At 68.0% G+C, this 56,728-nt stretch carries 51 protein-coding genes, 2 tRNA genes and 1 pseudogene; 35 read left to right on the top strand and 19 right to left on the bottom strand.

The window, feature by feature from the left end; translation table 11 throughout:
* A partial coding sequence (locus G6O54_RS15265; RefSeq protein ID WP_165226512.1) for a hypothetical protein occupies positions 1 to 894 on the bottom strand: 894 nt, incomplete at its 3' end.
* A gap of 129 nt (positions 895 to 1,023) precedes the next feature.
* Between G6O54_RS15265 and G6O54_RS15270 the strand changes: the two genes are divergently transcribed.
* Entirely contained in the window at positions 1,024 to 1,566 is a 543-nt protein-coding gene (locus G6O54_RS15270) for a cysteine hydrolase family protein (RefSeq protein ID WP_165226513.1), read from the top strand.
* Here G6O54_RS15270 and G6O54_RS15275 read toward each other — a convergent pair.
* Positions 1,558 to 2,877: a hypothetical protein gene (locus tag G6O54_RS15275; protein ID WP_165226514.1), complete on the bottom strand. Its 1,320-nt coding sequence runs from the start codon at positions 2,875 to 2,877 to the stop codon at positions 1,558 to 1,560. The genes G6O54_RS15270 and G6O54_RS15275 overlap by 9 nt on opposite strands.
* 132 nt (positions 2,878 to 3,009) lie before the next feature.
* Between G6O54_RS15275 and G6O54_RS15280 the strand changes: the two genes are divergently transcribed.
* Positions 3,010 to 3,819, top strand: a complete 810-nt coding sequence (locus G6O54_RS15280) for an enoyl-ACP reductase FabI (RefSeq protein WP_165226515.1) — start codon at positions 3,010 to 3,012, stop codon at positions 3,817 to 3,819.
* On the top strand, positions 3,816 to 4,265 hold the full coding sequence (locus G6O54_RS15285) for a (deoxy)nucleoside triphosphate pyrophosphohydrolase (RefSeq protein ID WP_250846909.1): 450 nt from the start codon (positions 3,816 to 3,818) through the stop codon (positions 4,263 to 4,265). Before G6O54_RS15280 ends, G6O54_RS15285 begins: the two co-directional genes overlap by 4 nt.
* Positions 4,266 to 4,287: 22 nt before the next feature.
* On the opposite strand, the gene G6O54_RS15290 is transcribed toward G6O54_RS15285, so the two are convergent.
* From G6O54_RS15290 to G6O54_RS15305, 4 genes are all read right to left on the bottom strand, one after another.
* Complete coding sequence (locus G6O54_RS15290) at positions 4,288 to 4,899, bottom strand: ATP-dependent Clp protease proteolytic subunit (protein WP_165226516.1); 612 nt, start codon at positions 4,897 to 4,899, stop codon at positions 4,288 to 4,290.
* Positions 4,900 to 4,950: 51 nt separating this feature from the next.
* Positions 4,951 to 5,631, bottom strand: coding sequence for a ClpP family protease (locus G6O54_RS15295; protein WP_165226517.1), 681 nt, complete (start codon positions 5,629 to 5,631; stop codon positions 4,951 to 4,953).
* 187 nt (positions 5,632 to 5,818) lie between these two features.
* Entirely contained in the window at positions 5,819 to 7,336 is a 1,518-nt protein-coding gene (gene tig / locus G6O54_RS15300) for a trigger factor (RefSeq protein ID WP_165226518.1), read from the bottom strand.
* A 105-nt stretch (positions 7,337 to 7,441) separates the two neighbouring features.
* A tRNA-Gly gene (locus G6O54_RS15305) sits at positions 7,442 to 7,513 on the bottom strand.
* 314 nt (positions 7,514 to 7,827) lie between these two features.
* Between G6O54_RS15305 and G6O54_RS15310 the strand changes: the two genes are divergently transcribed.
* Entirely contained in the window at positions 7,828 to 8,511 is a 684-nt protein-coding gene (locus tag G6O54_RS15310) for an FHA domain-containing protein (protein WP_165226519.1), read from the top strand.
* A 217-nt stretch (positions 8,512 to 8,728) separates the two neighbouring features.
* Complete coding sequence (locus tag G6O54_RS15315; RefSeq protein WP_165226520.1) at positions 8,729 to 9,481, top strand: S24 family peptidase; 753 nt, start codon at positions 8,729 to 8,731, stop codon at positions 9,479 to 9,481.
* 46 nt (positions 9,482 to 9,527) lie between these two features.
* On the opposite strand, the gene G6O54_RS15320 is transcribed toward G6O54_RS15315, so the two are convergent.
* Positions 9,528 to 9,911 (bottom strand): P-II family nitrogen regulator, encoded by a 384-nt coding sequence (locus G6O54_RS15320; protein WP_165226521.1) that lies wholly within the window; start codon positions 9,909 to 9,911, stop codon positions 9,528 to 9,530.
* Positions 9,912 to 10,137: 226 nt separating this feature from the next.
* Between G6O54_RS15320 and G6O54_RS15325 the strand changes: the two genes are divergently transcribed.
* Positions 10,138 to 10,842: a hypothetical protein gene (locus G6O54_RS15325; protein WP_165226522.1), complete on the top strand. Its 705-nt coding sequence runs from the start codon at positions 10,138 to 10,140 to the stop codon at positions 10,840 to 10,842.
* A gap of 145 nt (positions 10,843 to 10,987) precedes the next feature.
* Here the strand turns inward: G6O54_RS15325 and G6O54_RS15330 are convergent, their stop codons facing one another.
* Positions 10,988 to 11,197: a carbon storage regulator gene (locus G6O54_RS15330; protein WP_165226523.1), complete on the bottom strand. Its 210-nt coding sequence runs from the start codon at positions 11,195 to 11,197 to the stop codon at positions 10,988 to 10,990.
* Positions 11,198 to 11,442: 245 nt separating this feature from the next.
* Between G6O54_RS15330 and G6O54_RS15335 the strand changes: the two genes are divergently transcribed.
* The 5 genes from G6O54_RS15335 (at position 11,443) to G6O54_RS15355 (ending at position 15,080) form a co-directional block, all read left to right on the top strand.
* A complete protein-coding gene (locus tag G6O54_RS15335; RefSeq protein ID WP_165226524.1) occupies positions 11,443 to 12,960 on the top strand; it encodes a DUF1570 domain-containing protein in 1,518 nt (505 codons plus the stop codon).
* A 78-nt stretch (positions 12,961 to 13,038) separates the two neighbouring features.
* A tRNA-Pro gene (locus G6O54_RS15340) sits at positions 13,039 to 13,113 on the top strand.
* Positions 13,114 to 14,108: 995 nt separating this feature from the next.
* Entirely contained in the window at positions 14,109 to 14,255 is a 147-nt protein-coding gene (locus G6O54_RS15345; RefSeq protein ID WP_165226525.1) for a hypothetical protein, read from the top strand.
* 106 nt (positions 14,256 to 14,361) lie between these two features.
* Positions 14,362 to 14,664: a hypothetical protein gene (locus G6O54_RS15350; RefSeq protein WP_165226526.1), complete on the top strand. Its 303-nt coding sequence runs from the start codon at positions 14,362 to 14,364 to the stop codon at positions 14,662 to 14,664.
* Positions 14,661 to 15,080 (top strand): type II toxin-antitoxin system VapC family toxin, encoded by a 420-nt coding sequence (locus G6O54_RS15355; RefSeq protein WP_165226527.1) that lies wholly within the window; start codon positions 14,661 to 14,663, stop codon positions 15,078 to 15,080. Before G6O54_RS15350 ends, G6O54_RS15355 begins: the two co-directional genes overlap by 4 nt.
* 1 nt (position 15,081) lies before the next feature.
* Here the strand turns inward: G6O54_RS15355 and G6O54_RS15360 are convergent, their stop codons facing one another.
* The gene (locus tag G6O54_RS15360) at positions 15,082 to 16,935 is read right to left on the bottom strand and encodes a sulfatase-like hydrolase/transferase (protein ID WP_165226528.1); all 1,854 of its coding nucleotides are present in this window, start codon (positions 16,933 to 16,935) and stop codon (positions 15,082 to 15,084) included.
* Between the two features lie 399 nt (positions 16,936 to 17,334).
* Between G6O54_RS15360 and G6O54_RS15365 the strand changes: the two genes are divergently transcribed.
* Positions 17,335 to 18,585 (top strand): RNA polymerase sigma factor, encoded by a 1,251-nt coding sequence (locus tag G6O54_RS15365; RefSeq protein WP_165226529.1) that lies wholly within the window; start codon positions 17,335 to 17,337, stop codon positions 18,583 to 18,585.
* Between the two features lie 32 nt (positions 18,586 to 18,617).
* Here G6O54_RS15365 and G6O54_RS15370 read toward each other — a convergent pair whose 3' ends face one another.
* The gene (locus G6O54_RS15370) at positions 18,618 to 20,213 is read right to left on the bottom strand and encodes a vWA domain-containing protein (RefSeq protein ID WP_205678826.1); all 1,596 of its coding nucleotides are present in this window, start codon (positions 20,211 to 20,213) and stop codon (positions 18,618 to 18,620) included.
* A 315-nt stretch (positions 20,214 to 20,528) separates the two neighbouring features.
* Here G6O54_RS15370 and G6O54_RS15375 point away from each other — a divergent pair, with 315 nt between their 5' ends.
* The 8 genes from G6O54_RS15375 (at position 20,529) to G6O54_RS15410 (ending at position 28,743) form a co-directional block, all read left to right on the top strand.
* Positions 20,529 to 20,918 carry a DoxX family protein gene (locus G6O54_RS15375; protein ID WP_250846910.1) on the top strand — a complete coding sequence of 130 codons (390 nt, stop codon included), beginning with the start codon at positions 20,529 to 20,531 and terminating at the stop codon, positions 20,916 to 20,918.
* Positions 20,915 to 21,298 (top strand): YciI family protein, encoded by a 384-nt coding sequence (locus G6O54_RS15380; RefSeq protein WP_165226532.1) that lies wholly within the window; start codon positions 20,915 to 20,917, stop codon positions 21,296 to 21,298. Before G6O54_RS15375 ends, G6O54_RS15380 begins: the two co-directional genes overlap by 4 nt.
* 23 nt (positions 21,299 to 21,321) lie before the next feature.
* Positions 21,322 to 21,765 (top strand): YciI family protein, encoded by a 444-nt coding sequence (locus G6O54_RS15385; protein ID WP_165226533.1) that lies wholly within the window; start codon positions 21,322 to 21,324, stop codon positions 21,763 to 21,765.
* A gap of 87 nt (positions 21,766 to 21,852) precedes the next feature.
* Entirely contained in the window at positions 21,853 to 23,031 is a 1,179-nt protein-coding gene (locus G6O54_RS15390) for a WD40/YVTN/BNR-like repeat-containing protein (protein WP_165226534.1), read from the top strand.
* On the top strand, positions 23,028 to 23,324 hold the full coding sequence (locus G6O54_RS15395; protein WP_165226535.1) for a MoaD/ThiS family protein: 297 nt from the start codon (positions 23,028 to 23,030) through the stop codon (positions 23,322 to 23,324). Before G6O54_RS15390 ends, G6O54_RS15395 begins: the two co-directional genes overlap by 4 nt.
* Positions 23,325 to 23,503: 179 nt before the next feature.
* The gene (locus tag G6O54_RS15400; RefSeq protein WP_165226536.1) at positions 23,504 to 25,543 is read left to right on the top strand and encodes an ATP-dependent helicase; all 2,040 of its coding nucleotides are present in this window, start codon (positions 23,504 to 23,506) and stop codon (positions 25,541 to 25,543) included.
* Between the two features lie 130 nt (positions 25,544 to 25,673).
* Complete coding sequence (locus G6O54_RS15405) at positions 25,674 to 27,509, top strand: hypothetical protein (RefSeq protein ID WP_165226537.1); 1,836 nt, start codon at positions 25,674 to 25,676, stop codon at positions 27,507 to 27,509.
* A gap of 22 nt (positions 27,510 to 27,531) precedes the next feature.
* Positions 27,532 to 28,743 (top strand): hypothetical protein, encoded by a 1,212-nt coding sequence (locus tag G6O54_RS15410; protein ID WP_165226538.1) that lies wholly within the window; start codon positions 27,532 to 27,534, stop codon positions 28,741 to 28,743.
* Positions 28,744 to 28,779: 36 nt separating this feature from the next.
* On the opposite strand, the gene G6O54_RS15415 is transcribed toward G6O54_RS15410, so the two are convergent.
* From G6O54_RS15415 to G6O54_RS15435, 5 genes are all read right to left on the bottom strand, one after another.
* Positions 28,780 to 28,923 (bottom strand): hypothetical protein, encoded by a 144-nt coding sequence (locus G6O54_RS15415; RefSeq protein WP_165226539.1) that lies wholly within the window; start codon positions 28,921 to 28,923, stop codon positions 28,780 to 28,782.
* 285 nt (positions 28,924 to 29,208) lie between these two features.
* Entirely contained in the window at positions 29,209 to 29,445 is a 237-nt protein-coding gene (locus G6O54_RS15420; RefSeq protein ID WP_165226540.1) for a hypothetical protein, read from the bottom strand.
* Positions 29,446 to 29,447: 2 nt separating this feature from the next.
* Positions 29,448 to 30,434 (bottom strand): FAD binding domain-containing protein, encoded by a 987-nt coding sequence (locus tag G6O54_RS15425; RefSeq protein ID WP_165226541.1) that lies wholly within the window; start codon positions 30,432 to 30,434, stop codon positions 29,448 to 29,450.
* Between the two features lie 4 nt (positions 30,435 to 30,438).
* Positions 30,439 to 32,586 (bottom strand): xanthine dehydrogenase family protein molybdopterin-binding subunit, encoded by a 2,148-nt coding sequence (locus G6O54_RS15430; protein ID WP_165226542.1) that lies wholly within the window; start codon positions 32,584 to 32,586, stop codon positions 30,439 to 30,441.
* A 3-nt stretch (positions 32,587 to 32,589) separates the two neighbouring features.
* Positions 32,590 to 33,219 (bottom strand): (2Fe-2S)-binding protein, encoded by a 630-nt coding sequence (locus G6O54_RS15435; RefSeq protein ID WP_165226543.1) that lies wholly within the window; start codon positions 33,217 to 33,219, stop codon positions 32,590 to 32,592.
* Positions 33,220 to 33,535: 316 nt separating this feature from the next.
* Here G6O54_RS15435 and G6O54_RS15440 point away from each other — a divergent pair, with 316 nt between their 5' ends.
* The 3 genes from G6O54_RS15440 (at position 33,536) to G6O54_RS15450 (ending at position 37,874) form a co-directional block, all read left to right on the top strand.
* The gene (locus G6O54_RS15440) at positions 33,536 to 34,717 is read left to right on the top strand and encodes an alpha/beta hydrolase (RefSeq protein ID WP_165226544.1); all 1,182 of its coding nucleotides are present in this window, start codon (positions 33,536 to 33,538) and stop codon (positions 34,715 to 34,717) included.
* Between the two features lie 200 nt (positions 34,718 to 34,917).
* Positions 34,918 to 35,706, top strand: a complete 789-nt coding sequence (locus tag G6O54_RS15445) for an SDR family NAD(P)-dependent oxidoreductase (protein ID WP_165226545.1) — start codon at positions 34,918 to 34,920, stop codon at positions 35,704 to 35,706.
* A 143-nt stretch (positions 35,707 to 35,849) separates the two neighbouring features.
* The gene (locus G6O54_RS15450) at positions 35,850 to 37,874 is read left to right on the top strand and encodes a glycoside hydrolase family 97 protein (protein ID WP_165226546.1); all 2,025 of its coding nucleotides are present in this window, start codon (positions 35,850 to 35,852) and stop codon (positions 37,872 to 37,874) included.
* A gap of 28 nt (positions 37,875 to 37,902) precedes the next feature.
* Here G6O54_RS15450 and G6O54_RS15455 read toward each other — a convergent pair whose 3' ends face one another.
* Entirely contained in the window at positions 37,903 to 38,406 is a 504-nt protein-coding gene (locus G6O54_RS15455) for a BON domain-containing protein (RefSeq protein ID WP_165226547.1), read from the bottom strand.
* Between the two features lie 341 nt (positions 38,407 to 38,747).
* Here G6O54_RS15455 and G6O54_RS15460 point away from each other — a divergent pair, with 341 nt between their 5' ends.
* Positions 38,748 to 39,536: a hypothetical protein gene (locus G6O54_RS15460; RefSeq protein ID WP_165226548.1), complete on the top strand. Its 789-nt coding sequence runs from the start codon at positions 38,748 to 38,750 to the stop codon at positions 39,534 to 39,536.
* Between the two features lie 66 nt (positions 39,537 to 39,602).
* On the opposite strand, the gene G6O54_RS15465 is transcribed toward G6O54_RS15460, so the two are convergent.
* Complete coding sequence (locus G6O54_RS15465; protein WP_165226549.1) at positions 39,603 to 40,994, bottom strand: alpha-amylase family glycosyl hydrolase; 1,392 nt, start codon at positions 40,992 to 40,994, stop codon at positions 39,603 to 39,605.
* Between the two features lie 156 nt (positions 40,995 to 41,150).
* Between G6O54_RS15465 and G6O54_RS15470 the strand changes: the two genes are divergently transcribed.
* The gene (locus G6O54_RS15470; RefSeq protein ID WP_165226550.1) at positions 41,151 to 44,177 is read left to right on the top strand and encodes a glycoside hydrolase family 9 protein; all 3,027 of its coding nucleotides are present in this window, start codon (positions 41,151 to 41,153) and stop codon (positions 44,175 to 44,177) included.
* 605 nt (positions 44,178 to 44,782) lie between these two features.
* Here G6O54_RS15470 and G6O54_RS38375 read toward each other — a convergent pair.
* Positions 44,783 to 44,917 (bottom strand): hypothetical protein, encoded by a 135-nt coding sequence (locus G6O54_RS38375; protein WP_256368987.1) that lies wholly within the window; start codon positions 44,915 to 44,917, stop codon positions 44,783 to 44,785.
* Positions 44,918 to 45,017: 100 nt separating this feature from the next.
* On the opposite strand from G6O54_RS38375, the pseudogene G6O54_RS38860 reads away from it, so the two are divergent.
* From G6O54_RS38860 to G6O54_RS15485, 4 genes and pseudogenes are all read left to right on the top strand, one after another.
* Positions 45,018 to 45,599, top strand: a pseudogene (locus G6O54_RS38860) (RNA polymerase sigma factor); the annotation flags it as partial.
* A 141-nt stretch (positions 45,600 to 45,740) separates the two neighbouring features.
* Positions 45,741 to 46,385: a hypothetical protein gene (locus G6O54_RS37925; protein ID WP_250846911.1), complete on the top strand. Its 645-nt coding sequence runs from the start codon at positions 45,741 to 45,743 to the stop codon at positions 46,383 to 46,385.
* A 363-nt stretch (positions 46,386 to 46,748) separates the two neighbouring features.
* Complete coding sequence (locus G6O54_RS15480) at positions 46,749 to 47,027, top strand: type II toxin-antitoxin system TacA family antitoxin (RefSeq protein ID WP_165226552.1); 279 nt, start codon at positions 46,749 to 46,751, stop codon at positions 47,025 to 47,027.
* The gene (locus tag G6O54_RS15485) at positions 47,020 to 47,571 is read left to right on the top strand and encodes a GNAT family N-acetyltransferase (RefSeq protein WP_165226553.1); all 552 of its coding nucleotides are present in this window, start codon (positions 47,020 to 47,022) and stop codon (positions 47,569 to 47,571) included. The genes G6O54_RS15480 and G6O54_RS15485 overlap by 8 nt, the downstream gene beginning before the upstream one ends.
* Positions 47,572 to 48,507: 936 nt before the next feature.
* On the opposite strand, the gene G6O54_RS15490 is transcribed toward G6O54_RS15485, so the two are convergent.
* Positions 48,508 to 48,753 carry a hypothetical protein gene (locus tag G6O54_RS15490; protein WP_165226554.1) on the bottom strand — a complete coding sequence of 82 codons (246 nt, stop codon included), beginning with the start codon at positions 48,751 to 48,753 and terminating at the stop codon, positions 48,508 to 48,510.
* Between the two features lie 749 nt (positions 48,754 to 49,502).
* Here G6O54_RS15490 and G6O54_RS15495 point away from each other — a divergent pair.
* The 6 genes from G6O54_RS15495 (at position 49,503) to G6O54_RS15520 (ending at position 56,689) form a co-directional block, all read left to right on the top strand.
* Positions 49,503 to 50,315 (top strand): MBL fold metallo-hydrolase, encoded by an 813-nt coding sequence (locus tag G6O54_RS15495; protein ID WP_250846912.1) that lies wholly within the window; start codon positions 49,503 to 49,505, stop codon positions 50,313 to 50,315.
* A 128-nt stretch (positions 50,316 to 50,443) separates the two neighbouring features.
* A complete protein-coding gene (locus G6O54_RS15500) occupies positions 50,444 to 51,880 on the top strand; it encodes a UTP--glucose-1-phosphate uridylyltransferase (RefSeq protein ID WP_165226556.1) in 1,437 nt (478 codons plus the stop codon).
* Between the two features lie 32 nt (positions 51,881 to 51,912).
* Complete coding sequence (locus G6O54_RS15505; RefSeq protein ID WP_165226557.1) at positions 51,913 to 52,992, top strand: mannose-1-phosphate guanylyltransferase; 1,080 nt, start codon at positions 51,913 to 51,915, stop codon at positions 52,990 to 52,992.
* Positions 52,993 to 53,011: 19 nt separating this feature from the next.
* Complete coding sequence (gene ruvX / locus G6O54_RS15510; protein ID WP_165226558.1) at positions 53,012 to 53,479, top strand: Holliday junction resolvase RuvX; 468 nt, start codon at positions 53,012 to 53,014, stop codon at positions 53,477 to 53,479.
* Between the two features lie 148 nt (positions 53,480 to 53,627).
* A complete protein-coding gene (locus G6O54_RS15515; protein ID WP_165226559.1) occupies positions 53,628 to 54,296 on the top strand; it encodes a PEP-CTERM sorting domain-containing protein in 669 nt (222 codons plus the stop codon).
* A gap of 242 nt (positions 54,297 to 54,538) precedes the next feature.
* A complete protein-coding gene (locus G6O54_RS15520; protein WP_165226560.1) occupies positions 54,539 to 56,689 on the top strand; it encodes a discoidin domain-containing protein in 2,151 nt (716 codons plus the stop codon).
* Positions 56,690 to 56,728: the final 39 nt, after the last annotated feature.

The following is a 56,728-nucleotide window of genomic DNA, read 5'->3' on the forward strand; positions in this document are numbered from 1 at the left end:
ACGAGCGTTGCGGCGGTCTTGCTGGGCAGCCTCGTAGAGCAGGACGGCGAGCCAGAGGACCACGAACGTGATCTCCGCGAGCGTCTCGTGTCGTGTGAACAGCCGAGGTATCGCGATCGCGGCCGGCACGCCGAACATCCCCCAGAGTAGCGCGAAGATGGGGAACCGCATCGCGTGCGAGTCAGAGCGTCGCCGGAGCTTCGTCACGGCCTTGCCTTCGGCCGGCGTAAAGAAGTGCAGGCCTCCCCAGAGAAAGAGTGGAAGGACCGGGGCAACCAGGAATCGAGGATGCCCGGCGATGCGCCACGCGACGACTCCGCCGAGGCTGGCCAGGATCACCAGCGGTAAGCAGTAGAACGCCCAGCGGCGGCGGGTGATCAGGACCTCGTCCTTATCGACCTGGCCCGGAGGGCGTCTCGGTAGACCGTACCCCCGCTTGTAAGCGAAAAGGTCCCAGCCGGACTGAACCTCGGGATCGACCATGGATCGCACGAGACCGATGAAGGCATCGCAATCTCCAACCGTCCACTCCCATTCGCCGAACTCGATCGAGAGCCGCGTCGAGTCATCCCGGAGAACGAGCCCACGGGGAAGCCATTTCGCCCGGATCACATCGCCCAAGTCGAGCTCGCGGTTGCGGAAAACACCGATGATCTCAAGTCCCGAGCCGCGGATGGCCAGCTTCCTGCGATAGGACATGAGAATCAGCATCCCTCCAAGGGCGGCGAAGAAGAGACCGACTCCTCCGGAGAACCATGCGGCCCGGATCGGCAGGCGCTCCTGCTTGTCGGCAAAGGCCGCGAAAGGGCCGAGGATGGCCAGCGTGGTCCCGAAGACGAATCCCACGAGCCCGATGAAGCGATGGATTCGAGAGACCCGATACGTCACTTCCATGGAAGCTTCCCGACGGAGGGAGGGGACGGTCGAACCGACCACGATATACTACGTGCACTGTGTATTCGCCGAATCGTGCCGATATTCGTCCAGGGACCATTCAGGCCGGCCCTCACCCCGGGAGCGATCATGCGTCGTGCCCTCCTCGTGATCGACGTGCAGAACGAGTATTTCACGGGAGCCCTGCCGATCACCCATCCGGCCGGCCACCTGGACAGGATCCTCCAGGTGATCGATGCCGCAACGGGCAAGATCCCGGTCGCGGTGATCCAGCACCAAACGGAAGATGGACCGATCTTCCGGAAGGGGAGCGCGACCTGGCAGCTCCACCCCGAGATCGCGCGTCGGCCTCGCGACATCGTGATCGAGAAGACCCTCCCCGGCTCCTTCACCGGGACGAACCTGGAAGAATGGCTCCGCGGGCAGGGCGTGGATGCGGTGACGATCGCCGGGTACATGACCCACATGTGCTGCGACACGACCGCCCGCCAGGCTGTTCATCGCGGGTTCAAGGTGGAGTTTCTTCGCGACGCCACCGGGACGCTGAGCCTCTCCAACGCCGGCGGGACGACGACGGCCGAGGAGATGCATCGCGCCATCCTGACCGCCCAGGGACAATTCCTGAGCGAGGTCGTCGCGACGGCGGATTGGATTCCGAGGCTGTCATCGTGAGTCGGGACTCACGGCCGCCGGGGTCCCGGGCGGCAGCCACGGATTGCGCCTCGGCCGGCGGCGGGCCTCCAGCTCGTCCAGGAGGTCGTTCTTGAGGTCCCCGTGCGAGTCGAACGTGCGGAACCGGGGCTGCATCAGGTAGTGCCGGCTGACCTCCTCGGCCTCGCCATAGAGGAAGAAGGCCGCCAGCAAGAGGGTCAAGATCCACCGCGATCGACGCCCGAGGGCCACCATGCCCTCGGCGAGGAGCATGTGGTACGTCGGCACCAGATAGAAGACCAGCCGCCCGTGGAACGGGTACTGGCGGACCGCGGACGCCGCCAGGCCGAAGAGCAGGGGGGAGACCAGGAGCCAGAGAGCGCCCGGCCGGCGCCTCCCCAGCGAGAGCCCGCCGATCAGGGCGACCGCCGAGGCCACCGCCGCGGTCCCCGTGAAGTCGAGCGGCGAAAGAATGCTGCCCGGATTGATGAAGACGTTCGCCATCGACTCGGCCACCAGCCTCGCGTCCGCGACCGTATGCGGCGGGATCGGCAGGAACGCGAAATCCCACCAGACCCAGATGAAATCCCGGCTGCTGAGGATGGATCGGGAGAGCAGGACGCAGAGGCCGATGTTGACGACCCAACCCAGCCCGATCCCGGCGACGGCCAGGATCTTGCTTCGATCATGGCCTCGGACCGCGTCCCACAGGAGTTTCATCCCGATTCCCGCCAGCACGAAGAGGACCGTGAATGAGAACCAGGGGGCGATCAGGCCGAACACGGCCAGGCGGCCGAGCGGCCGGGCGCCACTCGCCTCGCCGTCGTCGGCCGGGGAAGGCGAGGCGAGGGCCAGGGCCGCCAGGGCCATCAGCAGGTCGCACGAGTACTGCTTGACCTCGGCCGAGTAGTAGAGCAGGTGATCGCCGAGCGCCAGCGTCGCGATGGCGATCGGCACGGCCCGCGGGTCCAGGTAGCGGCGGGCCGCGGTCCGCATCAGGAAGACGCAGGCGATGCCGCAGAGCAAGGGGAAGAGCCGCGCCGTGGCCAGCACGTGGAAGGGCAGGTGGACCAGCAGGCGCTCGACGACCAGGAAGCCCGGCGGGGCCATCTGGTCGTTCACCAGGACGTGATGGAAGTCGAAGGGAGCCCGGCCGACGATGTTCTCGAGCAGGAGCCGCTCGTCCAGGTAGAGGTTGCGGAACCCGAGGAACTCGGCGATCCGCAGGGCGACACCGACCGCGATCGCGAGCCGCTCAAGGTTCCCGAGGGTGAGCAACGGGCCGCGTGGTTTCGTCAGCCAGGCCGGCAATCCATGCGTCGATTCGGACAAGGCGGCAATCCTCCGGCGACGAAACTCCATGTTGAGCGGTCCCATGCGTCCGGGTATTTTACATCTTCGTGATCCAGGATCGATGCGACGAGCCGGCGGGCGGATTGGGCCCGCGAGGGAAAGGGGTCGGGGATGGGGATTTTCTCGGGGAAAAAGGGGCTCGTGCTGGGGGTTGCCAACGACTACAGCATCGCCTGGGCCATCGCGCAGAAGCTCATCGAGCAAGGGGCGGAAGTCGGCTTCACCCACCTCCCCGGCGACAAGATGGAACGCCGCGTCCGCAAGCTCACCGACCCGATCGGCGCCAAGCTCCTGGTCCCCTGCGACGTCCAGAAGGATGAGGACGTGGCGGCGGCGTTCGACAGGGCGGGAGAGGCGTTCGGCTCGCTCGACTTCGTCCTCCACTCGATCGCCTTCGCCCCGATCAACGACATCAAGTGTCCTTACGCGGAATGCAGCCGCGAGGGCTTCAAGACCGCGATGGACATCAGCGTCTATTCGCTGGTCATCGTCGCGCGGAACGCCGCCCGGTACATGCCCAATGGCGGCTCCATCCTCACGCTCACCTACTTCGGGGGCGAGCGGGTCGTCCAGGGCTACAACATGATGGGGGTCTGCAAGGCCGCGCTCGACGCCTCGGTGAAGTACCTGGCCTATGACCTCGGCCCCAAGAAGATCCGGGTCAACGCCGTCTCCGCCGGTCCGATCAAGACGCTGGCCGCCTCCGCGGTCGGCGACGCGGACGCCCTCGGCGGCCTCTACGAGGCCGTCTCTCCCTTGCAGCGGAACATCGAACGGGAGGAGGTCGGTTCATCCGGCATGTTCATGCTCTCCGACCTGGCCAGCGGCATCACGGGCGAGGTCCTCCACGTCGATTGCGGCTACAACGTGATGGGCTCCCCGGGCCGGGCCGTCGAGGCCATCAAGGCCGGCAAGCTGTGAGCGAGGGGGACGCGAGGCCGGCCGAGCCCGCCGGCGAGCCGACGGGCGTCGGCATCGGCCTGATCCAACGCGCGGGCCGCTACTACGTCCAGCGCCGGCCCGAGGGGACGGTCTACGCCGGCTACTGGGAATTCCCCGGCGGCAAGTGTGAGCCGGGGGAGACTCCCGAGCAGGCCGTCGCCCGAGAGTGCCTGGAGGAGACGGGCCTGGCGGTCGCCGTCAGCCGCCTCCGGCACGTCATCGAGCACCGCTACCCCCACGGGCTCGTCCGGCTCCACGTCTTCGACTGCGAGCCGGTCGACCCCCGGGCCGAGCCGGCCCAGACGCACGAGTTCCGCTGGGTCCACCCCAGGGAGCTCGAGACGCTCCGCTTCCCGGAGGCCAACGAGCCGGTCCTCCGCGAGCTGGTGGCGTCCGCGCGCGAAGAAGCCCGGTCGTCCGAGTGAGGACCGGGCTTCGCGTCGGCGATCAGACCCGCTCGGGATTCGCGGGGAACATCGGGGCACGGTCGACGACGTTGTCGATCAGGCCGTATTCCTTGGCCTCATCGGGCCCCATGAAGCGGTCGCGGTCGGTATCTTCCTGGAGCCGTTCCAGGGTCTGGCCGGTGTGCTTGTTGTAGATCCCGTTGAGCTGCTTCTTCATGCGGATGAACTCCTCCGCATGGATGAGGATCTCGGTGGCCGTGCCTTCCATGCCGGCGAGCGGCTGGTGGATCATGATCCGGCTGTGGGGGAGGGCGTTCCGCTTGCCCTTGGCGCCGGCGGTCAGGAGCAGCGAGCCCATGCTGGCGCACTGGCCGATGCAGTACGTGGCGACGTCGCACGGCACCCACTGCATGGTGTCGTAGATCGCCATGCCGGCGGTGACGCTGCCCCCGGGGCTGTTGATGTAAAGGTGGATATCGGCCTTGGCGTCCTGGTGGGCCAGGACCAGCATCTGGGCGACGATCAGGTTGGCGACGTTGTCGTCGATCGCGGTCCCCAGGATGATGATGCGGTCCTGGAGCAGGCGGGAATAGATGTCCATCGCCCGCTCTTCGCGGCCGCTTCGTTCGATGACGATCGGGACCAGTGGCATGGATGGAAAGCCCTTCGGAATCGAGTAAATTGGCGGCGGGACGGGTTCCGGCTAGCGGACTTCCGGCGACGGCGAGGACGGGGACGCGGAGACGACGCTGGATCCGGGCCCCTTCTCGCCGAGGGCCCCGCCGGGGATCCGCCCGACGACCTCGTCGACGAGGCCGTATTCCTTGGCCTGCATCGCGCTCAGATAGCGGTCGCGCTCGGTGTCGCGGGCGATCCGCTCGATCGGCTGGCCGGTGTGGCGGGCGAGGATCTCGTTGATGACCTGGCGGCTCTTGACGATCTCCTCGGCCTGGATCTCGATGTCGGAGACCTGGCCGCCGACCTGGCCGTAGGGCTGATGGATCATGATCTTGGAGTGCGGCAGCGAGTATCGCCGGCCCTTCGAGCCCCCCGCCAGCAGGACCGCGGCGCCGGAGGCCGCCAGGCCGATGCAATAGGTGGCGATGGGGCACTCGATGAACTGCATGGTGTCGTAGATGGCCAGGGTGCTGCTGACGCTCCCCCCGGGGCTGTTGATGTAGAAGCTGATCCCCTGGGTGCGGTTCTCGTACTGCAGGTAGAGGAACTTCATGACGGCCATGTTGGCCACGGCGTCATTGATGACCCCTTCGAGGAAGACGATGCGGTTCTCCAGCAGCAGGTCGCCGAGCGTCATCTGCCGCTGGCGGGCGTAGTCGCGATAGCGCTGGAGCTTGGGGTCCGCGAGCGGATGATCGAACGGCATGGATCGGTCCTGTGGATCACCGCCCCGGACTCTCGCCGCGCCGTCGGGGCAGGGCGGTGGAGGCCGGGGTCAAGGGCAGGGGCGCATGACAATCCGTCTAAACGATAGGTACGGGGAGCCGTCCGGACAAGGGACCGCCGCCGGCGAGTTGGCCGGCGTCGGCCCTTCGCCGCGAGTCGGCCGATCCTCAAGACTCGGTCGCGGCATCCGCCGGGGCCGCATCCTCGGCCGCCGGGGCCACATCCTCGGCCGCCGGCGTCGCGGTCTGGTCCAGGGTCTCGACGGCAGACTCGGTCTCCACGGCGGCCTCGTCCGTGATCTCGACCCGCGTGAGGATGTGGTCGAGCACCTTGCGCTCGAGGATCTGGGTGGCGAGGGACTCGCCCAGGCCTTCCTTCTCGAGGCGGGCGCGGATCCGGCGGGCGCTCTCGTCGGTCCGGGCGGCGAGGGCCTCGATTTCCATGTCGATGTCGTCCTGCTCGACCTCGATCCCCTCGGCCTCGGCGATCTTGGCGAGGAGGAAGAACTCCTTGAGCGAACGGAGGGTGATCTCGTGTGCGTTCGCCCGGACTTCCGCCTCGCGTGCCCGGATGTCGTTGTCGGAGTAGCCCCCCTGACGAAGCTCGGAGACCAGCCGCGCGGTCGTCGACCGCTCCTGGCGGGAGACGAGGTCGGGCGGGAGGTCGAAGGGGGTCTCGGCGATCAGGGCGTCCATGATCTGGCGCCGGACCGCCTGCCTCTGCTGGGACGCGTAGCGGCGCTGGAGCGACGATCGCACGGCGTCGCGAAGCTCATCCAGGCTGTCGAAGCCGATTCGCTCGAGGAAGGACGCGTTGGCTTCCGGCAGGCGGAGCTGCTTCAGGTCGTGGACCACGACGTCCACCTTGACCGTCTTGCCGCGAAGCTCCGGATCGGGGATCGAGGTGCCGAGCTGGGCTTCCACCTCGCGGGTCTCGCCGGGCTTGACTCCGGCCAGCACCTTGCCCATGGAGGGGATGTGGCCGTCCTGGAATCGGAGCTCGGGCTGGAGGCGGAACTGGGTCTCCTTGACCTCGCTGAGCGGAGCCCCGTCGGGTCGATGGAACTTCAGGTCGGCGGTCAGATAATCGCCGATTTCCGCCGTCCCTTCGAGCTTGGGCACGACCTGGGCGTACCGCTCGAGGAAGCTCTTGAGCTGGGCCTCGACGTCCGAATTGCTGATCTCCTTGACAGGCCGCTTGACCTTCAGGCCCTCGTAGGCCGGCAGGGCAAACTCGGGCCGGACCTCCACGTCCATCTCGAAAGACATCGGCCCTTCGTCGGGGAGGGTGATGGCATCGACGTCGAGCTGAGGTTGAGTGATCGGATTGAGCTTGTAGTCGGCGTCAATCTGTTCGAGGCTCGCCATCAGGATCGACGACTTGACCTGCCCCGAGACTTCCTTCTTGAATCGCTTGATGACGAGCTGCTTCGGGGCGTGACCGGGCCGGAACCCCGGCACATGGGCGTCCTTTTGGAACGTGCCCAGCGATTCGTTGAACTGATGCTCGATTTCCGTGCGAGGGATGGTGACCTTGAGGTGCTTCTTGCACGGCCCGACGTCCGCGATATGAACGTCGATCTCCAGCTTCCGCTTCGGCTTTTCGCTCTGATCCTGGGCGGCCGCCTCATCGGAGGGCTGGTCTGTCACCGACACGGACGTTTCGTGCTCTTCCCCGCTGCTCATCTCGGCATCCTCGATCACGATTCACGACAGGCCGGGACGGCTTGATCCGCCATCACGCGACCCGCGTGCTCGAGCGAGAAGGCCACCCCGGAGGCTATACGTCAGAGCGGGAGATGGGATTTGAACCCACGACAACCACGTTGGCAACGTGGTGCTCTACCCCTGAGCTACTCCCGCGATGCTCGATGGACCCCCATCCCCCGCGGGCTTGTGCCCGGGATGGCCGCTCGCATCGACGACGATCTCAGTATAGGAGCCTCGCGCCGGAATGCAAGACGCTTCCGACCAAACCTCCGCGATCCGCCGCCCGAAGACCCGTCCGGCCGCCCCGAGATCATGCAACGCATGCACGGCTTTCCATTTGCGTCCTCCTTCTGGAGCGTGTAGCCTGTTATTGCGCGTCGCTCACGCCGCATTTCTCTCGGAATATCCATCACTCATCGCGAAAAGCCGTCCATTCCAGTGGCCCAGCTACCCGGGGTTGCCTAGAGATGAATTACCTCCTCCAGATCGTCCGTGGCCGCAGCGAGGCGACCAACCTGAAGCTGGCGCCGGGGGTGAACAGCGTCGGCCGACACGACGATTGCCTCATCCGGATCCGATCGTCCCAGGTGAGCCGGAAGCACTGCGAGGTGATCGTCAACGAGGACAAGCTGCTGGTCCGCGATCTCGGCAGCGCCAACGGGACGTACGTCAACGGCAAGCGCGTCCTGGGACAGCAGGCGTTGAAGGCCGGCGACGAGCTGATGGTGGGCGGCGTGACCCTTCGCGTCGGCCAGTCGGGCGCGACCCCCGCGCCGTCGAGGCCCGCGTCCGGAGCCGCCAAGCCCAAGCCATCGGACACTTCGGAGCTCGAGGCGCTGCCCGCCGAGGATGACGTCGAGTTCGCCATCGACGACGACGAGGAATTCGTGGTCGCCGTCGATGACGACGACGAGGAGGCGGCCGACCACATCGACATCATCCCCCTCGACGACGAGCCGCCGCCACCACCCAAGCCCTCCAAGAAGTCCGCCCCCGCGGCAGCGGGGGCCTCGCCCTCGAAGAAGGCTGCGGCCGACGGTGCGGGCGAGGACGCGGGCGAGCCCGCGGGGAGCTCGGGCGCCGCCTCCAGCAAGGAGGAAGAGGATGCCGTCGCGCAGTTCCTCATGGACCTGAAGCTCGACGACGAATGATGCCCGCTTCCGCCCCTCGGCCCGATCCTGTTGCATACGGGGCTCGTTCGGCGCCTCCGGCCGGAGAAGTTGGACACTTCCCGAAAATATTGATTGATTTCTCCGCCGCATGGCCTTAAATAGCTTTGTCGGGCGTTGATACTTCGTCTCTACAGAACCTCGTGCCGCCAGGATTGAGTCCTGCCATCACGGCCTCACGGCTTGCGGAGCACCTCGCATGGCTCGTCGCAAAACCCTCCCGGAATCCCTCAGGGCCAAGCATGCCCTCGCCGAGCGGTTGGCGGCCTTACGCCTCGAACTCTTCGGCGATCGCGGCGGGCCGGAAATGGCCCGCCGCCTCGGTATCCCCGTGAGGACCTGGTACAACTACGAAGGTGGGGTCACGGTCCCCGCCGAGGTCGTGCTCCGGATCATCGAGCTGACCTCCGTCGAGCCGACCTGGCTGCTCTCCGGGAAGGGGCCCAAGTTCCGCCAGGGGTCCCTCCTTGAACATGACTCCGGGGACAGGTCCTCCGTCGGCAAGGTGGGCCACCTCCTGCGCACGGCGCTGCAACTCCTCGAGAACGGCGAGGCCGACCAATCGGGCTTCGTCTCCGAGCGGGCCGGCTCCCGGTCGCTGACGCAGTTCGAGATTCCGCACACCTCCCCGGCCCGTAAGGAGCTGCTCGAGGCCCAGCAGGAGAACCGCGGCATCCGGGTGGAAGGCGACGCGATGGCCCCGGTCGTGGCCGACGGCGCCCTGATCTCGTATTCGCGGGACCCGGAAGAGTCCGCCCACCTCGACGGCAAGATGGTGGTGGCCTGGATCGACGACCGTCCCATCGTCCGGTGGTTCCAGGATTGCGGCCAGTACGGGCTCTTGCGGGCAGAGAACCCGGATGCGGTCCCCAGGCAGCAGCTCGTGGACCTCCGCCCCGGCGCGGACATCCCCCGGATCCGGCGGGTCCTCTGGATCGACACGCCGCATTGACCGGGGCCATCGACGAACTCGACCGCCAGGCCGCCGGGGGCCTACGCTACCATCCGATCGTCTCGAAGGCGCACGCCTGGACCAGGATCTTGCCGTCCCCGATGCGGCCGGTTCGCGCCTGGCTCTCGATGGCCGAGATCGCGGCCTCGAGGTGCTCCCGCTCGACGAAGACCGTCAGCTCCACCTTGGGCAGGAACGAGGCGTTGTACTCGCTCCCCAGGTAGCGATTCAGGCGATTCTTCTGCCGGCCGTACCCCATCGCCTCGCGGACCGTCGCCGCCAGGATCTCGACCGATCCGAGCGCCGAAAGGACGGCCTGCGCCCGAAACGGCTTGACCGTGGCGGTGACCTTGAGCGTCCGCGCCCGGGGGCCCGTGTGCGGGGCCGCCGCGGTGGACTCGTCCGAAGCTGGGTTCGCTTCTCCTGCCATGGCACGCGGTCCCTCGAAGACCTCTCCCAACTGGTTTCGCTGGCGGCGGGAGACTAGAATCTCAAGGCTACCAGGTTCGGGTCGAGATCCGGAAGACTCGAGACGCGACGGGACGAGTCGTGCGGGGCCGAAAAGGCCCTCGAAGCGGGGCGACGATCGCACGATCGGAACACGTCTCGCAGACAAGGAGAGAGACATGAGGCGGGCGGTCGCAATCACTCTTGGCATGACTCTCGTACTGGCGGCCGGTTGCGGCACGAAGAACTACGAGGATCGACTCCGGCTCACGATCGCGCAGATGAAGTATCAGCGGGACCTGGACAACAACCTCACCCCCCCTTCCACCAAGGGGAAGCTGGAGGAGCTCCAGATCTACGTCCGGCCGCCCAAGGAGATGACCGGGCCGACCCAGGCGTTCATGATGACCCCGATCGAGCCCGGCCGATTCGACGTCGAGGCCAGCTTCATTGAGGACCAGAAGCAGAGCCTCCACATCCTGGGTCGCGTCAAGCGACCCAAGGCGGCGGCCAAGAAGGGAGCCGCTCCGCAGCCGGAGAACGCGCCCCGGGGCGATTTCCGGGCCGAGGTCCTGGACCTCGTGAAGGCCGCCTACGGCGTCGAGGTCGAGGCCGGCAAGCTCAAGGAAGACGTGCGGAAGGGAAACGCGTTCCGGGCCGTGACGCTCGACCCCAACAACGGCAAGGAAATCCAGGTCGACTTCTACGGCGACGGCAAGGCGAATCCGTATGAGGTCGCACTCGTCTTCGAGTACCTGAAGGCCGATGGCCCGACCGTGGTCAAGCCGAAGATCGCCTACTGCCTGGAGTCCTTCGCCGTCGGCGACAAGGCCAAGCGGCTCTTCGCCGGCAGCGAGACCGATGAGGACGCCGGGGAGTCCTCCGAGGAAAGCGCGGCGCCGGGCGCGTTCTGAGTACGAGACTATTCCAACGCACCCGACCATCGGCGGCCGCGTCGCAGCCGCCGATGGTCAGATCGTTGGGGCCTCACGAGTCCGGAATCGGGCTCCATGTCCCATCGCCGGCGGACCCGCCCGCGACCGTCCGATCGCCGACAATTCAGGCGAGGATCTCGGCGGGCTCGGCCTGGCCGACAGCCGCACTCATCTCGTCGGTCGAGTCCTGCGCGAGCTCGCTGCGGAGGATCGCGACATCCCGGGGTGCCTCGATCCCGATCCGGATCTGGTTCCGCTCCACCTTGACGATCGTGATCTTGATATCCGTCCCGATCATGATCGACTGCAAGGGCTTACGACTGAGAACGAGCATGCTGACCTCCCTGGCATCCCGGTGTCGTGGCGGATCACCGATTGACAAACCGATCCTGTATGTACTTCCTGTCGGATTCTAACGCGGTCCGCCGACACGACCGTGCGCCGGGGCCGTCGAATCTGACCGGTTTCTTTAGCATTTCCCGTTCCCCGGCCGCGATTTTTCCGTCGGCCGACCCCCATCTCTTGCCGGCCGGGGCCGCGGATGCCGTCGAGTCCCCGGGCCAGGAGGATCGGCGCCCCATGTCCAGGACTCGAATCGTGCCGCGACACGTCCTGGCGATCGTGCTTACGGCCTGGTGGATCCAGGGCCTGGGGCGTGCGGATCTCCTCTACTTCGAGAAGGGCGGAGAGATCCAGGCCCCGGCGAAGGTGGACGGCGACCGGGTCGAAATCACGTTCCTCGATGCGGTCCGCGACTTCCACCGAGCCGATTTCCGCAAGCTCGTCGCCGGATTCTCCCCCGAGGCCGAGTGGCCGGATCGGCGGGCCCGGGCGCAATCCGAGGGGGCCGCGGGCCGGTACGAGGCGATCTGGTGGGGGCTCGAGAATGGACTATCCCTCGAGATCGCGCCGGAGATCCGCGCCCTCCACGAGGCCGAGCCCTCTCATGCTCCGGCGGCCCGCATGGCCGCCGTGCTCCAGCGCCTGGCCGAGCCGTGCCGCGATCCGGACCTGACGGGATTCCGCAAGGCCCTGGGCGTCTCCATGGAGGTCGCCCGGGGACCGCATGTGGTCCTCCTGCATCGGCAGGCCGATGTCGAGGCGGCCCGGCGCGTCGCGCTCCTGGAGCGCGTCATCACGAGCTTCTACCTGGACTTCTCGGGTCGAGGGATCGAGCTGCGAGTGCCGACGGATCGCCTGATCTTCGCCTGGTACTCCGAGCAGTCGGATTACCTCGCCTTCCTCCGCGCACAGAACGCCGGTGCGTTCTCCACCACCAACGGGTATTACCATCCGACGTGGACTGCCGTTGTGGCCTACGACTCCCGCCGATCCCCTCGCCAGGAGCAGGGGAGGGAAGCCGCCGAGGCCCGCCGTGAAGAGCTCCGGCGGTTCCGCCAGGCCCTGGATCGTCTGCCGGCGGGGGCGAAGCTCCGGGTCGTGCTGACGGGCGAGCCCCCGCGGACGCTCGCCCGCGCCGAGGGCCGGGCCCTCGCGGATCGGCTCGATCGCGAGGTCCAGCGGGGGGAGCTGCTGCTCGAGGCCGAGCGGCTGGCGATCGACGACGGGACGGCCGCGCACGAGATGGTCCACCTGCTCGCGGCGGGCAGCGGCCTGCAATCGCGCCACGACGATTTCCCGATCTGGTTCCAGGAGGGACTCGCCGCGCAGTTCGAGGTCGTCCGCGGAGGCCGCTGGGCCGGGATCTCCCGGGCCCATGACCTTCGGCTCCGAGACTGGCGAAGTATCGAGCCCGCCCCCGCCCTCGAGCCCCTCCTGCGCGACCGGGGCTTCGGCCACGGCTACCAGCGTGACGCCTACGCCCAGACCTGGGCGCTCGTCTATTTCCTGCGATTGGAGCGATCGAGCCAGTACCTGCGGTTCGTCGATACGCTCCGCAGCCGCGACGCCTCGCTGGGAGACCTGTCCCGCGATGACCGCACGGTCGCCGCCTTCCGGCGAGCCTTCGGCGAGGATCTCGCCGCGACCGAGCGCGACTGGCATTCGTTCCTCGCCCGCACCCAGACACCCCTCGAGCGCCACGCCCCCGCGGCCGCTCTTCCTCGGGAGGAGAGGCGCCAGGGTCCCCGCCGCTGAACCTGCAAACTCGCGCGACTTCCGTGCCCTGCGGTTGACAGGTCACGCGTAATCGCTAAGATTCAACCTACGCGATGACGGGGCGTAGCTCAGCTTGGCTAGAGCGCACGGTTCGGGTCCGTGAGGTCGGAGGTTCAAATCCTCTCGCCCCGATTTTTGGCCGCAACGCGGCCAGGAATACAGCATTCAGCTTTGGAACGGTCTCCAGCTCGATTCCTAGACTCTTCAATCCGTTCCGAGCCACCTTCCCGAAGCGGGCGTCACCCTGCCTGCACTCCTTCGGGTGATTTCCAACCTCGCCTCAGGAGCCATCTCAATCCGAGCGGAGGGATGGACGCGGCCGTTCGGGAGTGTAAAGCCGACATCCCATGACGACCTACGTTCCGCCGTCGGGTCGGGGTGATGTCATGGGGATGGGGCTGGCAGACGATTCGAGACGGGTCTCGATCGATCGCCGAGGCTTCCTGACCGCCGGGCTGGCCGGGCGAAGAGGGGGGCGGCCGGTGTGTCCTCCCGTGACGGCTCGGCCTCGGGCCCGGGTGTCGAGGGCCGTTATTACCCCGGCAAGGAAGTTGATCAAGCTCACGGATATCGAACGGCCTCCTGAATCCCCCCACGCTCGGGGACGCGAAATCCGGCTCTCCCCCTTACGAAGGGGGAGTTGGAGGGGGTGCTTGGTGCCGGCCAGGGCGATCGAATTCACCCCCCTGAATCCCCCCTTCGTAAGGGGGGAAGTGAATGCGGGCCGGCTTCCCTGTCAGCGGTAAGAGCCCTATCACGGTGATCTTCTTCCTTGCCGAGGTAATAAGCCGCGGGAATCCCGCGTCGTCGATTCGGCAAGACGGTTACGGACCTTCCCATCCTGGGCATGGGCGGGTCGGCGATGGTCGAGAAGTGGCAGGCCGGGTACGGGCCGCAGCTCCCGTTCCGGGACCGCGTCGCGATCGGCCGCCGCGATCGCCCCGAGCTTCTCGCCGGAGCGGCGGGCGAGGCTCCGCACGGCGGCCCTGCGATGGGCCCTGGCGGATCGTCGGGTCACGCTCGCCGTCGTCGGGGTCACCCGGCCGGAAGAGATCGAGACGAAGATCACGCCCGACGACCGCGCGACCATCGACGAGTACCTCAAGTGGAACCCCGACGAATCCTCTGTGATCCACGACTCGGACAAGGCCGCCCCCGGAAAGGGTGTCATGCAGGTCTACGCCTACCGGATTGCCGATGGGCTGGAGACGAATCTCTCGCTCGACCCGAAGAAGAACGACCAGTTACCGTGCGTGCTGGGGTTGCCGCACTGAGGGGGCCCGGGCGGGGCCCGGATTCGGTGGACGGCTTCATCGATCGGGCGATCACCCGTATAATCAGCGTGTCAAGAGGAGCCAAGCAGAAGGGAAGGAGGCAAGAGTGGAACTCCCCGTCATCATCGAGCCGATCGACGTCGGATTTCGAGCCATTGGAGCCGGCGGACTCTCGGTCGGCCTGGTGGCCGATGGGCAGACTGCCGAGGAAGCGATCTCTCGTCTCGCGGAACGCGTTCGATCGCGCGTGGAAGCCGGGGCGACGATGACAGAGTTGAGCCTCTCGGACATCGAGGCCCCGTGGAAGCAGGACGCGGGATATCTGAGAGACGATCCCATGTACGAAGCGTGGCGTGAGGCTATGGCGCAGAATCGACGCAGGCTTGATGAGGACCCCGATGCTCTATGAGTATCTACCTCCTCGACACCGACACCCTATCCCTTTACTACCACGAAGATAAGGGCGTCGTCAGCAGGCTCGATTCGCGTTCGGCGACGGAGCTTGCGATATCCATCGTCACCGTCGAGGAACAGTTGACCGGCTGGTACACCTTGCTCAAACAAGCTCGCCATCCTCGCGAAATCGCCCATGCCTATGATCGACTTGGCCAAGCCGTGTTTCGATTGGCCAGATGGCGAATCTTGCCCTATTCTGAGCCTGCGATCGCGAGAGTTGCCTATCTCAAGACGCTCAAATTGAATGTGGGGATCATGGATCTCCGAATCGCCGCAATCGCACTTGAGAATGACGCCGTTGTTGTGACTCGAAATCGTCGCGATTTTGTTCGAATTCCCGGCATCCGGATGGAGGATTGGTGCCTCTGACTCAATCGTCCTCATCCTCCGACGCCGTCATCTCGTCCAGCCGCTCGCGGAGGCGTTCGAGGAGGGACGCCGAGTCGGTCGCGGCGGCCAGGTCGTGGAGCTGGCCGGGATCGGCCTGGACGTCGTAGAGCTCCTCGCGGCCGTCGGCGTTGCGGATGAGCGAGAACCGATCCGCGACGATCGCCGACATCGGCCCGCGCCAGGCGGGGGGCCTCGCGGGATTTCGGGATGCACCTTCCTTGATCCGGACCTCGGTCAGCGCGGGGGGCTCGCCCTCGTGGTGCCCGGCGAACGACGAGCCGGGGAAGGACGTCCCTTCCAGGCCGATGACGTCCAGGATCGTGGCCGGGATGTCGCGCAGGCTGACGGGCCGGGAGACGACCTCGCCGCCGTGGGCCCGGTGCGGCAGGAAGAGCAGGAGGGGGACGCGAACCTCGGAGTCGTAGAGACTTCGACCGTGCCCGGTCAGGCCGTGTTCCCCGATCGCCTCGCCGTGGTCGGCCGTGAGGATGATCACCGTGTCGTCGAGCTCGCCCCGCCAGGCCAGCTCGTCGAAGAGGCGGCCGATCTGCTCGTCGAGATAGGCGAGGCAATCGTCGTAGGAATCCCGGGCCAGCGCGACCTGCGGATCGGTCAGGCTCGACCGAGATCGACCGTCCCAGTCTCGGATCGCGGCGGCCTCCTGGGCATCGGCCGGCGGCCTGCCGAAGGGTCGCTTCGCCCCATCGGGCGGGATGAACGGGCCGTGGGCGTCGAAGTAATTGAGGAAGGCGAAGAACGGCTGCTGGTCGTCCGATCGCCGGTCCAGCCAGGAGAGGAACGCCGCGTTGATCCGCCCCGCGTCCTTGCGCCGACGCTCGACGCCCCCGAACCTGCCGGCCATGGCCTGGACCGCCAGCCGGCCCAGCGACGAGCAACGGAGAGCCTCCTCGACCGAGATGGCGGACTGCTCCTCGTAGTAATCGTCATAGTGGTTGAAGCCCCTCGCCAGGCCGAACCAGTGGTTGCAGAAGAAGGTGTTGGCGATGAAGCCGGCCGTGGCGTATCCGTGCGCGCCGAGGACCTCCGCGATCGTCGGGTACGACTTGCCCAGGGGCTTCTTCTCCCCGACATCCAGGTCATGGTGCCATCGTCCCGTGAACATGCTCGCGTGCGAGGGGAGGGTCCACGGGGCGGTCGACCGGGCCTGGTCGAACCGGATCGCGCGGGCCGCCAGGCGGTTCAGGTTGGGGGTGGTATCCCTCTCATACCCATAGAGCCCCAGGCTCTCGGCCCGGACCGTATCCAGGACCAGGAGCAGGACGTTGGGCCGCCCCCGGTGGTGCGCCGGCGAGGGCCTTGCCTGGCGATCTCGCAACCCCGCGAGCACGCGATCCCAGTCGTGAAGCCCGATCGCCAGGGTGGCCGGGACGATCGCGGCGAGGGCGAGTCCGCGGCGGAGCCTCCGAGAGTTCAGCGAGCCGTGCCTGGCGAGCAGGACCCCCGCGGCGATCGCCACGGCGAGGCACGCGAATGCGTACAGGCCGGGGACGGTCAGCAGGAGTGCCAGGCCGCAAAGGAAGCCCAGCAGACCCAGCGTCATCCGCCCGGCCCACCTCGGCGAGATCCACGCGAAGCCTGCCAGGAACGCGCCGGAGATGCCGAAGATCAGGAGGTTGGAGGCCGGGATCATCCAGACGAAGTGCCGGCTCATCTGCGACGCACCGAGCGAGACCCCGCCGGTGATCGCGTTCCGCACGATCCACTGCGCGACCTCCAGCACCCCGGTCAGCAGCCCGAACCCGAGTGCCAGGCGCGCCACGGAAAGCGATGAGATGGACCGTTCGCCCTTCCGCTCGTCCACGTCCTGTCTCACGACAACATCCATGTTGTTTACCACTCCCCTCCGGGGACCGGAATCACTCGTAACGCGGATCGTCCAGCCAGGCAAGGCCGACTTGCCCGCCATCTGACCGGCTCCGCGTGCCTGGACGCTCGATTGAACGGCGTTTGTTCGAGTCCGGGAATCGACGAGAAGACATGCCCTCGAGCTTATCGGAATATTGCGTGTCGGGCGCGCGCACAAAATGGAAAAGTCCATGGCCCGAGCCCTCTGGTGTTTCCTCGATCAGATGGATGCCCGACCCGGGCCTATCCGGACCTCCCGTCCTGTCCGCCGAAATGACCTGGAAATTGGCTGGACCACCAGCGCACATCTGGCTACTATCCATCCGTCGATCCGAATGACCTGTCCAGGTGTCAAGGGGCGATCGTCATGGATGGTTGCGTAACGACCGGCGTCCGGGAGGAGGTGGACGCCGTCTATCGGGCGGAGTCTCGTCGGGTATTTGCCAGCCTGGTGCGGTTGCTCGGGGACTTCGACGTGGCGGAGGAGGCGCTTCACGAGGCCTTCGCCGCGGCCCTGGAGCGATGGCCGCGTGACGGCATGCCCGCGAATCCCCGGGCCTGGCTGGTCTCGACGGGTCGGTTCAAGGCGATCGACGCGATCCGCCGGCGGGCGCGGTTCGAGGCGGCCCTGCCGGAGCTGGGAGAGCGGCTGGAGCGGGCCGAGTCGCTGGCCCTCGCCGGGCCCGGCGATGAGGTCGAGGACGACCGGTTGCGCCTGGTCTTCACCTGCTGCCACCCCGCGCTGGCGGCGAGCACGCAGGTGGCGCTCACGCTCCGAGAGGTCTGCGGGCTGACCACGGAGGAGATCGCGGCGGCCTTCCTCGCCACGCCGGCGACCATCGCCCAGCGGATCGTCCGGGGCAAGGCCCGGATCCGGGACGCCAAGATCCCCTACGAGGTCCCGTCGATCGCCGACCTCCCCGCGCGGCTCGAGGCCGTCCTCTCGGTCATCTACCTGGTCTTCAACGAGGGCTACGCCGCCAGCTCCGGCGAATCGCTCACCCGTCCCGACCTGTCCGCCGAGGCGATCCGACTGGGGCGGCTGCTTGTCCAGCTCCTCCCCGATCCCGAGGTCATGGGGCTGCTCGCCCTGATGCTCCTGCAGGAGTCCCGCCATTCCGCGCGGTCGTCGACGGAAGGGGATATCGTGCTGCTGGAGGACCAGGACCGCACGCGCTGGGACGGGACGCTGATTGCCGAGGGGAAGGCGCTCATCGAGCGGGCCTTCCAGACGGGGGAGCTGGGCGCCTACACCATCCAGGCGGCGATCGCGGCCGTGCACTCCGCCGCGGCGACGGCCGAGGCCACCGATTGGCCCCGGATCGTGGCGCTGTATGACCTGCTGCGGCGGGCCGCCCCTTCGCCCGTGGTCGAGCTGAATCGAGCCGTCGCGGTCGCCATGAGGGATGGCCCGGCGGTGGGACTGCCGCAGGTGGACTCCCTGCTCGGAGGCGGGGCCCTCGAGGGCTACCACCTCGCCCACGCCGCCCGGGCCGATCTCTGCCGGCGGCTGGGCCGCGCGGACGAGGCCCGCGCGTCCTACACCCGGGCCCTCGAGCTCGCCAGGCAGGAGCCGGAGCGCCGGTTCCTCCAGCGGCGACTCCGCGAGCTGGGATGAGATGAATGGCGACCGGTCGCAAGCTTCGTGGGTCACCGGCCCAGGGCTGCAGCTTTCGTCACCAGTTCGAGGAACTCGCGGCGATAGCCGCCGGGGTCCTCGCCGACGGCCGGGGTCGCGAGGTCCACGACGCGTGACCACGTCAGGTTCCCCTTGTGAGGCGAATCGCGGAGGAGCATCCCGAAACCGGCGACGGCCGCCGCGAATCGCAGGTCACGCGAGGCCGATTCCGCGGGCGTGTCCCCATCCACCACGCCCCCCTTGACCAGCCGGCTGACGTCCGCGTCGGGCGCTTTGAAGCGGATCTTGACCAGGAGCGATTCGAGATGCCGTCCGCCGGTCGAGGTGGGCGTCTGGAACTCGAGCGTCTCGGTTGCGTCCCCGGTCAGGGCCGTCTCCTTGCCGGGCGGTATCAACTCGTAAAGAGCCGTGACATGGTGCCCCGCTCCGATCTCGCCCGCATCCTTCGTGTCGTCGTTGAAGTCTCGAGTGCTCAGGAGTCGGTTCTCGTAGCCGATCAGCCGGTACGCCCCAACCCGCGCCGGATTGAATTCGACCTGGATCTTCACGTCCTTGGCGATCGTCACGAGGGTCCCGCCGAGTTCCTCGACGAAGACCTTGCGGGCCTCGCGCGGGGTGTCGATGTAGCCATACTGGCCGTTGCCCTTGTCGGCGAGCTGTTCAAGGACCGACTCCTTGAGGTTCCCCATGCCGAAGCCGAAGACGCTCAGGAAGACGCCGCTCCTTGCCTTGCTCTCGATGAGACGGACCAGCTCGTCGTGGCCGGTCATTCCGACGTTGAAATCGCCGTCTGTCGCCAGGATGACGCGGTTGGTGCCGTTCTTGATGAAGTTCTGGACCGCCGTGTCGTAGGCAAGCTGGATCCCCGCCCCGCCGTTGGTCGAGCCGCCGGCCTGGAGGTTGTCGAGCGCCTCGAGGATGGTCGCCTTGCGGTCGCAGGTGGTGGACGGGAGGATCAGCCCTGATGCGCCGGCGTAGACAACGATCGCCACCCGGTCGTTCTCGCCGAGCTGATTGACCAGCGTCTTGAGCGACCCCACCAGCAAGGGCAGCTTGTTGGGGGCCAGCATCGAGCCGGAGACGTCGATCAGGAAGACCAGGTTGCTGAGCGGACGCCCGCCTGCCTCGACCTTCCGGCCGGTGATCCCGATCCGGGCGAGCCGATGGTCGGGCTGCCAGGGGCAGCCGGCGATCTCGGCATGGACGGCGAACGGCTCGTCTCCGGCGGGAGGAGGATCGTCGTAGTGGAAGTAATTGAGGAGTTCCTCGATCCGGACAGCGTCTCTGGGGGGACGACTGCTCTGCGCGAGGAAGCGCCTGACGTTGGCATAACTGGCGGTGTCGACGTCGATCGAGAACGTCGAGAGGGGTTCTCGGGAGACCGGCACGAAGGGGTTGTCCGTGACCTTCGCGTAGGTCTCCTGGCCCTGGACAGGTTCGCCCGGGTTGCCCTCGGGGATGTCGGTGGCTGCGGGAACGGCCGGGACCTTCTCGAACCGGGTCGACGCTACGCGAGGACCAGACTCCCGGGCCGACTGCTCATTACACCCCCATGCGAGCATGGCGCAAGACGCGATCACGACCAGATTCCGACAAGTCCGGATCATGGACGACCTCCCGGCAGGCCGGTCCGCGCAGCCCGAAACCGGCCTCAAGTCCTGAGGAAACAGGAAAGGATTCGTCAGAAAATGGCCCGGCCAGGATTCACTACGCTCATCATGGAGTCGCGGATCGATGGGAAATAGAAAAAAAGGAGGAGCGATGTCGTTGTTCGCGTCCGCCATTCGACCAGGAGCAAGCCTGGTGAAAGGCCCCCGAGTTGAGGGAGCACGGGCGTGCGACCGCGAAAAGGAATGATTCCGATGAGCACTTGCGTCGAATCGGGAACTCGGGTAATCCCTCCGTCGCCGGTGGCGAAGTGGGTGGGACGCGTGATTTCGAGCGTGGTCGTGCTCTTCCTGCTGGTCGACGGAATCGCGAAGGTTCTCAAGTTCGGACCGGTTTTGGAGGCATGCGCCAGGCTCGACGTGCCCGAGTGGACGATCCCGTGGCTCGGCGGCGTCCTGATCGCGGCCACTCTCCTCCACGCCGCACCCCCGACGGCCGTGCTCGGTGCGCTCCTGCTGACGGGTTACCTCGGCGGGGCCGTATGGACCCACCTGCGCGTGGGCGGTCCGGCATTCCCGGTGGCCTTCCCTATCCTCCTTGGCGCGATCCTCTGGTTGGGGCTCTGCCTCCGCGAGCCCCGGCTGCGTGACCTGATCCCCGTGTGCCGCGGTCCCAGGCGGCCGGGCAGAATGGAGAGTCGATGAAGTTCTTGCTGCTGGTCTACCTGGAAGAAAACGCCCTCACGGAGCGGCAGCGGCAGGACTGCTACGAGGAGTCCACCGAGCTCTGCCGGGAGCTCCACGGGCAGGGCCGGTTCTTTGGCGCCTCGCCGCTTCAGCCGATCTCCACCGCCGCGAGCGTCCGGGTCCGCGAGGGGAAGCCGCTCGTGACCGACGGCCCTTTCGCGGAGACTCGCGAGCAGCTCGGCGGCTATTTCCTGGTCGAGGCGAGTGACCGTGAGGAGGCCATCGCGATCGCCGCACGGATCCCCGCCGCCCGGGATGGGACGATCGAGGTCCGTCCGATCGTGGAGCTCCCGGGGCTGCCCCTGGGGCCCGAGCCGCTCTTCGCGTCGAGATCCTGACAGGAACCTCCGGAGATGACGCGATGAGAGTGATGGTGATCGTCAAGGCGACGGCGGAATCCGAGGCGGGAGGCTTCCCGAGCGAGCAGCTCATCAGGGACATGGATCAGTTCAACCAGGAGCTCGCGAAGGCCGGGGTCTGGCTCGAGGCCGGGGGGCTCAAGCCCAGCTCGCAAGGGGCCCGCGTCCGCTTCTCCGGGAAGGATCGGATCGTGACCGACGGCCCCTTCGCGGAGGCCAAGGAGCTGATCGCCGGATTCTGGCTCTGGGAAGTGGGGTCGCTCCAGGAGGCCATCGACTGGGTCAGGCGCTGCCCGTGTCCGTTCGACGCCGACTCCGAGATCGAGATCCGACCGATGTTCGAGCCCGGCGAATTCGATCCGAGCGATTTGACCGACGAGGACCGCGAGCAGGAGCGGCGGCTCCGCGCCGAGGCCAAGGCCCGGCTCCGAGGCTCGTCGTCCTGAGGCTTGCTTCGGCCTCTCCGACGGATTTGCACGACCCGGGCGGACCGTCCGCTCGGCCCGATTCCTTCCGACGTCTCGGAGGTGATGATGAGCGGGGTACGCGTCCTGGTCGGCACCCGCAAGGGTGCCTTCACGCTGACGGCCGACGGCAAGCGGGACCGCTGGGAGGTGAGCGGCCCCCACTTCGCCGGCTGGGAAATCTACCACCTCAAGGCGTCGGCCGCCGATCCCGACCGGATCTACGCGTCCCAGTCCAGCGGCTGGTTCGGCCAGGTCCTCCAGCGGTCGGATGACGGGGGCAAGACGTGGAGCCCGCCCGGGGGCGGGCCGACGACCGCGCCCGAGGGGATGCCCATGGGGGAGAGCAATCGCTTCGTCTACGACACCTCGCCGGAGACGGGCAGGCCGCTGACGACTCACCTCTGGTACGACGGGACCCAGCACCCGTGGGAGTTCAAGCGGGTCTGGCACCTCGAGCCCTCGCTCCACGACCCGGACACGGTCTACGCCGGGGTCGAGGACGCCGCGCTCTTCCGATCGACCGACGGCGGCCTGACCTGGCACGAGCTCTCCGGCCTCCGCGGCCACGAGTCCGGCCCGAGCTGGCAGCCCGGGGCCGGCGGGATGGGCCTGCACACGATCCTCCTGGATCCGACCCGACCGAAGCGGATCTTCATCGCCATCTCCGCGGCCGGCGTCTTCCGGACCGACGACGGGGGCCTGACCTGGACGCCCGCCAATCGCGGCCTGAGCTCGCAGTTCATGCCCGATCCGAACGCCGAGGTGGGCCATTGCGTCCACCGGATCGCGCTCCATCCCGCCCGGCCGGACACGCTCTACATGCAGAAGCACTGGGACGTCATGCGGACCGACGACGCAGGGGGCACCTGGCGTGAGGTCAGCGGGAACCTCCCCTCGGACTTCGGCTTCCCGATCGACGTCCACGCGCACGAGCCCGAGACCGTGTACGTCGTCCCGATCAAGAGCGACTCCGAGCACTATCCGCCCGAGGGCAAGCTCCGCGTCTACCGGAGCCGGACCGGCGGCGGCGAGTGGGAGCCGCTGACGAACGGCCTCCCCCAGCGCGACTGCTACGTCAACGTCCTCCGTGACGCCATGTGCGTGGACGCCCTGGATCCGTGCGGCATCTACTTCGGCACCACGGGCGGCCAGGTCTACGGCTCCCCCGACGGCGGCGACCACTGGACGCCGATCGTTCGGGACCTCCCGCCGGTCCTCTCCGTCGAGGTGCAGTCGCTCGCATGATCCACGTCGTGCTCCCCTACCATCTCCGGAACATGGCCCGGGTCGAGGGGGACGTGGCGCTCAGCGTGCCCGACCCCGCGACCCTGGGCGCGGTCCTCGACGCCCTCGAGGCCCGCTACCCGGTCCTCCGGGGCACGATCCGCGACCACGGCACGTTACGCCGCCGGCCCTTCCTCCGGTTCTTCGCCTGCGCCCGCGATTACTCGCTCGACCCACCGGAGACGCCCCTACCCGAGGCCGTCGCGGCGGGCCTCGAGCCGTTCCTCATCGTCGGGGCCATCGCCGGGGGGTGAGACTCACTCGTGGCCAGCGGGTGATCGTCCGCGAACACGGGGCGTCGGGTATCGCTCGGCGACTGCCGGCATGATCCCGTCGATGCCCCCTCTCCGGCTGTCGGGCACGCGGAAGGTCCGGGTATAATCGGGGGGCACTCCGGTCGGCCACCGATCCCATGACCTTCTGCGGATGCACCATGCGGAAGATCAAGCTCAAGCAGACCCTGCCAACGAAGCTCGCCAGGCACCTCGAGGAGGACCTGAACGACTCGCAGCGGGCCGCGGTGGTGGCGCCGGACGGGTACAACCTGATCCTGGCCGGTCCGGGATCGGGCAAGACCCGCGTGGTCACCTACCGGGTGGCCTACCTCATCGCCCGCGGCGTCCCGGCGCAATCGATCCTGCTGGTGACCTTCACCCGCCGCGCGGCCCGCGAGATGGTCCATCGGCTCGAGGCCCTCATCGGCCCCGAGGCCCAGAAGGTCTGGGCCGGCACGTTCCACGCGATCGGCAACCGGCTCCTCCGCCGACCCGCCGAACTGTTGGGTTACCGGCCCAACTTCACGATCCTGGACAGCGAGGACCAGCTCGACCTGATGAAACTGGCCTGGCAGGACGGCGGCCTCTCGGGCCAGGAGAAACTGGCCCCCAAGCCGGCCGAGCTGATGCACCTGATCAGCTTCGCGCTCAACACCAGGCGAACGCTCGCCGACCTGATCGACAGCCAGCATCCCCACCTGTCGGAATGGCGGCCCCAGATCGAGAAGGTCGCCGACGCCTACTCGGCGCGCAAGCGCTCGGCCAATTGCATGGACTACGACGACCTTTTGGTCCTCTGGCTCCGGCTCCTGGTGGACTTCCCCGGCCAGCTCGAGGAGCAGGCCAGGCTCTTCGGCCACATCCTGATCGACGAGATGCAGGACACGAACGCGCTCCAGGTGGAGACCGTGGAGATGATCGCCGCCGCGGGGGCCGGTAACCTCACGGCCGTCGGCGACGACGCCCAGTCGATCTACAAGTTCCGGGGCGCGAACTACGACAACATCCTCGAGTTCCCCAGGCGCCATCCCGTAGCACGGACCTTCACGCTCGACGTGAACTACCGGTCCACGCCGCAGATCGTGGCCCTGACGGCGGACTCGATCCGCCACAATCAGTCGGGCTTCCCCAAGGCGCTCACCTCGGCGCGAGGCGACGGACTGCTGCCCGCCGTCGTCGCGGCGGCCGACGTCTACGAGGAGGCCGACCTCGTCTGCCAGCAGGTCCTCGACGCCCGCGACAACGACGTGCCGCTCGGAGAGATCGCGGTCCTCTACCGGAACCACCAGGACAGCGTCGTCCTCCAGGGTGAGCTCGTGGCGCGGGGGATCCCGTACACCGTCAGGAGCGGGTTGCGGTTCTTCGAACAGGCCCACATCAAGGATGTGCTGGCCCACCTCCGGGTGGTCGTCAACCCGCTCGACGAGGCCTCGTGGAGGCGGATCCTGCTGCTCCTCCCCGGGATCGGCCCGGCGAAGGCCGGGGCGATCTTCGCCAGGCTCGGCGAATCCGCCGACCCCCTGGCCGCGATGGCTACTCAGGAGGCCATGGCGGCCGTGCCGACCAAGAGTCGGGGATTCTACGCGGCCTTCGTGAACGACCTCCGCAAGGTCCTCGCGACCGACCCGGAACGCCACCCCTCGGCGGCGATCGACGCGCTCCTCAAGGGAGGCTACCCGGCCGTCGTCCGCCAGAAGTACGAGCGGCCGGAAAACCGGCTGGCCGACCTCGAGCAGTTCTCGGTCCTGGCCGCTCGCTACGATAGCCTCGAGCGCCTCCTCGCCGAGCTCCTGCTCGCGGGGGACATCTATGGGATGGACACCGCGTCTCCCTCCGACACCCGGGACGTGCTGGTCCTGAGCACGGTCCACCAGGCCAAGGGGCTGGAGTGGTCGCACGTCTTCGTCATCCGTCTCATCGAGGACACCTTCCCCAACCATCGTGTCCTGAACGAGCCCGGCGGCGTGGAGGAGGAGAGGCGCATCTTCTACGTCGCGGTCAGTCGGGCCAAGAACGAGCTGATGCTCACGTATCCGTCCACGGTCACCCGGGGCGGCTACGGCCCCCTGACTTTCGCGACCGCCAGCCGGTTTGTCACGGAACTGGAGCCCTCCCGCTATGAACGTGCCGAGCTCGAGCGCGAGTTTCTGCCCCTCGACGACGACTGGAACGACACACTCCGATCGCGCGGGCACTGACCGCAGGCTTCGTCTCGGATCGATCGCGCCCCTGGTCCTGATGGCCCTCTGCATCCGAGCCTCGGCGGCCGCCCCGGCGGATGGGCCCGCGCCCGGCCCGGCGGCGGCGGCCCCGTTCAGGATCGAGGTCGTGGACGACGAGACCGGCCGCGGCGTGCCCCTGATCGAGCTCAAGACGACCAACCAGATTCGCTACGTGACCGACAGCAACGGCGTGGTCGCGTTCGACGAGCCGGGGCTGCTGGGGCGGAAGGTCCACTTCGAGATCAAGGGCCATGGCTACGAGTATCCCAAGGACGGCTTCGGCATTCGCGGCCTGGCCCTGGACACGACATCCGGCGGCACGGCCCGGGTGAAGGTCCGCCGCCTCAACGTCGCCCGGCGGATCTACCGGATCACGGGCGCGGGGATCTACCGCGACAGCGTCCTGACCGGGACGCCCGTCCCCACGGCCGAGCCGGTCCTCAATGGCCAGGTCATGGGTCAGGACAGCGTCCTGGAAGCGGTCTACGCCGGGAAGATCCACTGGTTCTGGGGCGATACCGGCAAGCCCGGCTATCCCCTGGGGAACTTCCACACGCCGGGAGCCGTGTCCGACCTGCCGGGGCAGGGGGGGCTCGACCCGGCGAGGGGGATCAACCTGACCTACTTCACCGGCCCGGACGGCTTCGCCCGGCCAACCTGCGAGCTGCCCGGGTCCGGCCCGACCTGGGTCACCGGGCTGACGGTCCTCCGCGACCCGGCGGGCAAGGAGCGAATGCTCGCCTATTACGCCAAGATCAAGCCCCCGCTCTCGACCTACGAGGCCGGGCTGGTCGAGTGGGACCTCGGGTCACGCCGGTTCGAGAAGCGGGCGCGGATCTCCGGCGACCCGGCCGAATCCGCCGGCACCCAGCCGAGCGGGCACACGTTCCTCCGCAAGGACGGGAATGTGGAATATGTCTATTTCAGCAGCCCGTATCCGATCGTCCGCGTCCCGGCCACGCCGGCGGCGATGGCCGATCCGGAGACCTGGGAATCGTACACCTGCCTCGCCCCCTCGAGCCGGGCCTCGGAGAAGAGGGTGGAACGAAACGCCGACGGCACCTTGAACTACGCCTGGAAGAAGCGGGCGCCGGTCCTCTCCCACGCGGATCAGGACCAGCTCGCGGCGGCCGGGACCCTCAAGCCCGGGGAAGGGCTCTTCCACCTCCGCGACGTCGCGACCGGCAAGCGGGTCCTGGCGCATGGCGGGACGGTCTACTGGAACGATTTCCGCAAGCGCTGGATCCTGATCGCGGTGGAGACCTTCGGGACGTCGATGCTCGGCGAGGTCTGGTTCGCCGAGGCGGATGCGCCCCAGGGGCCGTTCGTGTTCGCCCGCAAGATCGTGACCCACGAGAAATACAGCTTCTACAACCCGAAGCAGCATCCGGTCTTCGACCAGGACGGCGGCCGGCTCGTCTACTTCGAGGGGACCTACACATTCACCTTCTCCGGCAACGACGATCCGACGCCAAGATACGACTACAACCAGGTCATGTACCAGCTCGACCTGGCCGATCCCCGGCTCGCGCTGCCGGTGGCGATCCACGAGGTTCGCGATCCCGCCTCGTCGTCGGGATCGATCCGCCTTGCTCCCCGGGCGGGGATGGACCATGATCCCGCCCGGGCGTATCGGGAGATCGCCTTCTTCGCGCCGGACCGGCCGGGGGCGGCTTCGGTCCCGGTGTTCGAGCAGACGGACGGGCGCGGGGAGCAGATCCTGACCGTGGAGCGGAAGGAGGGGGCGAGGCCGCTCTTCTTCCTGATCCCGGCCGACGATTCGAACCCCCCGGCCGGCACGACGCCCCTGCATGAATTCCGGCGGGAGTCTGGCCCCGGCCGGTATTATTCCACGGTTGAGGCTCCGCGGGAGGGCCATCGACGGGAGGCCCGGCCTCTCGGTCGCGTCTGGGTGAATCCCGGCCGTCCCCGCCAGGATTGACGAGGCAAGGGAGCGCCCGACGATGGTCCAGGACGGCGAGGACCCCGACCCCGGCGGGCTCCACCTCGATGAGCTGGTGGAGCGGCTCGAGGCGGACCCGGAGGAATGCCGCCGGGCCTTCGAGGGCCTGGAGGTGCTCGACCCGGAGACCCGCCACGCCATCGTCGAGGGTCTGGGCGGCTTGCCGAGGACGGCCGGCGTGGGCCGTCTGCTGCGGATGCTCGGTTCGTCGCACGACCCGTCGACCCGCGATCTCGCGAACCAGGTTCGGCGCCCCGCCGAGGACCCGCCGAGGGTCGGGATCGTGGCCATCGGTCCGGGCCGGGAGATCATCCCCGCGGGCGACGCGGCCCGGCCCCAACTGCTGCATTCCGTGGTGACGACGGTGAACGGCGAGGGCCGAGGGACCATCGGGCTCTCGACCACCCTCGACGGTCGCCGGAGGACGGCCCTCTTCCTCTGCGACGTCTCGACCGGTCTCATCGACGCCGTCGGTCGCGAAGAATCCGAGTCTCCGGAGGCCGGCGCCCTGCTTCGCGAGGCGATCGACGGGGCCGGAGGCGAGGCCCTCGGCGACGTCCCCGAGCTGGCTTTGCGACTCCTCGCCACCGGCCTGCGGCGGTCCCGGTCCGGACTCCCCGCCTCGGTCGGCTCCTGGCTCAGGACGATCCTCGGCCCGTTGTTCCCCGCGACCCTGCTCGGCGAATGGAATCCCCTCCCGGCCGATCCGGAGCGTCCGAGCCCGGCCGATCCGGAGGATCCCGGCGGGCCCGATCCCTCGGACCTGCTCCGGAGGGCCGGTGAGGTCCTCGAGGCCTGCCCCGGCTGGCTCGACCGGTCCGCGCTGACGCAGGAGCTCGGCGAGGAGATCGTGCTCCGGGAAGGTCGCGCCGCGGACCCGATGAGGGACTCCGGCGCGTACCGGTTCCTCTTTGAGCACGTCCTCATCCACCGGATGGAGACGTACCGGGGTATGCTCTCGTGGATGAGCCTGTACTGGCGGCACGGCGAGGAGCCGGGGCTCGCAGAATCGGCGGCGATCCTGGCGCGCGAGCTCGCCGATGAGCAGAATGCCGTCCCGTCCCACCCGTTCGTGGTGGCGATCTCGAGCCGCAGCCTGGATGCGGCGATCGGGCGGAAATGGGGCCGGGAGGGGCCGGCGGTCGGGGCCGGGCCGAGGGCCGTGGAGGGGGAGGGGATGGACCGGGGCGAACCCGGCGTCAGCGGCGTCTAGCCGCGGCCCATCCCCCGATCGATCGCGGGAATCGGATCACTTCTTGCCGGCCTTGGCGGCCGGCTTGGCGGGGGCAGCCTTGGCCTCGGCGGCCGGCTTGGCGGCGGCCTTGGCGGCCGGCTTGGCGGACTTCTTCTCGTCGGCCTTCTTCTTCTTGGCGGTGTCTCGCGCGTCGCCCATGGTCTCTCTCCTTCCGGGATCGGTTCAGGAAATGTCCAGATGGAAATGAGTCGTCATCTCCAACCAGAGAAACGACGTATCTGAGAATGACGTTTTGTGGGAAGTCGATCAAGACGGAATCGTGAAGAAATTTGAGCCTCCCTCTCATCATTATTCGCTGAACTCAGGTCCGGCAGGGTCTCGGGATTCTGCCGCGTCGGCGGGCGGGGAAACGAAGAGGCCCCGGCGGAGGAAGGGCCTCCGTCGGGGCACTCGTGAGGGGCGAACCGACCGGCATCGAGGCGATCAGAACGGCTCGTAGCAGGATCGGGCGGGCTGGCAGCAATCGTCCCGGGCGACCATCTCGTCGTCGGGCCCGTAGCCCTTGAGCGTCTTGACGCACCAGTAGATGGTGGTGTCGCAGTCGTCCCGGCGGTCGCGGGGGCGGCCGTCGGTGAAGACGTACATGCCCTGGCTCCGCAGGTGGCGGCAGCGAGGGGCCGGCGGGGCCGCCGGTTCGTCGTCGCGGTCCGGGCCGATCATGGTCAGAATTCCCAGTAGCGCTTGTCGGCCGCCGCGAGCAGCGCCCGCTTCACGGCCGTCCGGGTCAGGGCCACCTTGTAGGCGTTCATCGAGAGCGGGGCGGCACCCGCGACGGCCGCGGCGCCGGCGGCGGTCGCGACCTCGACCGTGATGCCCTTGCCGGCGACGGCCTTCTCGGCCGCCTCGCACCGATAGGGGACCGGCGCGACGCCGTAGACGACGACCCGGGAGCTGGCGACGTTCTCGCCGTCCATCCGGAGATTGACGGAGGCCATCACCAGCGGCCAGTCGTGGGCCTGCTTCTGACGGACCTCGTACGAGGCGTTCTTGCCCCGGGCCGGCGGGATCATGATCTTGGTCAGGAGCTCGCCCGGGGCGACGGTCAGCTCGCGGTCGGCCTCGGACTTGGGCACCTGGTAGAGTTCTTCCACCGGGACCGTCCGCTCCCCCTTCGGGCCGGCGACGACCGCCTTCGCCTCCAGGGCGATCAGCGGGACGGCCAGGCTGGACGGGGAGACGAACAGGGCGTCGCCGGAGGTCATGAAGATGGCGTGGTAGCGGTTGTCCCCCTCGCGGACCAGGCTCTTGCCGTCCTTCATCGCGAGCAGGCCGTTGCCGGCGTGATAGTACCAGCAGCGGGGCCGCTGGAGCAGGTTGCCCCCCAGGGTGGCCATGTTGCGGATCTGGGGCGTCCCGACCTCGAGCGTGGACTGCCAGAGGGCGGGATAGCCCTCCTTCACGGCCTTGCTCTCGACGAGCTGGACGAGGTTCGTCCCCGCGCCGATGGTCAGGCCCGAGGCGGCGTCGCCGGAGATGCCCCCCAGCGGCTTGATGTCCTTGAGGTAGACGACCCGCTTCGGCGAGGCGACGTAGTCCTTCAGCCGGCCGAGGAGGTCCGTCCCTCCGGAGAGCGCCGCGGTGTCCGGCGCGCCCAGGAGCTTGACCGCGTCCTCGACGGAGGTGGGAGCGGCGAATTCAAAGGCATTCATGGGGTCACGCCTTCCCTTCTTTGGATGCGGTGGCCAGGGCGTTGAGGACGTTCCGGGGGGTCATCGGCCACTCGGGGACCCGGACGCCGATGGCGTTGGTCACCGCGTTGGCGATCGCCGCGGCGGTGGCGATCGTCGGCGGCTCGCCGATGCCGATCACCCCGCGGGCCTTCTGGTCGTCCGGCTGGTAGGCATGGATCACGATCTCGGGGATGTCCGAGGCGCCGGCGAGCTTGTACATCTCGAGGTCCGGGTTGAGCATGACGCCCGTCTCGGGATCCATGATCCGCTCCTCGAAGAGCCCGTAGTTGAGCCCCATGATGACGCCGCCGTAGACCTGGCTCTCCCAGGTGAGGCGGTCGATGATCAGGCCGGAGTCCTGGACGGCGACGATCTTCTTGACGCGGACCACGCCGGTCTCCACGTCCACGGCGACCTCGGCGAACTGGCAGCCGGCGACGCCGGAGCTGGCCAGGCCCTCGGCCGCGGCGCCGGTCTCGGAGACCGAGGCCATGCCGAGCTTCCGGCAGGCGTCCTTCCAGCTCATGCTGAGCTCGCCGCGGACCATGAGCTGCCCCTCGCGAAGGGTCAGCTCCTCGGGCGCGGCCTGGAGCGCCGGGGCGATCTTCTTGAACAGGGCGTCGCGGGCCCTGGTCACGGCGTCGAGGGCCGGCGGGGCCATCGACGGCGTGGTCGTGGAGCCGCCCGAGGCCTGGCCGGGCGGGTAGGAGGAGTTGCCGATGCTGGCGATCACGTCGGTCGGCTGGAGTCCCAGGACCTCGGCCGCGATGATGGCCAGGACGGTGCGGATGCCGGTGCCCAGGTCCTGGGTGGCCGACTTCATCTCGACCGAGCCGTCCGGGTTGATCGTGCAGGTGACCTTCTTGTCCAGGTCGCCGCCGCCGCCCCACTGGTGCAGGCCCATCCCGATCCCGTGCTTGATGGGGCCGCCTCCGCCGTTCTGGCCGCGCGGCTTGCGCCTGTCCTTCCAGCCGATCAGCTCGGCCCCGATCTTCACCTCGGCCTGGTACATCGGCGTGCGGAACTCGTTGGGGTCGAGGTTCCGGAGGCGGAACTCGAGCGGATCGACCCCGAGCTTGTCGGCGAGGTCGTCCATCGCCGCTTCCATGATCGCGCAGCCCTGGGGATGGCCCGGGGCCCGCATCGCCCGCGCCCCGCCGCCGTTGACGAAGACCTCGGTGTGGGCCCGCGAGACGTTGGGGATCGCGTAGACGTAGGGGAAGGGGAAGTTCGACCCGCCGCGGGCGCCGCCGGTGCCGGCCGTCTCGGCGATCAGGCCGACGAGCTTGCCGTCCTTGGTCGCGCCGATCCGGACCTTGCCGGAGGCGCTCGGCCGGTTGCCGCCGGCGAGGTGCTCCTGCTCGCGGTCGAGGAAGAGCCGGACCGGCCGGCCGGCCTTGCGAGCGAGCTCGGCCGCGACCCGTCCCCAGACCTCGGCGCCGAACTTGGAGCCGAAACCGCCCCCCATGTAGTCGGTGAGGACGGTGACGTTGGCGGGCGGGATGCTGAACGCCTCGGCCAGCTCGTTGGCGGTGACCTGCACGGCCTGGGTGCTCGCCCAGACGGTCAACTTGTCGGGGGCATCCCACTTCGCCGTCAAACCGTGGGACTCCAGGCAGACGTGGGTGATCACGGGGAGCGAGTACGTCCCCTCAATGACCACATCCGCCTTCTTCAGCGCGTCCTCCGGCTTCCCCTTGACCTGGGCGCGGCCCTTGCGGGCGTTGCCCCCCTTGAAGACCTCCGGGGCGCCTGGGGCCGTCGACTGCGACTCGGTGACGACGTGGGGGAGGACCTCGTAGACGACCTTGATCGCGCGGACGGCGTCCCGCGCCTGCTCCTCGGTCTCGGCGGCGACCGCGGCGATGTCATCGCCGTGGAACCGCACCGTCTTGCCCTTGTCGTTGATGATCGAGACGGCCTTCACGCCGGGGAGCTTCTCCGCGGCCGAGGTGTCGATCGACGTGATCTTCGCGTGGGCGTGCGGGCTGTGCAGCAGGACGGCGAAGAGCATCCCCTCGGGGCGGATGTCGCTGGGATACTTGGCGCGTCCGGAGGACTTGGCCAGGCCGTCCAACCGGGTGATCTTCTTGCCGATGAGGCGGGGACTTTCGGGCCAGCTCAGGGCCATGGCTCACGCTCCTTTCAGCGCTTTGGCCGCGTCGAGGGCCGCCTGCAGGACGCCGACGTACGTCCCGCAACGGCAGATATTCCCGTCCAGTCCCTTCCGAACCTCCTCGAGGGTCGGGTTCGGGTTCTTATCGAGGAAGGCCTTGCAGGCGGTGACGAATCCGGGCGTGCAGTAGCCGCACATCTGCGCGTCGTTCTGGTGGAAGGCGTGAGGGACGCCGTGGTCGCCGACGTCGAAGCTCTCCAGGGTCTCGATGGGCTTCCCCTGGCAGGTGATCGCGAGCGTCGTGCAGCTATAGACGCTCACCCCGTCGACGATCGCGGTGCAGGCGCCGCAGCTCGCGCGGTCGCAGACCCGCTTCGGCCCGGTGACGTCGAGGCGGTTCCGCAACGCGTCCAGCAGCGTCGTCCGCGGCTCGACGGCGACCTTGCGGTCCTGCCCGTTGACCTTGAGCGTGATCTCGAGCGTGCCCGAGAGGACCTGCGGTGCCGATTCCTGGGCGGCCCTGGCCTCCTCGGCCGTGGCGGCCTGGCCGGTGAGGACCGCCGTCGCGGCGGCGACTCCGGAACCGCGGAGGAAGTCGCGCCGGCTCGGGCCCGCCGGCCCGCCCTGCCTGGGATCGTGTTCTTGCATCGCGGATGTCTCCCCTGAATTGGTCGGGGCCCCGGGCACCCCGGCGCCGGGTCGCGGGAAGCCGGGCATCCGAGTGGAATGCCGGCCTGCGTGCCATCCCGCGACCGCCGTATCACCTTAAGTGCTCGCGGTGAACCCGGCAAGGGGTGGGGCGAGAGGTCCCGGCCGGCTCGTCATGGCCGACCGCCCCCATGGACGCCACCTCCGATCCCCCGATTTCCCCTCTACCCCCTTCCCGACGCGCCACCGTCCCGGTAAGCCAGTCAAGTCGCTCCCGCGCGGAAGCTCCCATTCGTCCCGGCCTGGAAGGTGAGAAATGAGACCCCGAACGCTGGTCGCCCGCCTTGCGATCCTGACGACCCTGGCGATCCCCCTCCCCGCGCGGGCCCAGCCGCCCGCGGGGCCGCGGCCCCCGGAGTTCGCCTCCCCGGAGATCTCGGCGGAGAAGAAGGTCACGCTCCGGCTCTTCGCCCCGAAGGCCGCGGCGGTGAGGCTCTCCGGCGGCGACATGCCCGGCATCGCCCCGGGCAACGGCGGCGCCATGAGCAAGCGGGATGACGGCGTCTGGGAGGCCACGGTCGGGCCGGTCCCGCCGGGCGCCTACCGCTATCGGTTCGACATGGACGGCGTCCCGGTGGTCGACCCGCGGAATACGGCCACCAGCGAGACCAACAGCGAGTCCTGGAGCCTGGTCGTCGTGCCGGGCTCGGACGTCTCCGACCTCAAGGACGTCCCGCACGGCGCCGTCGCGGCGGTGAACTACTTCTCGAAGTCCCTGGGCCGGCACCGCCGGATGCACGTCTACACGCCGCCCGGCTACGAGGCCGGGGACGCGAAATACCCGGTCTTCTACCTGCTCCACGGCGCCTTCGACTGCGACGACTCGTGGGGCACGATCGGCCGCGCGGGCCTGATCCTGGACAACCTGATCGCCGCCGGCAAGGCCAGGCCGATGGTCGTGATCATGCCCGCCGGCCACACCGGCCCATTCCGCTTCGGCCCGCCCGGCGATGATTCGTTCCAGAAGCAGATGCAGGAGTTCGAGGACGACTTCGTCAAGGACATCAAGCCGCTGGTGGAGTCCCGCTACCGGGTCCTCGGCGATCGCGCCAACCGGGCGATCGCCGGCCTCTCCATGGGCGGGGCCCAGACCCTGAACATCGCCGGGGGGCATCTCGACGAATTCGGCTACGTGGGCGTCTTCAGCTCGGGGGTCTTCGGGATCGCCGGCGGCTTCGGCGGGGCTCCGCCCGACACGAAATGGGAGGAGTCGCACCGGTCCATCCTGGACGACACGGAACTGAAGAAGGGGCTGAAGCTCGTCTGGTTCGGCTGCGGCAAGGAGGACTTCCTGATCAAGACCTCGGAGGCGACCGTCGAGATGCTGAAGCGCCACGGCATCCCCGTGGTCACCCGGGACAGCGACGGCGGCCACACCTGGATCAACTGGCGGCTCTACCTGAGCGAGTTCGCGCCGTTGCTCTTCCCGTCGAAATGAGCCGGGCACCGGGTCACGTGCGGCCTCGGTCAGGTCGAGCACGGTCAACGGCCGGTCTGATCGCCCGCCCGCGCGAACCCCGATCCCGGGTGATCTCGGCCCGGCCGAATATCCTATAATCCCGCCTGGCGAACGCCGCAATCGCTTCCTCACCGAGGGTCCGGCGGCGTCGAAGCGACTCGGAACAGCGAGGGGGGACGATGGACCTGCAACTGACCGGTCAGACAGCATTGGTGACGGGATCGACGGGGGGAATCGGCCTGGCGATCGCGGCCCATCTCGCGGCCGAGGGAGCCAGGGTCATCGTCAGCGGCCGGACCGAATCCGGGGTCGGCCTGGCGATCCAGTCGATCCGGGAGCGATCGCCGGGGGCCGATCTCATCCCGCTGGCGGCGGACCATGGCACCGCGGAGGGTTGCGACGCCACGATCGCCGCCCATCCGGCGGTGGATATCCTCGTCAACAACCTGGGAATCTACGAGGCGGTCGGCTTCTTCGACGAGACCGACGAGGCCTGGAAGCGTCTCTTCGAGGTCAACATCCTCAGCGGCGTCCGCCTCAGTCGTCACTACCTGGCGGGGATGCTCGAGCGGTCGCGCGGGCGAATCCTCTTCATCTCGAGCGAGTCGGGCATCAGCCCCGCGCCGGAGATGGCCCACTACAGCGCGACCAAGACGATGCAGCTTTCCATCGCGCGAAGCCTGGCCGAGCTGACGAAAGGGACGGCGGTCACCGTCAACACGGTCCTCCCCGGCTCGACCCTGACCGAAGGGGTCCAGAAGTTCCTCGCCGAGCTCTTCCCCGGCATTTCTCCGGCGGAAGCCGAGACGAGATTCATGGCGGAGAATCGACCGACGTCGCTCCTCCAGCGGCTGATTCGGCCCGAGGAGATCGCCGCGGCCGTGGCCTTCCTCGCCAGCCCTCTGGCCTCGGCCGTCAATGGCGCGACCCTGCGAGTGGACGGGGGGCTCGTCCGCAGCATCCTCTGAGCGGCTGTCCCGGAAGCCTGGTTCCGAGGCGAGCGGGGGGCGTCAGCCCCCTGGCTTCTCGGTTCCGGACAGGGGGCTGACGCCCGCCGCTCGCCTTTTTCGGGACAGATTCTCAGCCATCGCGAACCCAGGAGGCCGCCAACATGGACCGTATCGTGCACCGATTGGTTTTCAGCCTGAGCCTGATCGTTGCGGCCGGCGTGGCCCGAGGCAGCGCCCCCGAAGGCGTCATCGCGGCGACCTCTCCGAATGGAGACGTCCGGATCGTCTTTTCCCCCAAGGAGAGCGGCACGGGGGGCACTCCGAGCTATGCCGTGACCTTTCGGGGCCGCCAGGTTGTCCTGCCGTCGCGCCTCGGCATGGCGCTGGCGGGGGGCGCCAGCCTGGGAGAGAGGACGGCCGTCGAGAAGGTCGAATCGCGGCGGATCGACGAGGCCTACATCCATCGCCCGGGCAAGCGGAGCCGGGTCGAGAATCGTTGCAAGGAGGTGGTGGTCTCGCTCCGCGAGGAGACCGTCCCGGCGCGTCGCTGGGAGATCGTCCTGCGGGCTTACGATGACGGCGCCGCGGTCCGGTATCGATTCCCCCGGCAGGACGGTTGGGATGGGCTGGAGATCGTCGACGAACGCACGACCGTCCATCTGCCCTCCGGGGCGCAGGCCGTCGCGCTACCGCTCAAGGGATACACCTCCACCCACGAGAATCGCTACCTGAGGAGGCCCGCCGCGGAGATCGAGACGGTCGGAGACTGGCGGATCGGGCTCCCCATGCTGAACGAGATCCCGGGCACCGGCTGGCTCGCCGTGCTCGAGGCGAATCTCACGGACTTCGCGGGGTTGTACCTGGCTCGCGAGCCGGGCGCGGGGAAGGAGGCCGTGTTCGGTTGCCGGTTGGCCCCGCGCCCCGGCGAGCCCGGGATCGCCGTTCGATCGAGACTCCCGCACGAGTCCCCCTGGCGGGTCTTCCTGCTTGGCGAGTCGCTCGAGCGGCTCGTCGAATCCAACCTGGTCCTCAACCTGAACGCCCCCTGTGCACTCGCCGATACCTCATGGATCCACCCCGGGAAGACGACGTTCCCGTGGTGGAACGGCTTCTACGAGGAGAACGTCCCATTCAAGCCGGGATTGAACACCGCGACCGCGAAGTACTACATCGACTTCTGCGCGGCGTCGGGAATCCCCTATCACTCGCTCGACGGGATGGACAACATCGCCTGGTACGGCGGCACCATCGTCCCCTACGAGGGGGCCGACATCACGCGGGGCATCGACGGGCTGGACCTCCGCGAGGTGCTCCGATACGCGAGCTCGAAGGGGGTGAAGATCCGCCTCTGGATGCACTGGCAGGCGGCAATGGCCCACATGGATCGGGCGTTCCCCCTCTACCGAGAATGGGGCGTTGAGGGGATCATGCTCGACTTCATGGACCGCGACGACCAGGAGATGGTCCGCTTCCTCCGCCGGGCGATCGAGAAGGCGGCGGAGAATCGGCTGACCATCACGCTCCACGGGGTTTCCGCCCCCACAGGGCTCGAGCGGACCTATCCCAACCTGCTCACGCACGAGGCCGTGATGAACCTCGAGTATGACAAGTGGGATCGCCAGGGGATCTCTCCCGAGCACGAGCTGATCGTCCCATTCACCCGGATGCTGGCCGGGCCGCTCGACTTCCATCAGGGCTCGCTGCGGGGCGTCCCCGCGGAGAAGTTCCGGGCTCAGAACGTCGCGCCGCTCGTGATCGGCACTCCCTGCCGGATGCTGGCCACTTACGTCGTCTTCGAGAACCATCTCCCCATGGTCGCGGACTACCCTTCCTCCTATCGCGACCATCCCGGACTGCCGATCCTGGCCTCAATTCCGACGACTTGGGACGATACGAAATGCCTCGCCGCAAAGGTCGGACAGCTCGCGATCGTGGCGCGACGCCACGGCGACGAATGGTGGGTCGGAGCGATGGGAGGAAGCGAGGGCCGCGACGTGAAGATACCGCTCGGATTCCTCGATCCCGGCGACTATCGAGCAGAGACTTACCGCGACGCCATCGAGCGGAAGGGGGGAATGTCGAGCGACCGTGAGGACGTCACGGCCGCATCGACGATCGAAGCACGACTTGCGCCGGCGGGCGGGCTCCTCATCCGCCTCTCGCCGGCGCGTCGGGCCGACCGGTGAACCGGCGGCCCCGGGCGATGCGCGACGGTCAAGGCTTCTCCTCGACCTTGACCTCGACAGGAGGCGTCACGACGGTGGTCTTCGACTTGGGGACCACGACCTTGATCTCCTCCTGGGCAGGGACGTCGGCCGGCTTCGACTCGATAACCTTCACTCCCTTGACCACGGCGAGCTCGTCCACCACGCTGGCGACCCCCACGGTGTTCGCCACCAGGTCCGCGGCCTGCTTCTTCGCGTCGTCGGTGAGGACCGACCCGCGGAGGACGACGGTGCCGTCGGCCCGGACCTCGAACCGGATCGTCGACCCGGCCATGCGCTTGTCCCATTCGATCCGCCGCGAGACCCGGTAGAGCAGGTCCCGCTCCTCGGCGTAGGCCTGTCCCCTGGCCACCTCCGACTCGACCCGTCCTCGAATGTTCTTGCCGGCGTTGTCGAGGGCCCGGCCGACGCGATTGAGCGGGCCATCCTGGGCCAGGGCCAGGGTGCCAACGAAAGCCATCGCGACCATGGCTGCGGGCAGCATTCGCTTCATCGGAATCTCCATCCGGCAGGAGCCGGTACAGGTGGCGAGCGTCCAAGATCCATCGCGTTCTCGGTCGGGTCGACCGGACCGCAGGGCACGGGATACGAGCCTGGCAAGTCGCATGCCGGAGGCCGAAGAGCCACTTGCCCAGCCTGTCCCATACCCCGTGGTTTCGTCATCTCTCGCAGATTTCTGATAACCACAACCGTTCCTTCGCATGGCACGCGCTTGACGCCTCGCCGCGGCGGGCGAGAGAATCACCCAGACACAACTGACGGGGCTGGGGACTCGCCACCGGCGGTCCATACCGGGATCGGCTCGTGCCATCGATCCGCAAGAGGAGGTCCGAAGTGGAAACCGAGCCGGCCGGATGGGGTTCGACCGACGACCGCGGGCCGAAGCCCGACCGGGAGCGGCTTGCGTTCTTCCTCGTCAGCCTGTCGGCCGGCCTGGCCGGAGCTTATTTACTCCTGGTCTTCCTCTCGTTCAATAGCCGAAACCAGGCCTTCCGCGGGCTCGTGAATGATCCGGGATGGGATCACTACCTCGGCGGGCCTCTGATGGCCGCGAACGTGCTCGCCTCGATCCTGATCCTCGGCTGCCGACCGGGCAAGGAGTGGACGACGCGAGCCTGGACCCTGCTGATCGTCGCGCTGGTGAATGGGGCGTTCTGGTGCGTGGATCACGCCCATTTCTTCGGGTGGGACCAGGCGGACCACGGCCGGCTCCAGGATCCGGTCTGGATCCTCTGGATCAGGTGCCTTGCCCTCGTTCGCGTCGTCACCCTGGCCGAGCTGGCCGCCCTGGTCGCGGCCGAGCCGGGTAGCACGTCGTTCTCGCCGCTCCGCGGCCAGACGATCCGGATCGCGGTCACGGCATTCCTGATGTGGCTCTTCTTCGAGGCCACCCACGTCGACGCCCAGCAGGCACCGCCGCGGTGGCTGCCGATCATGGACCTGGCTTCGTACGGCCTCTATGTCGGCTGCATCCTCACCCGGGCCCTCTCGTCGATCAGCCTCGCCATCCTCGCCGCGGCGGCCTTCCTGGCCTCGAGCCGTCGGATCGATGCGGCCAGGGCGACGGAATACTCCTGGGGTGCCGGTGTCGACGACCCCGGCGGAGCCATCGTGGCGAGATGAGAGGGATGGGCGGCCGGAAAGTCCACGTCCCGTCGCAAGCGGCAAGTCGGTCTTCCTACCGGTTCCTCATCGTGACCACCGCACCTTCATGATCCGCGCGCCATACGCCTCGGCGCGAACGGGAGTTTCCAGGCCGGCCGGCTTGGCGATGCTGCCGGCCTGGAGGTCTTCAAGGACCAGGTCCTTCCACGGCCGGCCGGCAATCGGCCGGGAGAGGTCGCGAGGTCGGTCGGATCCATTGAGGAAGACCAGGACCCGGTCGTCCCCCGCCGATCGGAGGAACGCGAACACGCCGTCGCGCGCGACCAGCTCCTCGAAATCGCCGCGGATCAGGGCCGGCTCGCGGCGACGCAGGGCGATGAGCCCCTTCACGTTCTTGAGGAACGCGGAGTCGCGACGGTTCGGCGGGAAGGCCCCGCCGACCTCGTCGAAGGCAATGCCCAGCTCGTTGCCCGCGTAGAGCAGCGGCACGCGATCGAGCGTCAGGGCATAGGTCAGGGCCAGCTTCGTCCGCGCGGCCTTCGGCTCCTTCGCGTACTCCGAGAAGGACTTCTCGTAGTTGTCGATCGGCGCCATCATCGCCCGCGGCTGGGGGTAATACTGATGGGCCTCGCGGTTGGCAAAGGAAAGCTGCGCCACGTCCTCGTCGCGGCCGAAAACCTCGCGGATGCGCAGGGCGCTGAAGTCGTAGGCCCCGTCGAAGCCGCAGTCGCGGACGAAGGCCCCGATCTGGGCGGGGACGACGGTCAGCTCCGGCAGGATGACGAAGTCCTTCTGCGGCGGTGCGGCCTTGAGCTCGGCCACGAACCGCTTCCAGAACGAGGCGGGCTGGAGGTGGGCCGAGTCGAGCCGCATGCCGTCGCACCCGGATCGCTCCTTCCAGCGCTTGCAGACGCCGATGATGTAGTCTCCGACTTCGGGCTTTTCTACCTTCCAGCGGGGCACTCCGTACTCCGACTTCGGGCCGAACCAGTCCTGCTTCGCCGGATCCTTGAGGAACGGATGCTCGAACCCGGGGAGCGTGATCGGCATGTCCAGGATCACCTTCAGGCGTCGGGCGTGGGCCGCGTCCACCAGGTCGCGAAGGGCCGCGACGTCGCCGAAATTGCGGTCCACGGCCTCGTAATCCCTCGGCCGGTATCCCGTGGGCAGGTACCTGTCGACGGGTGCCTCGTCGTTCTGCATCACGGGATAGATGAGGATGGCGGTGACGCCCAGGTCGGCGATGTCGTCGAGCTTGGCCCGAATCCCCCGGAGGTCGCCTCCCCAGAATCCCCCCTCGAACCTCGTCCGGTCCTTGCCGTAACGCTCCTTCATGAAGTCGTTCGACGGGTCGCCGTCCAGGAACTTCTCGACGATGATCCCGTAGACGATCTCCTCGGACCAGGGCCGGGGCTCGTCCGGGCTGGCGTCGATCGTCGCGGCGGCAAGCATCAGCGTCATCCAGGCGAGGGTCATCGCATTTCCCGATTCGAGGATCCAGATGGCGGTGTCCGGCCATCTTACCCGATCGAGTCAGACGCAGACCCCGTGCCGATACCACGAAATCCCGATTAGGATGAAACGGAAAGACCCGAGCGGACGTGGTGCCCCCCCAAGGGCCGGGAGCGAGCGATGAGACGGATGCTGGCGGCGATCGGCGTTTCGGCGTGGGGCTTGCTGGCGGGGATCGCCGCGGACGCACAGGTTGCTGCCGGGGGTCACGCCGACGGCCTCGTCCTGGCGAACTTCGATCGGCCTCCCCTTTTCGCGTTCACCGACTTCGAGAAATCGATCCGTGTCGAGGAGGGCCTGCTTCGGCTGTCGGCCCCGACCAACAAGGGGGGATTCGGAATCAACTTCCCGTCGACCCGGGATCTCTCCGCGAGCACCGATCGCTGCCCCGTCCTGGTGCTCACGATCCATCCGGCCAGTCGGGCGAGGACGATTCGCGTCCGGCTCGCCTCGGGGGACACGAACGCGGCGTGGACCTACCGCCTCGAGGGCCGGCAGCCCGGCCGCGAGCTTCGGGTCGAGCCGGTCGATGGGGCCACGCTCGATTCGCCCCAGGAGCGTGAGGGGATTTTCGACCTCGCCAGGGTCGGCCAGCTCCAGGTCCAGGGAGACTGGGGCGCCGATCCGATCGACGTCACCCTGCGTCGGCTCGAGCTGGCCCCGCCGTCGGCCGGTGCCAGATCCGAGCAGGCGGCCGCTCGGAGGAAGCGGCAGGAGGCCGACGCGGCCGCCCGGCTCGCGAAGCAGGAGGCCCGCCGGGCCATTCGCCACGCGGCCGACGGGCCGAGGGTCGTCCACGTCGGAGCCGTCGCGGCGGAGATCCTGGGCGTGACCCTCATCGAGGGCACCTCGCGGCGCAACGGCTATGTCCCCTACGTCGAGCAACCCGGCGATCGGATCGTCGGCGAGGGGAAGGTGGCGGCCTGGGTCGACGGCCGGGTCGTCCTCGACGCGCCGGAGAAGCGCACGCTCCGCAGGATCGTGGACGGCCAGGAGCGTGAGATCGGATACCTCGTCGGCGGTCGCGGACCGGACGCCCCGCGATCCCTCTGGCCGTTCGAGGAACGCACCGGGGCGGACCTCCAGAAGCTCACGGCCGGCGATCCCGAGTCCTACCGAATCGTCTCCCCCGACGACCCGGCCTATGCCGCCGGCAAGATCCCGCGGGCCGTCCATCGCAAGACGAAGCCGCTCGACCGCGTCTTCCCGTCGGGAGGCCAGATCCTCCGGCACACGATCTATCTTGTCCTGCCCGCGCCGCTCGTCGAGGGGAGGACGTACACCATCGAGTTCCCGGGACTGAATGCGAGTGAGCCGGCCGTCCGATACGTCCACGACACCCGCACCGCGACCAGCGAGGCGATCCACGCCCAGCAGGCGGGCTATCGCCCTGACGACCCGTTCAAGCGGGCCTTCCTCTCGATCTGGCTGGGAAGCGGCGGGGCCTACACGCACCGCGGAGTCTCGGACTTCGAGCTGATCGATGGATCGGGCCGGGTCGCCTTCACCGGCAAGGCGGAGCGGACGCTCGCCGCCGACGGCAAGGAATCGATGCCCGGCGTGCGGAATCACAGCGGGACCGCCGTGTGGGCGCTCGACTTCTCCCGCTTCGCCGCGCCGGGGACGTATCGCGTCCGGGTCCCGGGGATCGGCACGAGCGAGCCGTTCCCGATCGCCCCCGACGTCTGGGAAGGCGCGTTCAAGAAGTCGATGCACGGCTTCCTCGCCCAGCGGAGCGGGATCGCGCTCGGGCCGCCGTTCACGACCTTCGTCCGGCCGCGGGACATGCACCCGGCCGACGGCTGGAAGGTCTTCCGCAGCCGGACCAGCTATGAGGAGGCCTACCGCGGCGGCGGCGACTGGTTCGCCGGTCTCCTGAAAGGGCGGACCGAGGAGCTCCGGCCGGAAGCCTGGGGCGGCTATCACGACGCCGGCGACTTCGACCGGGCGAGCGGCCACCTCTGGGCGTCGTATCTCCACCTGGAGCTGCTCGACCTCTTCCCCGAGTACTTCCGGAACCTCGGGCTCGCCCTCCCGCCCGCCGAGGCGACCGACCGGATCCCGGACGTGATCAACGAGGCGCTCTGGAACCTCGACTGCTTCCGGCGGCTTCAGGACCCCGACGGCGGCGTGAGCGGCGGCATCGAGGCCTCATCCCATCCCCGGGCCGGCGAGGCGAGCTTCCTCGAGAGCCTGGTCTTGATGACCTATGCGCCCGATGCCAACAGCTCGTTCACGTTCGCCGCCGTCGCCGCCAAGGCCGCCCGGCTGCTCAAGCCCTTCGAGACCCGGCTCTCCGCCACCTACGCCGAGGCCGCCGCGCGGGCCTGGGCCTGGGCCGAGTCGCACCGCAGCCGGATCGAGGGCGAGCGTTCGGCCGAGGACGACGCGAAGAACACCGCGGCGGCCGAGCTCCTCTGGCTGACCGGCCAGGAGCTCTATGAGTCGGCCTTCCGCGCGACGACCAGGGTGGATCGCGACGGCTGGCTCATCGAGCAGCAGAACGGCGCCTTCACCTATGCGAGGCTGCCGAACGGCGTGGGCGATCCCGCGCTCAAGGCCCGGATCAAGCATAAGCTCCTGAGGCAGGCCGATGCGGCGATCGCCTACGGCGACGGCAACGTCTTCGGCCTGACCACGGAGATCCCCGGCCTCCCCCTGATCGGCCCCGTCGGAGCCTTCACGACCCCCGGGATGATCTCTCGGGTCCTCCCGCGGGCCCATTTCCTCTCCGGCGACCGCAAGTACCTGGCCGCGGCCGTTCGGGCCACCAATTTCCCGCTGGGGGCGAATCCGGACAACCAGACCATGACCACGGGCGTCGGCCGCCGCGCGCCGAGGGCCCCGCTCCATTTCGACAGCCGGTTCAGCGGCCAGGAGGCCCCGGCCGGCCTGACCATGTACGGCGCCTATGACGCCGAGTCGCTCCCGAGCTTCGCCCGGGCGAACGACTGGGTCCACACCTACTACGTCGGCTCCACGATGATCCCCAAGAGCAAGACCTGGCCCCCGGCCGAGGGCTACGTCGACTTCTTCCTCTGGCCGATGATGAACGAATTCACGATCGCCCAGAACCTCGGCCCGACGAGCTACTGGTGGGGCTACCTGGCCGCCTGCCGAGGGATGAACGAACCAAAGAGCAACTGAAACGCCAGATGCCGGGGTCGCCGACGGAGGACGCCTCCTGCGGGGGTCGGGTCGTCCGGCGGATCCTGAAATCCGACCCCCGCGACCTGGCCCCGAACACGAGCCAACCCCGTGTGTGCCGGCTCGGTCCGACGACCGGGTGAGCCGTGGCCGTTGAGACAGCCATGGACCATCCTCGAGCCCTCGCGATCGAACCATCGGGCGGCTCGGAGGCTCTCGGCCGCCTCCGGCCGCCGGCCTGGCTGGGCCAGGAGCAACCCGCTCGATCGCCACGCCAGTGGCCTACGCGACGACTCGCCTAGCGCCATTCGTTCCCGGCCCGATGAGCCTCGCGGCTGGACCGGCCTGCCTTGAGTGAACTATCGTCTCGCGATCCTCCCTCGGCCTGGGCCGGGTCTCGCGGGTGGTGAAGGAAAGCTGCGCCACGTCCTCGTCGCGGCCGAAGCCCTCGCGGATGCGCAGGGCACTGAAGTCGTAGGCACCGTCGAAGCCGCAGTCAGTCGAGGACGAAGGCCCCGATCTGGGCGAGGAAGACGGTCAGCTCCGGCAGGATGACGAAGTCCCTTCTGCGGCGGTGCAGCCTTGAGCTCGGCCACGAGCCGCTTTCAGAACGAGGCCGGCTGGAGGTGGGCCGAGTCGAGCCGCATGCCGTCGCACCCGGATCGCTCCTTCCAGCGCTTGCAGACGCCGATGATGTAGTCCGCGACCTCGGGGTCCTCCACCTTCCAGCGGCGGGGCACTCCGTATTCCGACTTGTCCTGAAGAAAGTTGGAACAATCCATCCTCGGGATTACGTTTACGAGTGGAGAAGGCCAGGCCCCCCTGCGAGGGCTCGATATCATGGCGATCCGTCAGCGCGGACTCGACCGGAGGTCATTACACACCCTGTTCAGCGTGGGAGCGATCGGGGAGTTGACGGATGGGCAGTTGTTGGAGCGGTTCGCGGCCGAAGGCGGGGAAGTGGCACAACTAGCTTTCGCTGCCCTTGTCGAGCGGCACGGTCCGATCGTGATTCGCGTATGTCGATCCATTCTCCGGGACGAAGATGACGCCCAGGATGCCTTCCAGGCAACCTTCCTCGTTCTGGTCCACAAGGCCCGCTCATTGTGGGTGCGCGACTCTCTGGGACCCTGGCTCCATGCCGTTGCGTACCGCGCCGCCTGCTGCAGCCGATCGGCACGCACCCGACGGCGGGTTCACGAGCGTAGCAGGGCTCGCCTGGATTCAACCCCCGTCACTCCCGTGGATTCGACCCAGGACCTTCATGAGATACTCCATGATGAGATCGACCGGCTTCCGGCGCATTATCGGGAGCCGCTGATCCTCTGCGACCTTGAAGGCCGGACCTATGAGCAGGCCTCACGACACCTAGGCTGCCCCGTCGGAACGGTCAAGAGCCGACTGACGCGGGGACGCGAGAGGCTTCGCGGTCGATTGATTCGCCGTGGTCTCGGGCCGGTTTCCGGGCTCGTGAGTTTGCTCGTGGGGGAGACAGGACGCGCGGCTCCGTTCGTACTCATGGATTCCACGACTCGGGCGGCCGTGGGTTACTCAAGAGGTGGTATGCCCGTCGAGACTGTACCGGTAACCGTGATGACCCTTCGGGAAGGAGTGTTGCGATACATGAGACAAACCCTGCTCAGGACGCTCGTGACTCCCCTGGTCGTTCTGGCAATCGGCTCGGCCGTGGTGGCTCAGCAGAAAACCGCCAGGGAGGTGGAGCGGCTTCCGGTGAAAGCTCAGGAGGAACCATCGGAGGAAGGGAATCGCCCGACCGAGGCACCGCCGACGCAGACGCCGCGCCGACTTCGAGACGCCGTGGAGCGGTTTAACGCTTCTGCCCCGAGAGGTAAGGACGAACCACTTCTCACGGACGAGGAGGTCATCGCCTCGATCCGCGGGTGGATTCGTACGTCGCGGCCGCCGATCTCGGATGAAGGCTACGAGATCTTCCAGGAGATAGCCAAGTCGGGGGAGCTTCCCCCGGGGGCCAGCCTGACCTGGACCAGTGGCTGGGATGGATACCGAGGATTCCATTTTGATGTCTGGTGGATCGACCTTTCCATTCCAACAGGGAGGAATCAGTCTTACGCCCATCGAGTTCGCGAGCACATGATCCGTTCGAGGATCCTGAACGAGGTAGAGCGGCGTCGCAGGGACCAGGAGCGCGGGCGAATCGAGAAGGCCCGGCCCGACGTGAAGCCTTGAATGATCAATGGTCGACGCCAGGTAGCCATTCACAGCGGAGTCGATCGTGCTTCGTGCTTTCGGCCCGGCGAATGGAGCGACGAGCGACGAGAGCCCACGCATTTAACACGGAGTGGCTGGGTGATCAGGAAGCGATGAGTGATCACGCATCGCTTGCCGTTCTCGGGTGCGAGCGGGAGCAAATGCGTTGCCGATCACTCCGGTTCGCCCCTCAACGGACAACCCCGCCCCACCGGTTCAGGGGGCGGTCGATCGGGCGGTCGCCAGAAATTGGAGGCTCCCCGATGTGGCGATCTGCCACACAAGCCGTTAGAATCATCGTGTGGCCGTTCGCCGTACAATCGCTCGAATCCAGGGTGATCCATGTCCACCGGAGCCAGGAACGCCCGGCTCAACGTCCGGCTCCCTGCCGACCTCAAGCAGGTCATCGAGGAAGCCGCCGCTTCCGTCGGGCAATCGGTCAGCGACTTCGCCGTCAGCACCCTCGTCCAGCAGGCCCGGTCGGTCATCGAGCAGCGGACTGCGACCACCCTGAGCGCCCGGGACCGAGAGCGTTTCATCGCCATCCTCGATGACTCGACGGCCCGGCCGAACGCCGCGCTCGTGAGGGCAGCCAGGAGGTACAAGAGGAACCTTGGCTGAGTCTTGCGGCGATGTCTGGTCCATCGTCCGGCTCGGACCCGGCCATGACCGCACGGGCTTCGACTGCGGGAATCCCTTCCTCAACGACTGGCTGAAGCAGAGGGCGGGCCAGTTCGAGAAGCGAGACCTGGCTCGTACCTTCGTCGCCACGAAGCCGGCCTCAGGAGTCGTGCTGGGCTATTACGCCATCTCGAACCACCGTGTCAGGCACGAAGACCTCCCAGCCGCGGAGGCGAGGGGGCTGCCCAGGCTGGATGTGCCCGTCTTGCTGCTTGGACGACTGGCCGTGGATCGCACCACCCAGGGCCAGGGACTCGGCTCTCACCTGTTGATCGACGCCCTGCGGCGTGCCCAGTACCTCGCCGAGCACGTGGGCATCCGGGCCGTGGAGGTCGATGCGATCGACGATTCGGCTCGCCAGTTCTACCTTCAATTCGGGTTCGTCCCCCTCCTTGATGACCCGAATCACCTGTTCCTCTCCATGCAGATCATTCGCAAGCTGGGACTGCCCCCGCTTGAGCGCAGCTCGACGGGGGCACTCTAATCACCCCGCGAGCGACTGGTGGGCTACCTGGCCGCCTGCCGGAGGGAGAGAAACAACCGAGACACCGAGGCACGAAGATGACAACGGAGGTACGGTAGGAGGTCGTCGCACGTCCTCTTCCCTGTCGAGCGATCGGGTTGATTCAGGAATCTGCCGTCCGTCCTCAAGGACCGGGAGCCTATCTCACGCTCCGCCATCACGACTCGAGACAAGCTCCGCCCCTGGGGTTCAAGTTCCGGGATATCTCGAGACTTCTCGCCGAACCCGACAGGGATGGTCGAGTTGCAACGGGAGGGGATGAGCGTCCTCTCCTCCTGTCGGGTTGAGCGAGAAGTCTCGATATTTCCGGAATGATCTCCGATTTTGGTGAAACTGGCCGGCGTCTTTTCAGGACTGTACTGAATAGGCGAGCGCGCGATGCTGCGCGCTCTACCCAGTGCACCCGAGGCGAAGGCGGCCGGCGATGAAGAACAGGGCGCGGGTTTCGGCGAGGAGTCGGAAGGTCGTGGCGCTGCCGAGGGCCCGGGGCCAGGATCCCCGGGGCAAGGAGCGGAAGACGGCGGACTACCTCAAGGACGCCGGCCTCGGCGCCAGCGACCACGAACGTGAATTGCTGGCAAAAGCCGCCGAGCTCTCCTGGAAGATCGAGCAGGTCGAGAAGGCGGAGTCGGCCTTCCTGGCAAAGGTTGCGTCGAAACCGAAGGGGCCGCGGAAGCGGTCGCTCGCGACGAACGAACCCAATCGCGACCGGGTCGAAGTCCTCACGAAGAAGCTCCTGGCGTGGACCGGCTGGGTCGACGCTCCGAGCGAGCAGGCCACGGCGATCATCGCCGAGCTGGAGAAGTCCGAGGCGGGCCGGCTGACGCTCCGGGGCCACTGGCGGACGCTCCGCGACTGGATCCGGCTGGGGGGCGAGATCGGCCTCCCCGAACGGCATCAGTTCGTGCGATTCCTCGGCGGCGATTCCTGGGACACGACGATCGACCCGCTGATCAACGCCGTCTTCCGGGCCTGCAATGCGCTCGATCCCAAAGGCATGGCCGGCTGCGAGGCGTATTTCGCCGCCGCTCGCGAGCATGCCCGGGGAACCGAGGCGTTCCTCATCGAGTCGCTCTCCTGGCGCGAGCTGGGGCCGCCGCCGAGATCAGCCGATGCGGCCTGGACGTTCCTGCTGCGGGTCATCGACGACGAGCTCGGGCGGATCGAGGCCCTGGAAGGCGAACAGGCGGATGCCGGTCAGGACGAATGCGCGGCGTTCCTCGCGGAGGCCGACCTCGAGGGCTCGCGGCGAGAGGTCGCGGCCATGAGCCGGGAGCTGATGGAGGTCCTCGACGAGCTTTGCCGTCTCCGCAAGGGAAGGAAGGACGCTCCATCCTCAACCACCGGCTACGTCGAACGATCGCGGGAGCCCCGGCCGGAGCCGTCGTCCGTCGCTCCCGGGGATGCGGAAATCGCACCGGCGAGCACGCCGTCCTCGTCGCCCCAAACGGTTTCTGGTAAAGGCCATGCGGCGATCCTCCGGGAAGCGCCGAGCGACGAACGGACCCAATTCGCGGGGGATAACGAGGCGGGGGTCGAGACGACGTGTTCGAACCCGCCATGTTGCGGCGAGCGGTCGATGGCCGGGCCGTTCCGCCCCGGCCAGCCGAGCCCATTCATCCTCCCCTCGAGGTCGGACCTTCGAAAGGTCCACGGCATGGGACGGCGTGCCCGGAGTCGACCGTGCTCGGCTCGAGGACCCGGCGCGAGCGATTTGATTCCGGCCCGGTGGCGAGGCCCCCGGCCGGGGCGGCGGCCCGAACCCGCTGGCGCTCGAGCCCCGGCGCGTCGAGCAGGGAAGACGACAGCCAGGCTGCGATTTCGTAGAATGCTCGCGGAGATCCTCCGGAGGGGGACTCGCCCTCATGGTGAACAGTGGGAGCACGGCTCGATTGATCCAGGATGCATCCGTCTCAGAGAGCCCCGCGGGGCGGCAGCTCATCTTCCTCGGCACGGGAACGTCCACGGGGGTGCCGGTCCTCGGCTGCGACTGCGAGGTCTGCACCTCGCCGGATCCCCGCAATCAGCGGACGCGCCCGAGCGTGGTCCTGGAGTTCCCGGCGGGGCGGCTGCTGGTGGATACCTCGCCCGAGATGCGGATCCAGCTCCTCAGGGAGAAAATCAGCCGCATCCACGCCATCGCCTTCACGCATCATCACGCGGATCACCTCTTCGGGCTGGACGACGCCCGGCTCTTCCCCAAATGGACGGGGGGGCCGGTGCCGGTCTTCTGCGAGCAGGAGACCGAGGACTGTATCCGCCGGGTCTTCTCGTACGCCTTCCGGGACGAGTCGCGGGACTGGCCGGCGGGATTCGTCCCCAAGATCGAGTTCGTGCGGGTCCGGCCCGGGGAGCCGTTTCACGCCCTGGGGCAGGAGATCCTCCCCATCCGGCTGGACCATGGCCGGTTCTCCGTGCTGGGCTTTCGGGTGGGAAACCTGGCGTATTGCACGGACGTCAACCGGATCCCGGAGTCGAGCTGGGGGCTCCTCGAGGGCCTCGATACGCTGGTCCTGGACGCGCTCCGGTTCGAGCCGCATCCGACGCACTTCTCGGTCGAGGAGGCGCTGGCCGCGGTCCGCAGACTTCGCCCGCGGCGGACCTGGTTCACGCACATCTCTCACGGCCTCGACCACGAGGCCACCGACGCGTTGTTGCCCGAGGGGGTCCGCCTGGCCCACGATGGGCTGCGGATCCCATTCTGACGCCCCGAGGGAAGGCGCGGCCCTTCGCGGAGGCCGGATCACGCGATAGAATGCGGCTTGACGCCGGCTGACGAGATCTAGCCAAGGCCACGGGGGCGAGCCGGCCAACCGAGGAGAGACACCACGAGATGCGACCCGACCCCGAACTTGCGGATCGACTGAAGAGGCACGGCCAGGAGCACCTCCTGGCCTGGTGGGACCGGCTGGATGCGACCGGTCGCGCCCAACTGGCCTCCGAGCTGTCCGCCATCGATCTCGACCAGCTTGATCGACTCGTCGCGGAGCTCGTGGGCGAGGAGGCGGACGCGGCCGGCTCCCTGGCGGTGGACCCGGAGCGGGTCCAGCCGATCGACGTGGTCCGGCTCCCCCAGACCGACGGCGAGCGGATCGCGCGGCGACGGGCGGCCGAGCTCGGCGCGGACGCCCTGGCCGCGGGCGAGGTGGGGGTGATCCTCGTCGCCGGCGGCTCGGGGACCCGGCTCGGCTTCGACGGACCCAAGGGGACCTATCCCATCGGGCCTGTCTCGCGGGCCAGCCTCTTCCAGATCCATGCCGAGAAGATCGTCGCGCTCGGGCGCCGCCACGGCCGTCCCGTGCCCCTCTACGTGATGACCAGCCCGGACAACGACGAGGCGACCCGGTCGTTCTTCGAGAGCCACGGGAACTTCGGGCTCGATCGCGTGCGATTCTTCGTCCAGGGGCAGATGCCCGCCGTCGATCGGGTCACCGGCAAGGTCCTCCTGGCCGCGCCCGATCACGTCGCCCTCAGCCCCGACGGCCACGGCGGCACCCTCGCGGCCCTGGCCGCGGCGGGACCGGACGGCTCGCCGAGCTGCCTGGAGGAGCTGCGGGAGCGGGGCGTCCGCACCCTCTTCTACTTCCAGGTCGACAACCCGCTGGTCCAGATCGCCGATCCGGCCTACCTGGGGATGCACCGGCAAGCCGACGCGGAGATGTCGTTCAAGGTGATCGAGCGGCTGACGCCCGATGAGAAGGTCGGCGTGGTGGTGATGGTCGACGGGGTGCCCCAGGTGATCGAGTATTCCGACCTCCCGCCCGTGCTCGCCAACCGGCGGGTGCCGGAGGGGAGCCTCGAGCTCTGGGCCGGCAGCATCGCCATCCACGTCCTGGAGCGGACGTTCATCGAGCGGCTGGTCGGCGACGCGAAGCTCCCCTTCCACCGGGCGGTCAAGAAGGTGCCGTTCGTCGACGCTTCGGGCGCGACGGTGAAGCCGGACGGGCCCAACGCCGTCAAGTTCGAGCAGTTCATCTTCGACGCCCTGCCATTGGCGAAGCGATGGGCGATCGTGGAGACCGACCGGCCGACCGAGTTCGAGCCGCTCAAGAACGCCGTCGGGCCGGACTCGCCGGAGACCGTCCACCGGCGGATGAGCGACCTCTTCGGCGCGTGGCTGGAGCAGGCCGGCGCGACGGTCCCGCGCAGGGCCGACGGCTCGGTCCCGTTCGACGTCGAGATCAGCCCCCTGTATGCCCTGGACGCCCAGGAGCTTCGCTCCCGGCTCGAGCCCGGCTTCGTGGTTGACGGACCGACCTACCTCAAGTGACCCAGGTTCCTGACATCAGGGGAGGGACTCCCGTGCTGTACGCGATCATCATGGCCGGTGGCAGCGGCACCCGGTTCTGGCCCAAGAGTCGCCGCGACCGCCCCAAGCAGCTCCTGCGGCTCCACGGCGAGGCGACGATGCTCCAGCAGACCGTCGCGCGGATCCTGCCGGAGGTCGCCGCGGAGCGGATCATCGTGGTGACGGGCGCGGATCAGGCCGAGGCCACGCGGGCGCAGCTCCCCGAGGTCCCCGCGGCGAACGTCGTGGCGGAGCCCTGCCCGCGCGACACGGCCGCGTGCGTGGGCCTGGCGGCCTGGATCGTCCGCAAGCGGGACCCGAACGGGACGATGATCGTCATGCCGGCCGATCACGTGATCGCGCCCGAGTCCGTCTTCCTGGAGACGCTTCACGCCGGGCTCTCGGTCGTCGATGCCGATCCGTCGGCCCTGGTCACCTTCGGGGTCCGGCCGACTCGACCGGAGACCGGCTACGGCTACATCGAGCGGGGAGAGCTCCTCGAGTCGATCGACGGGATCCCCGTGAATCGGGTCGTGCAGTTCCGTGAGAAGCCGGACCGCCAGACGGCCGAACAATTCCTGGCGGCCGGCCGATTCGCCTGGAATTCCGGCCTCTTCCTCTGGCGAGCGCGAACCATCCTGGACGAGCTGGGACGGCACCGGCCCGACCTGGCGGAGGCCCTCGCCCGGGTGGCCGAATCGCTCGGGACGCCCGACGAGGCCGCCGTAATCGCCCGCGAGTATCCGAACCTGCCGAGGGCGCCGATCGACAAGGCCGTGATGGAGAAGGCGGCGAACGTCCGCGTCCTGGAGGTCCGCTACGACTGGAACGACGTCGGCGACTGGCGATCCCTGGCGACGCTCCTGGACGCGGACGCCCAGGGGAACGCCACCCAGGGGGACGTCATCACCCAGGACACCCGAAACTCGATCGTGATCTCCGACGACGGCGGCCTCGTGGCCACGATCGGCCTGGATGACATCGTCGTCGTCCAGTCCGGCGGGGCCACGCTGGTGGCGCGGAGGAGCCAGCTCGACCAGCTCAAGGGCCTGGTCGAGGGGCTGACGAAGGACGGCCACGAGCGATATCTCTGACGCGGAGAGGGGAGGGGCGATGGGGCGAATCCTCGGGCTGGACTTCGGACTTCGCCGGGTCGGCGCGGCGATCAGCGACCCCGGCCGATCGATCGCCTCGCCGTTGGAGGTCTACGAGCGCGGCGACGAGGCTCGCGACTCCCGTCATTACCGCCAGTTGGTCCGGGAGCACGACGTCGACCTGCTGGTCGTCGGCCTCCCCGTCCACACCACGGGCCGCGAAGGCGAGCTCGCCGGCCATGCTCGCCGCTGGGGCGCCTGGCTGGCGTCCGCCACGTCCCTCCCGGTCCGCTTCGCCGACGAACGCTATACCTCGGTGGAGGCGGATCGGGTGATGCTCGACTCGGGCCTGAAACGTCAGAAGCGTAAGGCCCTCCGGGACAAGCTCGCGGCCCGGATCCTCCTCCAGGCCTACCTCGACGCCGGCTGCCCGGAGGAAGAGCGGGCGCCGGGCCCGCTCCACGACGCGGGCGAACAGGCCACCTGACGTGTGACGGCCACGGATTCCGACATCAAGAGATTGCGGCTTGAACTTTACCGATCGAGCGGGACGGGGTATGACCTGGAGCGACCGATCCAGCTTAACAACGAAGTTGCCGTTTGTTGCCTATCGGGCATGGATGCCGGGGTGAAGGATGAGGAACGGGACGCGCAGGGGAGTGGCGGCAATCTGGGTTGCTTCCGTGGCGATCCTCGGCGCCTGCGGGAACGCCTCCGGCAGCCCGTTGAAGCTGGACGTGACCTACAGCACGACCGGGACGATCGACCCCGTCACCTATGCCCAGAACGACAGGTTCGCACCCGCCCCGGTGGTCTTCCGCGGGATCGAGGGGGGCTCCTACTCGGCCTCCAGCCCATTCTCGCTGGGCCAGTTCGAGGTCGTGCGCGTCGCGCCCGGAGACGGGGCGAGCAACGTGCGATCCCCCTTCACGATCGTCTATCAGACCACGGCGGTGGACGGCGTGGCCCCGACCATCAATGAATCGCACGTGGAACTTCATGGTTGGATCTACGGCACCATCGACGCGAACGGGACGCCGCACCTCCAGGCCCTCTTCGATCAAGGGGGCCAGATGACGGACCCGAACTACTACTTCGCCCACCCCGCTCCCCCATTCCGGACCGACGGATGGATCAACACGATCAGCGTGAACGACACCAAGGAATTCCTCGCCCTGTCCGCCACCGGCAGCCTGACCCCGATCAGCGCCCGGATCGAGATGGTGCCCGTCCCGGAGCCCGGTTCGCTCGCCCTCTTCCTGACACTCCTCGCGGCCACCGCCTATCGAATTCGACCCCGCTGAGGGCGTGACCTCGACGGCGGCCCGGGACCTGTTCCGGAATCCCCGATTCCACGGGCCGTCCCACGCGCCCGATTCTTCGCCTCGTCGTCATGATCCGCTTGACGAGCCTCGATCCGCGAGGACGTTCGACGAATTTCGACGTCCGCCGTCCGTCCGGGTGCCATATTTCCGGCGGACGACCAGGATCTCCACGGTGGATGCCCGCAGGAGCGCGTTATCGAATGCACCAATGAGGCCTTTCCGTGAGACCCCGAGCCCGCCGCCGCGCCCGCCTTGACTGGGATTCGCTCGAACTCCGAGCGGTCCCCACCACGCTGATCGCCCTGATCGACTCCGGAGTCGACCTCTCCAGCACGACCGATGCGCCCTATTACGACTTCACGAATGCCTACGACGCCTACAACCGGCAGCCCGCGGCCAGCAATCACAGCCTCGTCCAGGATACGAGCCTGCAGCACGGCCATGGCGCCACGGTGGCCGACTCGATCGTGCAGGGGATCATCGACCTGAAGGCCCAGCCGGGGATGGCCGGCGCGGACGTGAAGATCATGCCCGTCCGCGACACATCGAGCGGGCTGAACATCGACTCGAGCGCGCTGGTCCGGGGCGTCTACTGGGCCGCGGACCATGGCGCGGCGGTGATCAACCTGAGCCTTCGGACCTATAACGCGGACTTCGTGCTCACCGACCCCTCGGACCCCCACAACGGCTCGACCCTCTCGCAGGCCATCCAGTATGCCCAGGCGCGCGGGGCCGTGGTCGTCACGGCCTCGGGGAACGAGAGCTGGAACATCGACGCCGCGCCTTACGTGATGTTCCCGGCCGACGCGGATGACCCCGCGTTCAATGGCCTCGGGGCCGCCCTGGGGAACGTGCTCGTGACCGCGGCCGTGGATTCGTCCGGGAACCTGAGCTCGATCTCGAACTGGGGGCCGATCCACGTCGACCTCGGGGCGCCGACGACCAGCGGGGCCACGTCGTATTCGACCGGCTACGTCTCGGGCATCGCGGGGGTGGTGGCGGCGATGACGCCGACGTTGTCCGCGTCGCAGCGGGTGGACCTGATCAAGGCGAACGTGCAGCTCCACACGCAGTCCGTCGGCGCCTGGTCGAGCACCGGGGGGAACGTGAGCCCGTCGAAGATTGCCGGGGCCATCAACGCGCTGGCGTCGCCGCCGACCGCGACGTCGCTCGGGCAGGACGGCCACGATTACGAGGGGACGGGACGAAGTGCCAACGGTCCGGACGGGTTCCAGGACATCCACATCGCGCTCTCCGGGCTGCCGACGTGGAAGACGATCGACTGGATCGACGTGACGGGCTACGGGGCGGGGAGGTGGGAATACAACGGTCCCACGTATTCCGACAAGGCCGCCTTCGTCCGCGATGCGGGCTCCTCGACGGGCGATCTCTTCATCCAGCCCTACCAGGACGAGACGGGCCGAGAGTTCGCGGTGACCGTCCACTACACGGACTCCACCTCCGCCACCCTGTACATCCCCCACATGTACGCCAGCGCCCAACTGCCGGTGATCTCGGGGCTCGTCGAACGATCGGCCGGGACCGGCGGGACGATCACCGCCCGCGGGCAGAACGGCACGGCCGAGGGGATGGCCAGGGCCTTCGACGACGAGGTCTACACCAAGTGGCTGGATTTCTCCCCGACGAGCTGGATCCAGTACCAGTTCCCCGGGGGCACGTCCTATGTGATCAACGAGTACAAGATCACGAGCGCCAACGATACGTCGCTGTATCCGGGCCGGGCGCCGACGAGCTGGACCCTCAAGGGCTCCAACGACGGCACCACCTGGACGACCCTGGACGTCCGGACGAACCAGGCGGACACGGCGGATTATCACACGCGGATCTACGTGTTCGCCAACTCGACGCCGTATGCGATGTACCGCCTCGATGACATCCGGAGCAACGGCGACCCGATCATCCAGCTTTCCGAGTTCACCCTCCTCGGGCCTGGGTCCACGCCCACGGACCTGGCGCTCGGGAAAAAGGCCACCTCGTCAACGATCGAGGGGGCGGGCTATGACGCCGGCCGGGCCGTCGACGGCGACGCCGGGACGCGCTGGTCGAGCGGGCAGTGGATGCAGGGCAATTCCGTCGGCTGGATCGCCGTGGACCTCGGGGCCACGTATCAGGTGAGCGGCGTGACGCTCGACTGGGAAGCGGCCTTCGCGGTGGACTACCAGATCCAGCTCAGCACCGACGGATCGAGCTGGACCACGATCAAGACGGTGACGGGAAACGCCCAGCGCGGGCTCGTGGACTTCTCCGGACTGTCCGGAACCGGGAGGTACGTGCGAATCTACTGCACGCAGATGAATGCCTTCAAGAACTACTCGCTCTATCGCCTCGAAGTCTTCGGGACCCCCGCATGAGGCCCTGCGATCACCATTGCCAACGCGGAACGCGGCCGG

The sequence above is a fragment of the Aquisphaera insulae genome (assembly GCF_011064615.1).
Lineage (GTDB): Bacteria > Planctomycetota > Planctomycetia > Isosphaerales > Isosphaeraceae > Aquisphaera > Aquisphaera insulae.

Bases quoted from the DNA above. Each gene is read 5' to 3' on its own strand.
- G6O54_RS15330 (WP_165226523.1), bottom strand. From the start codon at position 11,197: ATGCTCGTTCTCAGTCGTAAGCCCTTGCAGTCGATCATGATCGGGACG.
- G6O54_RS15355 (WP_165226527.1), top strand. From the start codon at position 14,661: ATGAGTATCTACCTCCTCGACACCGACACCCTATCCCTTTACTACCAC.
- G6O54_RS15365 (WP_165226529.1), top strand. From the start codon at position 17,335: ATGGATGGTTGCGTAACGACCGGCGTCCGGGAGGAGGTGGACGCCGTC.
- G6O54_RS15515 (WP_165226559.1), top strand. From the start codon at position 53,628: ATGAGGAACGGGACGCGCAGGGGAGTGGCGGCAATCTGGGTTGCTTCC.
- G6O54_RS15270 (WP_165226513.1), top strand. From the start codon at position 1,024: ATGCGTCGTGCCCTCCTCGTGATCGACGTGCAGAACGAGTATTTCACG.
- G6O54_RS15450 (WP_165226546.1), top strand. From the start codon at position 35,850: ATGGACCGTATCGTGCACCGATTGGTTTTCAGCCTGAGCCTGATCGTT.
- G6O54_RS15370 (WP_205678826.1), bottom strand. From the start codon at position 20,213: ATGATCCGGACTTGTCGGAATCTGGTCGTGATCGCGTCTTGCGCCATG.
- G6O54_RS15380 (WP_165226532.1), top strand. From the start codon at position 20,915: ATGAAGTTCTTGCTGCTGGTCTACCTGGAAGAAAACGCCCTCACGGAG.
- G6O54_RS15315 (WP_165226520.1), top strand. From the start codon at position 8,729: ATGGCTCGTCGCAAAACCCTCCCGGAATCCCTCAGGGCCAAGCATGCC.
- G6O54_RS15500 (WP_165226556.1), top strand. From the start codon at position 50,444: ATGCGACCCGACCCCGAACTTGCGGATCGACTGAAGAGGCACGGCCAG.
- G6O54_RS15395 (WP_165226535.1), top strand. From the start codon at position 23,028: ATGATCCACGTCGTGCTCCCCTACCATCTCCGGAACATGGCCCGGGTC.
- G6O54_RS15465 (WP_165226549.1), bottom strand. From the start codon at position 40,994: ATGACCCTCGCCTGGATGACGCTGATGCTTGCCGCCGCGACGATCGAC.
- G6O54_RS15425 (WP_165226541.1), bottom strand. From the start codon at position 30,434: ATGAATGCCTTTGAATTCGCCGCTCCCACCTCCGTCGAGGACGCGGTC.
- G6O54_RS15385 (WP_165226533.1), top strand. From the start codon at position 21,322: ATGAGAGTGATGGTGATCGTCAAGGCGACGGCGGAATCCGAGGCGGGA.
- G6O54_RS15310 (WP_165226519.1), top strand. From the start codon at position 7,828: ATGAATTACCTCCTCCAGATCGTCCGTGGCCGCAGCGAGGCGACCAAC.
- G6O54_RS15455 (WP_165226547.1), bottom strand. From the start codon at position 38,406: ATGAAGCGAATGCTGCCCGCAGCCATGGTCGCGATGGCTTTCGTTGGC.
- ruvX (WP_165226558.1), top strand. From the start codon at position 53,012: ATGGGGCGAATCCTCGGGCTGGACTTCGGACTTCGCCGGGTCGGCGCG.
- G6O54_RS15335 (WP_165226524.1), top strand. From the start codon at position 11,443: ATGTCCAGGACTCGAATCGTGCCGCGACACGTCCTGGCGATCGTGCTT.
- G6O54_RS15445 (WP_165226545.1), top strand. From the start codon at position 34,918: ATGGACCTGCAACTGACCGGTCAGACAGCATTGGTGACGGGATCGACG.
- G6O54_RS15390 (WP_165226534.1), top strand. From the start codon at position 21,853: ATGAGCGGGGTACGCGTCCTGGTCGGCACCCGCAAGGGTGCCTTCACG.
- G6O54_RS15470 (WP_165226550.1), top strand. From the start codon at position 41,151: ATGAGACGGATGCTGGCGGCGATCGGCGTTTCGGCGTGGGGCTTGCTG.
- G6O54_RS15325 (WP_165226522.1), top strand. From the start codon at position 10,138: ATGACTCTCGTACTGGCGGCCGGTTGCGGCACGAAGAACTACGAGGAT.
- G6O54_RS37925 (WP_250846911.1), top strand. From the start codon at position 45,741: ATGCCCGTCGAGACTGTACCGGTAACCGTGATGACCCTTCGGGAAGGA.
- G6O54_RS15430 (WP_165226542.1), bottom strand. From the start codon at position 32,586: ATGGCCCTGAGCTGGCCCGAAAGTCCCCGCCTCATCGGCAAGAAGATC.
- G6O54_RS15440 (WP_165226544.1), top strand. From the start codon at position 33,536: ATGAGACCCCGAACGCTGGTCGCCCGCCTTGCGATCCTGACGACCCTG.
- G6O54_RS15435 (WP_165226543.1), bottom strand. From the start codon at position 33,219: ATGCAAGAACACGATCCCAGGCAGGGCGGGCCGGCGGGCCCGAGCCGG.
- G6O54_RS15420 (WP_165226540.1), bottom strand. From the start codon at position 29,445: ATGATCGGCCCGGACCGCGACGACGAACCGGCGGCCCCGCCGGCCCCT.
- G6O54_RS15320 (WP_165226521.1), bottom strand. From the start codon at position 9,911: ATGGCAGGAGAAGCGAACCCAGCTTCGGACGAGTCCACCGCGGCGGCC.
- G6O54_RS15415 (WP_165226539.1), bottom strand. From the start codon at position 28,923: ATGGGCGACGCGCGAGACACCGCCAAGAAGAAGAAGGCCGACGAGAAG.
- tig (WP_165226518.1), bottom strand. From the start codon at position 7,336: ATGAGCAGCGGGGAAGAGCACGAAACGTCCGTGTCGGTGACAGACCAG.
- G6O54_RS15295 (WP_165226517.1), bottom strand. From the start codon at position 5,631: ATGCCGTTCGATCATCCGCTCGCGGACCCCAAGCTCCAGCGCTATCGC.
- G6O54_RS15290 (WP_165226516.1), bottom strand. From the start codon at position 4,899: ATGCCACTGGTCCCGATCGTCATCGAACGAAGCGGCCGCGAAGAGCGG.
- G6O54_RS15480 (WP_165226552.1), top strand. From the start codon at position 46,749: ATGTCCACCGGAGCCAGGAACGCCCGGCTCAACGTCCGGCTCCCTGCC.
- G6O54_RS15400 (WP_165226536.1), top strand. From the start codon at position 23,504: ATGCGGAAGATCAAGCTCAAGCAGACCCTGCCAACGAAGCTCGCCAGG.
- G6O54_RS15490 (WP_165226554.1), bottom strand. From the start codon at position 48,753: ATGACCCGCAGCAGGAACGTCCAGGCCGCATCGGCTGATCTCGGCGGC.
- G6O54_RS15280 (WP_165226515.1), top strand. From the start codon at position 3,010: ATGGGGATTTTCTCGGGGAAAAAGGGGCTCGTGCTGGGGGTTGCCAAC.
- G6O54_RS15410 (WP_165226538.1), top strand. From the start codon at position 27,532: ATGGTCCAGGACGGCGAGGACCCCGACCCCGGCGGGCTCCACCTCGAT.